This is a genomic window from Rossellomorea sp. SC111, from assembly GCF_024733565.1.
Classification (GTDB): domain Bacteria; phylum Bacillota; class Bacilli; order Bacillales; family Bacillaceae_B; genus Rossellomorea.
This window is the reverse complement of the sequence record NZ_JANIOC010000023.1, coordinates 1-56,897: the sequence shown is the minus strand read 5'-3', so window position 1 is coordinate 56,897 and position 56,897 is coordinate 1. Positions and strand designations below refer to the sequence as shown.

Here is a 56,897-nt window from a genome sequence, read left to right as displayed (position 1 = left end):
GATGGGGAGGGGAACGGCGTAGACTCCTGCGGAAAAACGGACGAGACAAGACCCCGCAGCGAATGCGAGGAGGCTTGTTCGTTCGTCCGCCGGAAAGCGAAGCCGTTCCCCTCACCATCTATCCCATACTCACATAGACAGAGCCTCGGCATTTCCTATGTTAGAAAACAACAACCTTTGAGAAAGTGCTTTATATAAACCGTATAAACGGCTTGATGTCGGGCATCTGTTTGCTGAGGGACGGTAAAAAAGATAGGTTGATAGAAAGTTATGATCATATACAGGAATATAAATGGACTCTTTAGGGTAAAAGATAATGTTTCTATGATTTTTTAGAATGCTCTGAAAAAAAAGTGTTCGAGAAAGGTAGTCCTAATCCTTCACTTGAAACGAACAAAGCCTAAAAGGGGTGAAAGCAGGATGAGTGACAGATATTCCCGTCAAGTATTGTTTAAACCTATTGGAGAAACCGGGCAGGGAAAAATAGCTGAGAAGCATGTCGTGGTGATCGGGGCGGGGGCGTTGGGATCTGCCAATGCGGAATCTCTTGTCAGAGCGGGGATAGGTAGATTGACGATCATTGACCGAGATTATGTGGAGATGAGCAATCTTCATCGTCAGCAGTTATATACAGAGAGTGATGCCATGGAGGGGTTACCTAAAGCCGTCGCCGCCAAAAACCGATTGGAAAAGATTCACTCAGGAGTACATATCACTGCCTCGGTGGCAGAAGCTGACGCAGAGTGGCTGTCGGAGTCCGCTAAGGATGCGGATCTGTTGTTGGATTGTACGGATAACTTTGATATTCGTTTTATCATAAATGACATCTCCCTTAAATATCACGTTCCGTGGATATATGGATCTTGTGTCGGGAGCACAGGGATGAGCTATACGATTCTTCCAGGAAAGACGCCTTGCCTGAATTGTCTCACGGGATCCGTTCCGATGTCAGGTGGGACGTGTGATTCTTCCGGTATCATCGCTCCTGTTGTCCAAATGGTAGCAGCCTATCAAGCAACGGAAGCTCTGAAGCTTTTAGTGGAAGATCACGACTCATTGAGAAGCGGGCTGATCACCTTCGATCTGTGGGGCAATCAATCCTGTACGATGAATGTATCAAAAGCCAGAAGGGATGGATGCCCTTCCTGTGGTATAAATCCGGTGTATCCATATTTACAGTTTGAAAACCGTACCAAGACAGCGGTCCTTTGTGGAAGGGATACAGTGCAGATCAGGTCGCCGCATCATCCACACTCATTAAATGAACTGGAACGAAACTTGGAAGGTTTAGGAGAAATGAAGCGGAATCCCTATTTGCTTTCATTTGATTATGCGCCTTATAGGATCGTGTTCTTTCATGATGGCCGGACATTTATCCATGGTACCAATGATATGAACGAAGCTAAGAAGATTTATCATCGCTTAATCGGATAGGAGGGGGCAGATGTTGGAACGTCGAACGCCCATTAAGGTAGAAGAAGCCATAGAATGTCTTCTGAAGTATAAACAGAAAGGCACAGTCGAAAACGTGGAAATCGAAAAGGCATCCGGCAGATTCCTTGGGGAAAATCTATTTGCCGATCATGATGTCCCGCTATTTGACCGCTCCCCGTACGATGGGTTTGCCATAAGAGCCGAAGATTCTACATATGCGTCGAAGGATAACCCTGCTTCTATGGAAGTGGTTTCTGAAATAGGAGCAGGAAGTGTATACAGTCAACCACTAAAAGAGAACCAGGCCGTCAGGATCATGACAGGCGCACCGATTCCAGAGGGAGCGAGCGCAGTGGTCATGCTTGAATTGGTGAAGAACTATGAAGAAAACGGAAGAGCGTACATTACCATAAACCGGCCATATAAGGAGGGGGACAATATTTCCTTCCGCGGGGAGGATACGAAAAAGGGGACGATCCTTGCTGAGAAAGGAACGTACATCAATCCAGGGATCGTGGCGCTCCTGGCCACATTCGGCTATAAGGAAGTACCCGTCAGCAGGAAACCGAAAGTAGGGGTCCTCGCGACTGGAAGTGAATTGCTTGAAATAGATGAACCACTCGTACCCGGCAAGATCCGGAATAGTAATTCCTATATGGTCCTCTCCCAGATTGAACGGGCAGGCGGCGAAGGGATCTTCCTGGGACAATTGAGCGATGACCTTGACCTGTGCTTCGGGCATGTGGAAAAAGCCCTTCAACAGGTGGATTTCCTGATCACGACAGGTGGTGTATCCGTAGGTGATTATGATTACCTTCCGGATATTTATAGTAAGCTTGGAGCAAATGTCCTGTTCAATAAAGTGGGCATGCGGCCTGGAAGTGTCACAACGGTTGCCGAGAAGGATGGAAAGCTCCTATTCGGATTATCCGGCAATCCTTCTGCTTGTTATGTAGGCTTTGAATTATTCGTCAGACCCGTCATTCGATTTTATTTACAGTGCTCCCATCTCTTTGTCAGAAGGGAAGAAGCCGTTCTCGGTAAAGATTTCCCTAAACCGAATCCCTTTACCCGGTTTGTCAGGGGGGAAATGACGTATTCAGGAGGAAGCGTGTTTGCCGCACCTACAGGTCTGGATAAATCAGGTGTCGTTTCCTCATTGGCTTCTGCCAATGTCCTGATTGTCCTTCCGAGTGGAACAAGGGGATATAAGGAGGGACTGAGGGTGCACGTATTACTGTTGGAAGACCAGCAGGGAAGCGACCTGACCGGTGATTATTTTCAGAAGAATGAATCTAGTGAAGAAAGGATGCAGCTCCGTGAATGATGATTTATTTGTGATAACAGATGCCCCTATTCATCCAGAGGAAGTTTCTGCGAAAGTGGAAAGCAGTGACGCCGGAGCCATAACCATTTTTTGCGGCACCGTCAGAGAATGGACGAAAGGAAGAAGAACCCTCTATTTAGAGTATCAGGCCTATGAATCAATGGCTGTGAAGAAACTTGCAGAAATCGGGGGGCAGGTCCAAGATAAATGGCCGGCTGCCAAGGTAGCAATCACACACCGGGTGGGAAGGCTCGACATATCCGACCTGGCAGTGGTCATTGCCGTATCATCCCCCCACCGTAAAGCGGCCTATGAGGCTAATGAATATGTGATCGAACAGATTAAGAAAATTGTCCCGATCTGGAAGAAAGAGCATTGGGAAGATGGGGAACAGTGGATAGGAGATCAACTCCAGCATGTGGAATATCCGGACGGGAAACCAATGAAAGGAAGTGGAGCGGATGATTAAGGTATTCCTTTTTGCCCATCTGCAGGAAAGGGCAGGGCGACAAGAGGTGACGATAGACCAGGGGGAACTTACTGTGAAAGAGTTAAAGGAAAGGTTGATGGATGACTATCACCTTCCTTCTTTAGATGGCGTCATGGTTGCAGTCAATGAACAATACTCCGTGGAAGATGAAGTGATTTCCTCAGGAGACGTTGTGGCGCTCATTCCTCCAGTCAGCGGGGGATGATAGAGGTACCCGACAGACGATGAAGATATGAAAGGAGATGATCCATTTGCTGGAGGAGCATAGGAAGGCATCGGCTAAAGTAGTCTCATGTAAAGTGGTGACAGTAAGCGATACAAGAACAAAAGAAACAGATAATAGTGGAAAGCTTCTAATGGAATTTCTCCAACATTCAGGACATGCAGTCGCTGAATACGAGATCGTAAAAGACGATATCAGCACCATTACGGCTTCACTGGAAAAAGCGATACATAATCAAGAGATACAGGCAGTATTATTGAATGGTGGAACAGGCATAAGCAAAAGGGATGTAACGATAGAAGCAGTGAAATCTTTATTGGATAAGGAACTGGTGGGCTTTGGTGAACTGTTCCGTTTCCTAAGCTACAGGGATGATATTGGCTCCGCTGCGATTTTATCTAGGGCGATTGCAGGGGTATCGGGTGACACGATCATCTTTTCCATGCCGGGATCATCGGGAGCCGTAAAACTTGCCATGGAACAATTGATCATCCCCGAAATAGGTCATATTGCAAATGAAATGACAAAGGATTTCAGGTAGAAGGAAAAATGATGACTAAAAGGATATGGATCCTTATCACCATCATATTCCTCGTAACCGGCTGTTCCCCTAAAGACCAGGACAAGGTCACCCTGACCATATCGGCAGCGGCCAGCCTGAAAGATAGTATGATGGAAGTGAAAAAGGACTTTGAAAAACAGCATCCCGGCATTCAAATTCTCTTTAACTTTGGCGGAACCGGCGCGTTAAGAAAACAGGTGGAACAAGGGGCCCCGAGTGATGTGTTCCTTTCTGCATCCAAAAAGGATTACGAAAGATTGATAGACGGAGGATTGATTGACTCAACCCTGGGAGGGCCGTTCTTAGCAAACCGATTAGTGATCATCGCCCCTGAATCGAGCAGTGACCCAAGTCTTGATGCCCTTTCCCGCTCCAAGGATAAGCTTGCTATAGGAAACCCGGCATTTGTTCCGGCGGGAAACTATGCAAAACAGGCATTGATGGGTATGGATAAGTGGAATGAGGTCAAGGATCAGCTCGTATTGGCCAAAGATGTAAGAGGGGTGCTTACGCTGGTGGAAAATCAGTCTGTTTCATTGGGGATTGTCTATGCCAGTGATTTGACTTCAAGCAAAAAGGTGAAATCCATACAGTCGATCAACCCTTCCCATCATTCAAAAATCGGTTACTATGCAGGAGTACTACAAAACAGCAAGTATCCAAAAGAAGCAGCCGTTTTTTATAAATTTGTCATCAGTAATAAAAGAAAAGATACGTTTGAAAAATTTGGATTTACTAAAGGGTAATTTGTAAAGAAGTAGGTGGACATTCAGATGGAATCATTTTGGTTCCCTATCAAGCTTTCCCTTTTGGTCGCAGCGTCAGCAACCATTTTTACGTTCGTTATTTCTGTAGCACTTTCACATAGGTTCTCCCGGATCAACTTTCGGGGCAAGACTGTTTTGGAGACCCTGTTCATGCTGCCGCTCGTATTACCACCGTCTGTCGTTGGGTTTATCCTTCTCATATTGTTTGGGATCAATAGTCCAATAGGGAGAGGAATAGAAAATGTAATGGGAGAAACGATTTTGTTTACCCCATATGCCGCCATCATTGCCGCTGTCGTGGTGGCGTTCCCGTTGATGTATCAATCTGCGAAAGCAGGATTTCTGAGCATAGATGGAGATATTGAGGATGCCTCAAGGGTGGATGGGGCTTCAGAGTGGAAGACACTCATGTATGTGTCGATCCCGCTTGCAAGCAGATCACTGCTGACAGGGGCGGTACTCAGCTTCACAAGGGCCTTGGGTGAATTCGGGGCCACTTTACTGTTTGCAGGAAACATTCCTGGAAAAACCCAGACCATCTCAACGGCCATTTACGTAGCTATTGAATCCGGGGAAGACGGACTGGCGTGGAAATACGTCGGGATAAGCATTGCGGTTTCCTTCATCTTCCTGCTGTTGGTGAATCGAATCAACGACCGGCCCTGAAGATCGAAGACCGGAAGATTCACAGGGGGAGCGTGTCAGAGATGGTCCCGGTGGAAATCACCATTTTTCCCGCCCGATTTATGCAATAAGTAGGTCTGTCCGATGATCATCCCTTTATCTACAGACTTACACATATCATACACACAAAGGGCTGTTGCCGTAGCGGCAGTCAAGGCTTCCATCTCCACCCCGGTGCTCCCTTTCGTTTTTACTTCTGCCGTTATATGTAACTCATGGGAGGCATCATTCATTTCTTTCCAGTTAAAAGAGATATTGACACTGCTGATGGGAATGGGATGGCACATCGGGATGATGGCAGATGTTTGTTTTGCCGCCATGATACCGGCAACCTGTGCGACTCCAAGGACATCGCCTTTTTTAAAATCATGATGGACTATTTTTTGATGAATTTCCTGATTGACTTGAATGGAAGAGTGAGCAATAGCTGTTCGGACGGTTTCCTCTTTACTGGAGATATCAACCATTTTCGCTCTGCCCTCTTCATTAAAATGAGTAAAGTTAGACATTATGTTCACCTCTGTTTTTAGTGTAATCGTAATGTGGAGGAAAGTAAAACATCCATCATCCACTTTTGTACAGCTGAGTTGCACCAATTAAGGTACATAACACTGAGTGGTTTCTCCCTGTTATGTGTTAGATAGTATAGGTTTTTCAGAGATTATTGCCGTCGACGAAGCGAATGGTGGTTGATTTCCGCTGCAGGTGCTCGCTTTCCGCGGGGCGTGAGTTGAGCCTCCTCGGGCGTTGCCCTGTGGGGTCTCAACTTTCCCGCGTTTCCCGCAGGAGTCGAGCACCTTCCGCTCCAATCAACTGACTAAGGAGTGGTCATTATTAGTGTAAGAATAGTACCTTCTGAAAACATGAATTACTTGATTTGAAGTCTATAAAGGTAAAAAACAGTGGTTCAAGTGTCTATTCATATAGCTCTGTCACTCCAAACATGTTTAGAGGGTGAGGGGAACTGCGTAGACTCCTGCGGAAAACGGGCGTGTCGAGACCCCGGAAACGAAGTGTGCTGAGGAGGCTCGGCCGAACGCCAGCTGCAAGCGAAGCAGTTCCCCTCACCCTGAAGCACACACTGGTTGACAGAGTATGGAGTCACTGTAAAAAACAACAATGTTTATGATAACAGCCTTGCTATGAGAACCTGCATTCAATTGAATTTGAAATACCAGAATCAGTAAGTGGAAGTGAGGTGACGGGGTGTGTTGAAAGATCTTTCGGTGATCCAGGTGGTTGGTTTTAAAAATAGCGGGAAGACTTCCCTGGTTTGCAATATGATCCGATGGGCTGCTGAATCAGGGATTTCCGTCTCTTCATGCAAGCATCATGGTCACGGTGGAAAGCCCGACATGGTTGAAGGCACAGATAGTACTTTGCATAAGAGGGCAGGAGCAACGATAGCAGGTGTAGAAGGAGATGGCATGCTTCAGCTGGCTATTTCAAAACGGGACTGGCAACTTGATGACATTCTCTCAATCTATTCTTATATGAAAACGGATCTGATTATAGTAGAAGGATACAAGAGGGAACGATATCCCAAGATCGTTCTTCTTCGGAATCAGAGTGATCGTAGAATCCTTCAGGAAACCGAGAATGTGATTGCGGTGATAGCCCCTTTTCCGATTGAAGAGCAGAAAGAGACGATCGCTTATTTTTCAAAAGACGGGATGAAGGAATTTGAAAAATGGTATCTTTTATGGGTTCAGGCATCTTTGAAAAAGGAAAGGGGTGCTAGAGGATGAGTGATATCAAAATAGCCGGAGTCATCGTGGCAGGGGGACAATCCAGGCGGTTCGGAAGCGACAAAGCTTTTACTCTCTATAAAGGAAAGCCGTTCTTCCAGCACTCACTTCAGGCCGTTTCTTCTTTTGCCGATGAGGTGATCATTGTAACGAGCGCAAGGTTATTCCCCCGATTCGGTGCTTTGCCAAATATACAGGTAGTAGAGGATGTAGACGAATTCAAAGGCTGTGGACCTCTGGCTGGGATCTACACCGCCATGAGTGAATACCAAGCGGAATGGTACGCCGTACTTCCTGTCGATGTACCGCTGGTGACGAGTAGCTTAATGGATCGGCTGGTAAGTAAAGTGGATGAAAGGTATGATGCCATTGTTCCGGTCATTGGCGGTAAGCTCCAACCTTTATTGGCCCTGTATCGGGAGTCTGTCAAAGAAACGATCCATGACCAGCTTGTTAAAGAAGATTACAAAATGGGTAGTATACTTAAAGGCCTCTCTGTCCTATATCTGACAGAAGAGGAATTAGCAGAAAGGGAAGCCTTTCATAATATCAATACGAAGCAAGATTACGATACTCATATTAAATGAAAGTATGAAATATGTAACTGGAGTGAGCCCTGCATGGACCATATCATAGACAAGAGAACCCGAACCCTTCGTGATTTGAGGATTTCTGTAACGGATCGATGTAATTTCCGGTGCAGGTATTGCATGCCGAAAGAAATTTTTGGTGCAGATTATCCTTTCTTAGAAAGAGAAGAGATTCTTTCATTTGAGGAAATCACTCGTTTAGCCGGCATTTTTTCTGAATTCGGTGTGGAAAAAATCAGGCTCACGGGGGGAGAACCCCTGCTTAGACGAAACCTGCCCGCCTTGATTGAAAGCTTGTATAAAGTGTCAGGTATAAAGGACATCGCCTTAACGACAAATGGTGTATTCCTGCCGAAGTATGCAAAGGCATTGAAACAAGCCGGTCTTACAAGAGTGAACGTAAGTCTGGATTCCTTGAATGATGAGGTATTTATGAAAATCAATGATATGGGCAGGGGAGTGAAGCCCGTATTGGATGGAATTCACGCTGCACAAGGGGAAGGCCTTGAAGTGAAAGTGAATATGGTAGTGAAAAAGGGTCTTAGCGACAATGAAATCATGCCAATGGTTCATTATTTTAAACAAGAAGGGATCACGCTTCGATTCATCGAGTTTATGGATGTCGGAACCACAAATGGCTGGAATTATAAAGATGTGATCAGCAAGAAGGAAATCCATGATCTCATAAACAGTCATTATCCATTGGAACCCGTCGAGCCGGGTTACGATGGAGAGGTGGCCAAAAGGTACCGGTACAGTGGGACAGATACGGAGGTAGGATTCATTTCCTCCGTAACGGAAAGCTTTTGTACGAGCTGTAATCGGGCACGGGTATCCACAGATGGAAAGCTGTTCACCTGTTTATTTGCCGAAAGCGGATTCGACTTGAGGGCCATGATCAGGGGCAATGCCTCTGATGATGAATTGAAGGAAGCGATCAGAAGCGTATGGGAAAAACGGGATGATCGTTATTCTGAAATAAGGACGGAAGAAAGCCAGGCATCCCGGAAAATCGAGATGTCCTATATTGGAGGATAAATGAAAAAGCAAGGGTTTCTCATCTAAGAGAAATCCTTGCTTTTTTGTACGGGTCGACGGGGTCACTGATAATTGACGACTGCCGGACTCGGATCCATCTTTAGCACTTCTTCGGGTGTCAGGACTGGGAAATCCTTCTCATAGAAGACTTTGAAGGCACCATACTGAGTCGGTTCATCCCGAACGTATCTGCCATACAATGCCTGTTTATCCGCGGCTGCACCCCAGCCATCGAAGTTGATGGCGACTTCGACGTTTTCAGTGGGTTTGATCGCATCTTTGTTCGTCAGCACGGGACCGGTAAATTGGTGGATGAGGACCAGTTTATCCGGCAGGTTATTTTTTTCCGCCATCGCTGATATATACTCGATGGCTTCCTGGATTTCGCGGCCATCGACCTCACCGAGATCCTCTCCGGGCTTTTCCCCTTCGGCTACGTGGAATTCCGTATCGATGGCAAGGTGAACATTCGGGCGCTTAAGCCACTTTTCAACCATCTTCACCTGATTCATCACCGTATCCGTTCCGAGTTGAATATCGAGCAATACAAGAGCATCATGCTTCTCGGCAAGCTTCACATACGTTTCGATATTTTCCTCAGACGTCATCTGCACATAATCACCGTCCGGGCCTGGCGCATTCTGGGCCATGGTGGTAATCAATTCAATCGTCGGGACCGCTGGACGATCCGGGTCGAGATCGGAATAGACCTGGGTTTGTTCTTTCAGTTTCTTTATGTATTCTTCTGGTTCGTATTTTCCGAGAATCCCCATATGTTTGGATGCTGGTGTTCCATAGTAGGTCACGAGCCGATGGTTCTTCAATGGTCCGTCTGATGGATCTTCCACACCGTTTGCAAGGGTCTCACCAAAAGGCACTGTCCGCTGAGGTTTATCCTTCTGCCCCTCCTGATCGGTCTCAGCTTCTTCGGACTGTGCTGCTTCAGCCAGACTTTCCTTCAGGGACACTGCATCTTCAGCAGGTTCCAGCGGTTTGAAAGGTGGCTGACTCTCTTCCTTCTTTTCTGCCACCTTGTCTTCTTTCAGTTTCTTTTCTCCCTTGTCTTGTTCCGAAGTGGCTTCTTTCTTTTCCTGTTCTTTAGTTGCAGTGGGGGAGGAACAGGCTCCCAGTGCAAGTGTTACGGTTAACATTAGCGGCAAGTATTTATTCATTGCCTCACACATCCTTTTTCTTAGAAGATTATGGAGGAGTTTAACACATTTTCCTTTATAAGAAAGCTATGTAAACAAATTGATAGAAAGATTTAATCAGAAAAGCGCCAAGCCCAGACACATACTTTGGACTTGGCACTTATTCTATCATTCTATCATCTCTACTGTACACTTGTTAGTCTTAGATCAAATCGATGGCTTGTGTTTCAGTTGCTGCCGGATGGAGTAAAGGGCTCTTTCGACGGTTTGTTTGTTCTTTTCCGTGATTTCCCCTTTTCTCGGTATCGGCTTATAGATATCGGGCGCATCTGTCCATTCTGTCGGTAACGTGACGCCTGCTTTTCCTTTCCAGCGTTCGACCCATTTGGATGGAAAAGAGGAGGCAAGATCCATCTGCCCCGTCATTTCCATCCAGATCATGCTCCAGGCACGGGGGACGACTCTCCAAATATCATAGCCGCCGCCACCGACGGCAATCCATTTCCCATCACAGTACTCGTGGGCAAGCTCATGGGCGATACGAGGGATCTCCCGGTAAATGTTCATGGTTGCCGAAAGATGGGTGAGTGGATCATAGTAATGGGCATCCGCCCCATTTTGGGTCAGGATCACGTCCGGTTTGAAGAATTCAATGACTTCCCGGAAGGACATCTCATAGGCCTCGAGCCACGACTCATCTTCCGTGAAGGCATCAAGGGGGATATTGAATGAATATCCATATCCTTTTCCGTGACCGCGCTCATTGATATTGCCCGTTCCGGGGAAGAGATACCGGCCTGTCTCGTGAATCGACAGGGTGCACACATCGGGATCATCGTAAAATGACCACTGGACCCCATCCCCATGATGGGCATCGGTATCGACATACAATACCCTTGCCCCGTATTTTTCCTGTAAATAGCGGATAGCCACGGAACTGTCGTTATAAATGCAGAACCCGGAAGCCTTACCCTTGAACCCGTGATGCAATCCGCCCCCCAAGTGGAGGGCATGCTTCGCTTTACCCGTCATGACGCAGTCAACGGCCGTCAGAGTGCCTCCCACTAAATACGCGCTTGCTTCATGCATACCTTGAAACATAGGGGTATCTTCTGTACCGATCCCGAACCCTTCTGCCTGATCTTGAGAAAGCTGGCCATTACTCGCTTGTCTGACAGCATTTACATAGTTGGGATCATGATTTAGAAATAACTCTTCGTCTGTAGCCATTCGCGGAGGAACGATATCATCCGGTTGAAGAGCCTTCACTTCCTTTAAGAGGTCCATCGTCAGGGTAATCCGGGTCTGATTGAAGGGATGCTCATCAGAGAACCGGTACCCCAGCAGTTCATCTGAATAAATAAAGACAGCATCCTTTGTCATGATGAAATTCCCGGCATGTTTGGCCATAACACGTCATATCCTTCATTCTTAAGGTCACTGATCACGTTCATCGGGTTCATCGTCCGTACCCGGAATACAAGGATTTTAAAGGCATCGTCTTTCTTATCCGGATAGACAAGGACACTTTGGATATTGGAATTATGCCGTCTGATGATGCCGGCCACTTCATAGAGGATGCCTGCTTTATGAGGGACCTTCACTTCAATCTGAGATCCGGGCTGATGTGCACCGGTCAATTGAATGAGGGTATACAAGAGATCGGTTTCCGTAATGATGCCAACGAGCTTCTCTTCCTTCAGGATTGGAAGACAGCTGATATGATGCTCATAAAAAAGGGCAGCGACTTCCTCCACGAAATCCAGTGGATGCCCCGTGATCACGTCGGTCTTCATAATGAATTTAAGAGGCTTCTGTAACTCGGAAGTAACAGATCCATCATGGAAAATAGAAGGTGTACCATCCTTCACGTCCCGGTCACTTACGATGCCGACGACTTCCATCTCGTCATTCGTGATCGGGATATGTTTGATTTTCTTTTCCCTCATTAAGTTTATAGCCGATTCAATCGTATCATCGGCTTTCAATGTTTCGATTTTCGTTTTCATTATCTCTTCTACAATCACGCTCTCCACCCCTTTTAGAAACAGTCACGTTAATACATAAAACGATTCATGAATCGAAGCTGGTCAAATTGCTGAATGGAATCCGAATCCACTCGTTTCCCGATTCTTGCCATCAAGCAGTTGGCCGGATGGGAACTGATTTCAGGGTCATCCGTTGCGTAATATTCCAATCCGCCGGCGTTCATCATCTTCTCCATCACTTTCCGGTATTCCCATACGTTCAGGCCAGTCCCTTTGAGGTCCCAGTGCCAATAGTATTCTGTCGTAATGACGATGTAATCTTCCATATGATCATCCATCATGGATACTTTTAATAGATTCTTCCCGACGGCCGCCCCGCGGAATTTCGGGATGACTTCGATGGCACCAAGCTCGATCAGATTCTCCATCTTTCCCTGGGACCACCGTTCGAGGGGGTCAGGGTATAAGTATGTAACGTATCCGACAATGGTATGATTGTCTCTTGCAATCAAGATACGCCCTTCAGGTAAACCGGCAATCTCGATAAGGGCTTTGTGCTGCTGGGCAGGAGGTCTGAAAGCAACCAGGTCCTCGTGGAAATCAAGGCGGGACAACTCTTCTGCCGAAATCGGACCTTCAATAATGATATTTCCTTTTGTTGTCTTTAACTCTGTTGCATTATAGGTTTTTTTCAATTTCATCTGGACACCACCTAAAGATATTCCTCCCTTCCATTATACATGAAATTAAAAACGAGAGAGCGCTTTCACAAAAAATTCAGACGTTCAGATTAGGATTGTTATTCTGAAATACCTATTAGTGACAGCGTTTAGAAAGGATTTCACTGAAGAATCCAGTCCGTCTACTCTATGGCAGATTTTTTAAAAAATTGAGAAAATATTCGTTTTATACTATAATAAGATTGTAATTTCTTACATAAGGGGGATACGGTATATGAAAGTGGAAGCGCTACCAGTGACGAAGGGAAACTATAATCTTGAAAGCTATGAAAATACGTATGATTCATTCGATTGGAAAGACGTCGAGAAGGAATTTTCATGGGCGGAAACAGGTCGCGTCAATCTTGCACACGAAGCGATTGACCGGCATGCAGTGTCTTTCAGGAAGAATAAAGTCGCTCTTTATTACCGAGATGCAGAACGTGATGAAAAATATACGTACTCTGATATGAAGAAGATGTCGAACAAAGCAGGAAATGTATTGAAGAGGTTTGGGGATGTTGAGAAAGGTGACCGTGTCTTCATCTTTATGCCAAGATCACCGGAATTGTATTTCTCCGTTCTAGGTGCGATCAAACTCGGAGCCATCGTGGGACCCCTGTTTGAAGCATTCATGGAGGGAGCTGTCCGGGATCGCCTGGAGGATAGCGAAGCAAAGGTTCTCATCACCACTCCCGAGCTACTGAAAAGGGTTCCTGTAAGTGAGCTTCCGAATCTGAAGCACGTCTTCCTTGTAGGAGAAGGTGTGGAGGAAGATGATGTTCACGTAGACTTCATGACGAAGTTTGCTGAAGCAAGCGATAAGCTGCAAGTTGAATGGGTGGACCGGAACGATGGTCTGATCCTTCACTATACGTCCGGTTCCACTGGAAAGCCCAAAGGGGTCCTTCACGTCCATAACGCAATGATCCAGCACTATCAAACGTCTAAATGGGTCCTGGACCTTCAAGAGGAAGATGTGTATTGGTGCACAGCGGATCCTGGCTGGGTCACAGGTACTTCCTATGGAATCTTCGGTCCGTGGCTGACGGGCGCCTCCAATGTCATTGTCGGGGGACGTTTCAAGCCGGAGAACTGGTATAAAACGATTGAAGACTACGGTGTGACGGTCTGGTATAGCGCACCGACTGCCTTCCGGATGCTGATGGGTGCAGGGGATGAAGTCGTGAAGCAATTCGACCTGAGCTCCCTCCGTCATATCCTCAGCGTGGGAGAACCATTGAATCCCGAGGTTGTCCGTTGGGGAATGAAAGTATTCAACCTGCGCATCCATGATACGTGGTGGATGACGGAAACAGGCGGTCAGCTGATCTGTAACTATCCAAGCCTTGAAATCAAACCGGGCTCCATGGGAAAACCATTCCCTGGTATCCAAGCCGCGATCGTTGATGATCAAGGAAATGAAGTAGAACCTTACCGGATGGGGAACCTGGCCATCAAAAAAGGCTGGCCATCGATGATGAATCAGATCTGGAATAACCCAGAGAAGTACGAATCATACTTCATGCCTGGCGATTGGTATGTTTCAGGTGATTCCGCTTACATGGACGAAGACGGATACTTCTGGTTCCAGGGACGGATCGATGATGTCATCATGACTTCAGGGGAAAGGGTAGGTCCTTTCGAGGTGGAAAGCAAGCTTGTCGAACATCCCGCTGTCGCAGAAGCTGGTGTAATCGGGAAGCCGGATCCGGTCCGCGGGGAAGTCATCAAAGCATTCATCGCCCTTCGTGACGGATACGAAGTGACAGACGAGTTGAAGGAAGAGATTCGCCAATTCGTGAAAAAAGGACTCGCTGCCCACGCGGCACCGAGGGAAATCGAATTCCGCGACAAGCTTCCGAAGACGCGTAGCGGAAAAATCATGCGCCGCGTATTGAAGGCATGGGAATTAGATTTGCCGACAGGTGATTTGAGTACAATGGAAGACTGATAGATAAGTGGTGTGGACCCCTGCTCTTTGTGAGTGGGGGTTTACTTGTGGGGTGCAAAACGGTTAATCGTAGACCAATTCAAATAGCAAATCACCTAAACTTCCACAATATAATTCACAGTTTATATCACAGTCAAAAAGGCTTAGAGATGCAGATATCTCTAAGCCTTTTTTTAAATTTATTTTCCATGTTCAATAAAGGAAGGAGGCTAAAGCCAGTTTGGTAAATAAGCGGAAGAATTCCGCTTATTTATCAAATAGCACGGAAAATCACCTTAAATAGACGGAAAGATTCCGACTATTTAATCGGAAAACGTGTAAATGGTAAATTTTCCTTTGCTTAGTCGGAATACCTCCGCTTATATCCAGAAGAAAGCTCTATTCTGCAGTCTTAACCGGAAAATCTCCGCTTATTCTAACTATCAGTGGTTGGTTACTCAATTAAGGATAAGACACCATAAAACAAAAAGAGGGAGACGTCATAACGACGTTTCCCTCTTTGCAATCAAGCATTAGTTCTCTGCTGGTGGTGGATCGGGTTCTGTAGGTGGTTCGGTTCCGCCTCCGTCACCCCCGCCGTCGCCGCCTCCGTCATCTGCAGGAGGTGGTGGCTCCGGCTTGTCCGGTTTATCGGGTTTTGGCGGTGGATCGGCTGGTTTATCACCAGGTGGTTTCGGATCTGTACCCGGTTTTTCAGGCTTGGGATCCGGTTTTGGTGCGGGTTGTCCGATCTGGACCGTGTTGGAACGGGCAGATTCTTTGCCGGCTACATCGACGGCCACCACGTAGAAATCACCGTTTCCGACGGATACTGCTAAACTTGAGCCGGATTTGACGCTTCCGACTTTTCCGCCGGATGTCCGGTATACTCTGTATCCGACGACGTCGCCACTTGCGGATGGCGTCCACGTAATTTTGTTCCCGTTTCCGCTTGCATTGACGGTTCCAGGAGCTGACCCGTCATCGGAAATCTTGTTCTCAGCGATGAGGACATTTTTAAATCGTTCGTCCCCATCCGGAATGAGTTTGTCCGGATTCCCAGGAACGGCACCGAAGATGTTTTTCACAAAGTCAGGGTTCAGGATGACACCCGGCTGTGAAAATTCTGCCGGCGTATTCGGTAATGCCAGGTATTTCTTTCCGTTCACCATTACGTACCGGCTCATAAGTAAGCTGTCATCCGTTTTGGTTGGTACGTATTTTGCATTGAATAAATCACTTTTAACCAGTCCCGCCTGGCTGCATGCTTCGGATGGAAGCAGTCCCGAGATGGAACAGAAGGATCTTCTGACGATTCCTTCCGGCTGTTGGAACGAAGCATCAGGGTCGATTAGGTCGGGTGCAAGATCCCTGACATCATTCAGCAGATACGACCATAATCGGATGTTACGCAAGCCGTAATGTCCATATTGAGCACGGGATGAAGCTGTGTTCAATGAAGAAGGTTTGTCATAACCGAACCAGGTTCCGAAGGTGATGCTGGGATTCGTTGCCACGAACCAGTGATCTTTGTAATCCTGACTCGTTCCGGATTTCCCTGCCCAGTCTGAATTAAAGTTCAGGAAGGTTTTCGCATAACGACCTGTACCAAGATTATGATCCAGGGTATCTCTCATCATATCGATCGCTAAATAAGCGGTTTGCGGACTGAAGACATCCACCGGCTCTGTCTTATGTTCAAAGACGACCTTGCCATCCTTGTCGACGATCTTGTCAATCATGAAGGCATCGATGAATTTTCCTCCATTGGCAAAGGTGGTGTATGCATTCACATTTTCTTCGACCGTGACACCTGTCGTCGTTGCCCCTAGAGTAAGGGACAGGTTATTGTCATATCTGCTTGAAAGGGAATCGAAGCCCATTTTCAATAGAAACTCTTTAAAAGGATTACGGTTGTAAATATTCGCATACGTTCTGACCGCTGGAAGATTCAATGATTCTGCCAGGGCGAACCTAGCAGGGAAAAGCCCGCGCTCCCTGAACGAATAGTTTTCCGGTTTCCAGCCATTAATGTTGACACCAACATCAGGAATCGGTGATCCCGGTGAGATGTACCCGTATTCGAGTGCTGGACCGTAAGCGAGTAAAGGCTTCATGGTAGATCCGTTTGATCTGTGTGACTGAGTGGCATGGTTGATTTGTTCCAATTTAAAATCACGGCCGCCGATGAAGCTGATGATGCGGCCCGTTTTGTTCTCGATCATAACGGCGCCGACCTGAACCGGCTCTTCGATTTCTACTTCTTTCCCTGTGTCAGGGTCTTTTACCGTTCTGGTTTTGGTAGGACCGTACATATCATACGCATCCTTTGTTTTTTGCATTTGGTCATAGATCTTTTTGTTGATGGTCGAATGAATTTCATACCCGCTTTGACGGACATTGCGGTCAGCAAGCGTCTGGTATTTATCTTCAAGTTCATCATTATTTTCGAGATCCTGTTCAGAATATCCATCTTCCTTGGCAAGCACATTTTTCATGATTTCCACTGCTCTGCTTTCAAGTTCGGCAGTGAGCCATGGGTATTGCTCCCGAGGTGATGACTTAGGCTTTACAAAGTCCTTTGAGATGTCATAGGCAACGGCATCGTCATATTGCTTTTTCGTGATGTAACCTTCCCGGTGCATCCGGTAGAGGACCGTGTTTTTACGGCTCATCCCGGCTTCGAGATTCTCTTTTACCTCTCCATTATTTTTAAATGGCGTGTAAGAGAAGGGTGCCTGTGGAAGTCCGGCGATGAAAGCTGACTGAGGCAGGGACAAATCCTTTGCATCCACTCCGAAGATCCCTTTGGCAGCAGATTGGACGCCGGCGATGTTTTGACCGGAAGAGTTACGCCCAAGAGTCGCTACATTCAGATATGCTTCCAATATTTCATCTTTTTCAAAAAATCTTTCCAGGCGAAGAGCGAGAAGGATTTCTTTCGCTTTTCTTTCAAATGACACTTCATTCGTGAGGATCTGATTTTTGATCAGCTGTTGGGTGAGTGTACTCCCGCCCGATTGGGTAGATGAATTCGTGAATTCCTGTAGGACGGCGCGCATGATTGCTTTCGGCACGACACCGTTATGTTCGTTGAAGTACTCATCTTCCGTGGCGATGACGGCATGCTGCAGATCTTCTGAAATATCTTCAAGCTTCACTTCTTCCCGTTCCAGGTCGGTCCGGAGTTTCCCGAGATATACATCATCCGAGAAGTAAAGTCGAGAGGTTTCTTCGTAGTTGTAGATGTCCTTTTTCATTTGGTCATAAGGACGGATCGGTTCTTCCTTGACGAGTGAAGCGAAATAACCCGCTCCGACTCCTCCTGCAAATGCGAATCCCAGTACAAAGATGACGGCCAGGATTAAAGAGAGGTTCCAGAATACACCGTATGTAATTCTTGCTCGTTTTTGAAGTCTAGTATTTGAAAAGAACCTGATTGCAGGGTCTAATTTTTCACGTAATATGTTCCATTTTTCCTTCATATATCATTCCCCCCAGAACATTCCCATTATAGCATAATTCCAGGAAGGCTGTCGTAAAAAGTCAAATAAAATGGTCTTTTATCATGCATTTAGTTGACTATTATTTTAGAATATGGTAAAAACCTAATATAGTGATAGTAATGATAATCCGTCATCTATCGGATTTTTGTACAAATAATACATGCAATGAGAGGAATAAGTAGTCTGCCTTCCCTGTTACGAAGAGAGTCAGTGGGTGCTGTGAACTGACACAAATGGCCGATGAATTACATCCTGGAGCTTTTGCTGTGAACACTGGTAGCAGCAAACGGTACAAGCCGTTATCTTGAATGAGTGAAGGATGTTATTCCTTAATTTGGGTGGTACCGCGCGACAGCGTCCCTGCATATATGCAGGGACTTTTTTGTTGTCAGCATGTTTATCAAAAGGAGGAAATAAAGATGGATTTACTAAAGGACTTGGAATGGCGTGGGATCACGTATCAGCAAACGGATGCAGAAGGCTTGAAGGACTTATTGAATAAAGAGAGCATTTCGATTTATTGCGGGATCGATCCGACAGCGGACAGCATGCATATCGGGCATCTGCTTCCATTCCTGACGCTTCGCCGTTTCCAGAATCAAGGGCATCGTCCACTTGTACTGGTTGGAGGGGCAACAGGTTTGATCGGTGACCCAAGCGGTAAAAACGAAGAGCGTAAACTGCAGACAATTGAAGCAATTCAGGGAAATGTAGCGAGCATTAAAAAACAACTCCAAAGCATTTTTGATTTCGAAGGGGAAAATGGCGCAGTGATGGTGAATAACTATGACTGGATTGGAGCGATGGATGTTGTCACATTCCTTCGTGATTTCGGTAAGCATGTAGGGGTGAATTACATGCTGGCGAAAGATACTATCTCGTCCCGCCTGGAATCGGGTATTTCGTTCACTGAATTTACGTATACGATTCTGCAGGCGATGGACTTTAATCATTTATACGACAACTACAATTGTAAGCTGCAGATCGGAGGCAGCGATCAGTGGGGGAATATCACGACCGGCCTTGAATTGATCAGACGTACACATGAAGAAGAAACGAAGGCATTTGGTTTCACGATTCCACTTGTCACGAAAGCGGATGGAACGAAATTCGGGAAAACGGAAAGCGGCGCGGTATGGCTCGATCCGAAGAAGACGTCTCCATATGAGTTCTACCAGTTCTGGATCAATGCAGCCGATGCGGATGTCGTGAAATACTTGAAGTACTTCACATTCCTTTCTCATGAAGAAATCGAGGAACTAACTGCTTCCGTTGAAACAGAACCTCATCTTCGCAAGGCACAAAAGACGCTTGCGGAAGAAATGACGAAGCTGATCCACGGAGAAGAAGCCCTTGATCAGGCGATCCGTATCACTCAAGCGTTATTCAGCGGCGACATCAAGTCATTGTCTGCATCGGAAATACTGGAAGGATTCAAAGATGTACCATCCTTTGAACAATCCAAAGGGGAAGAAATCGGATTGATCGATCTCCTCGTCAATGCGAAAATCTCGCCTTCCAAACGTCAGGCACGTGAGGATGTTGGCAATGGAGCAATCTACATCAATGGAGAACGCGTAACGGACCTTCAACATGTGATGGGTGAAGATGACAAGATTGAAGGACAATTTACGATCATCCGCCGAGGAAAGAAGAAATATTTCAGAATTCAGTACGTATAATAGAATATAGAATCTATCAGCGCGGTATCCGTTTCTCTTATTTTGGAGCGGGTGCCGTGCTTTTTTGTTGTTTTCTAACATAGGAACTGCCGAGGCTCTGTCTATTTGTGTATGGGTAGATGGTGAGGGAAAGCGAGCACCTGCAGCGGAAATCAACCACTCCTCACTACCATCCATGATATCAAAGTTTACGAAAAGAGCCTATTTAGAATACAAAAAAAACACTGCCCACATAGTGGACAGTGTTTTTGTACAAAGATTAACGAGAGTAGAACTCAACGATAAGAGCTTCATTGATTTCAGCTGGTAATTCAGAACGTTCAGGAACGCGTGTGAATGTACCTTCTAATTTGTCAGCATCGAAAGTTAGGAATTCAGGAACAAAGCTGTTCACTTCCATCGCTTCTTTGATGATGTCAAGGTTGCGTGATTTTTCACGAACTGAGATTGTTTGACCAGGAAGAACGCGGAATGAAGGGATGTCTACGCGAGATCCGTTCACTGTAACGTGACCGTGGTTAACAAGTTGACGTGCTTGACGACGAGTACGAGCAAGGCCTAAACGATAAACAACGTTATCCAGGCGGCACTCAAGTAGCGCCATGAAGTTTTCACCGTGTTTACCTTGTAATTTGCCAGCTTGGTCAAATAGGTTACGGAATTGACGCTCAGTTACTCCGTACATATGACGAAGTTTTTGCTTCTCTTGAAGTTGTAAACCGTATTCAGAGATTTTTTTACGTTGGTTAGGACCATGTTGTCCAGGAGCGTAAGGACGCTTTTCTAATTCTTTACCCGTACCGCTTAGAGAGATTCCAAGACGACGAGATAATTTCCAGCTTGGGCCAGTATATCGAGCCATGAATGACTCCTCCTTTATTGTTTTTATTTTGTTGTAAAATAAAAACACCTGTGAATAAACAATTATGTGCATTTTGTTTTCATGTACCTTCGCCCTAGCAGCAGAGGGTTACAAGATACACCTCAAAGTGTAGAGGAACAAAATACGAGCATAAAGGACTTCACTGAAGCTGCATTATTTTACACAAAGAATATTATATGATGCGAGAGAATAGAAGTCAAGTAAGTATTTTATAGATTCAATAAAAGAACGATCTAGATTGCACAAACAAAATAGTCCATAAGTCATTTGTTGTGATATAATGAAAGTTGAAAATTATGTTAAATAGGTGAGCAGATTTGCAGGAATTAAATAGAGATAAATTTCTTCGATATCTATTGATCGGTATCTGTCTGCTTGTCGTATTGGGAGGTTTCCTTTATTCCTCCTCATCCGAAAAAGTCGATGAGATGGAACCTACCATTCATGCCGAAGTATTGTCCAGGGGAGACGAACATCATAACCCGGTCATTGCATTGGCAAAGGTGGTAGAAGAGCAGCCGGTCCTTGTCATATATGAAATTGATCAACAAAACCAATATTACTTTAAGGTATTACATAGTGTGTCGTTACATAATACAGTGAAAACGCTCGGCGTTACAAAGGAACAGAATGGGATATGGGTCCAGTTGGAAGAGAAGAAATGGATACTATTTTCCGAATCGTTAGAGGTTCTACAGGAGCGGGATAGTGCTCCTTCTACCGTCATTTCAAGCCGTCAGTCCTTTCACATTCAGGAAGGCACCGGATTCATCAGCATTCCGCGGGGGGCTGATGATGTCCAACTGGATCTTACAGACAAAAGCGGGGAACCTAAAGAAATTCATTCCTTATCTGGAGACGATTCAGTATGGCTGGTTGTCTTTCAAAAGGATATTGTACTGGCCAGGAGCCGGTGATGTAATTTGTTTCACAAACCTTTCAGGTGTGGGTGAGAAAAATGTACGTTATCCAACATGCATTGCATGAATACAAGTCAAAGTTATTCGATTTAATCTATGAAGAAATGTCAGCAGACGCAGATCATTCTGTTCAATTGCAAAAGTGGGTGACGGTTGTAAAGGATTGCCTGGAAATCGATCAGGCATTTTTATATTTTTATACCGATTCTACCTATTTCCTGTACCACCCCCATCATGATGGAGGTGTTCCCCTCACACTTGCTGAAGCGTCAGAGGAGTATATCCTCAGTCCTGTCTTAATAGAAAGGGAAGACCTTTCTTCCATTAAGTTTCACTTTACGAAGAGTGATGGAAGTCCTTTGGCGATCCTCCAGTTGAAGACGGAGGATTCAAAAGGGTGGGCCGATGAAAGCTGGCTACATTCCTTTTGGAAGGCAAGTAATCAGTTTTTACAGCATACAGGCGGCATCCAGACCGTCCTTGAAGACGAGAGAAGATATAGGGAATTATTCAAAGTGACAGAGATTTTCCATTCAACGAGGGATGTTCATACGCTCCTTGTACAGATCTTCGAAACGTTGAAACAGGTATTCCCGATTGATGAATTCCGTTTGTTATTGTCCAATGACCGGTATGAATTCGGAGAACTGCCCATCAAGAATTTCGATTTTGACCGTGCAACTGAATCGGCCATGCAGGCATTTGTGAATGGAAGCATAGAGTCCGGCGAAGAAGATATCCTTTATGCCCCCTTAAAAGGGAAGCAGGGGATCTATGGGGTCCTTGAGGTGAAATCCGTTTCCCATGATACCTTTACAGATCAGAAGATCGAGTTCATCCGCCTCTTAGCCTATACAGCGGGGAGTGCCCTGGAGAACGCCAAGCTTTATGAACAGTCGAAAAGGCTCATCACCGATCTTCAGCTCATCAATGAAACGTCCCATCAATTAAACTTAAATTTACGTTTATCTGAAACGGTCCTGTTTTTAAAGAAACAGATTAAGCGTTCCTTTCAGGCATCCGCCATTGGATTCGTCCTCCTTCAAAAAGGGGAGTATATCATTTTGGACGAAAGCTCTCCTGTCTTTTTTGAAGAGATCGGCAGGAGTTATATTTCGTACGTTAAGAAGCGTATTGAAGAGGAGAAGGACTCCATCTTTCTAGGGGATGTCAGTGATCGAATGGAAGAAGCGACAGCCTTTCCGTCGATCATGGCTGCTCCAATGGTTCAAAATGAAGCTCTGATCGGATTCTGTGTGGTGCTCCATGAAGAGCCGTATATGTTTTCATTTGATATGTACAAGCTGCTACAGTCGTTTATCCATCATTCCACCCTGGCCATCACCAATGCCACCCTTCGTGAAAAACTGGAGCATATGGTCATCACCGATCACATGACCAAACTGTTTGCACGGAATTATTTGGATGATGAAATGGAATCCTCCATGAATAAGGATGAACTGGGTACACTGCTCTTGATCGATATCGATGACTTCAAATCCATCAACGACAACTACGGCCATCAAATCGGGGATGAAGTCATCATAGAAGTCTCGAATCTCATCAAGGGGATCGTCAGCCACCACGGATTCGTCGCAAGATGGGGAGGGGAAGAACTGGCCGTCTACCTGCCGTCCCTCGGTCGCAAAGAAGGAATGGAAATCGCAGAACGCATCATCAAGGACGTCCCATTGAAAACCGACCCTTCCGTCACCCTTTCCTGCGGACTATCCATATGGAGAGCGGACGATGACCACTGTCCCAAATCCGTCAAAGAACTAGTCAAAAAAGCCGACGAAGCGCTTTACCTAGCCAAGAACAATGGGAAGAACCAGGTCGTGAAGGATTGTCAGTGAAAAATACAAAATCAACAGGATGAGCCCACAGTGGTTCTTCCTGTTTTTTTATTTTGAATGAATTTTTCAGAATCTGATATGAAGCGGTAGAACTTGAAGATGTTGATAGGAAAGCTTCATTGTGGGAAAAGTTGGGGATTTAACTTTACTAATTATGCATAACACACGCTTGTAAGTTGATTGGAGCGGAAGGTGCTAAGACTACTGCGGGAAACGCTGGACAGTACGAAAAGCGGAGGCGGCTCGCCCAGCCCCGACAAGCATAAGATGAATGGGCCGAGAAGGCGTTTTTTGCCTTCTTGGACTATTTAGCTTATGACCTCGAGGGGCTTGCCGCCGTAGCTAGACAGGTGAGACCCCGCGGGCGAAGCCGAGGAGGCTCACCGCCAGCCCCGCGAAAGCGAGCACCTGCAGCGGAAATCAACCAACGCGTCACTTTGTATGGAAACAAAGATTAAGAAACAGCTTTTAACATACTCCCTTTACCACTTTAGTGTAAACGCTTTCTTTTTCATCCGGATTATCATATTCTAGAATAGTAGTTACTTAGACTTAAAGGGAATACTGGGAGGAATACTGCATGAAAGAAGAGAAACGTTTTGAAACAAGAGTGATTCACGAGGGATATCAATCGTCTCAGCATTTTGATAGTTTAGCACCTCCATTATACCAAACTTCAACCTATACCTTTGCAAATGCGAAACAAGGGGAAAATCGATTTGCAGGTGAAGAAGAAGGATATATATATTCAAGACTGGGAAATCCGACAGTAGCAATCCTGGAAGAACGAATGGCGTCTTTGGAGGGGGGAGAAGCAGCCCTTGCATTCGGTTCCGGAATGGCGGCAGTAAGTGCGGTGTTATTCTCGTTAACGAAATCAGGAGATCATATCCTGTGCTCCCAAGGGGTGTATGGCTGTACGTTCGGTCTCCTTGAGCTCCTCCAGGAGAAATTTGCGATTGGACATGATTTTTCTTCCATGGATTCTGAAGAGGAGATTCGCGGGAAAATCACGGGAAACACCAGCTGTATCTATGTAGAAACCCCAATCAATCCCACTATGCAGCTCATTGATCTGGAACTTGTCGTGAAGGTGGCCAGTGAAAAAGGGATTCCTGTCGTGGTGGACAATACATTCTGTTCACCGTATTTACAACGTCCATTAGAGCTTGGGTGCGATATTGTCATCCACAGCGCAACGAAATATATTGGCGGACATGGAGATGTCGTTGCCGGCATCGTCGTCGGTACACAGGAAAAGATGGCCGAGATCCGCATGACGACTCAAAAGGATATCGGAGGAATCATTTCCCCATTTGATGCATGGTTATTGCTGAGAGGGTTGAAGACACTGGCTGTACGGATGGACCGTCACTGTGACAGTGCTGAAAAGATTGCCGATCTATTAGCCGGGCATCCCAACGTGGAAACGGTCATCTATCCCGGACATACCACTCACCCTCAGCACGGGGTCATGAAGAAGCAGATGAAAAAACCGGGCGGAATGATTTCCTTCACACTGAAAGGGTCCAAGGAAGAAGCGCAGAAATTCATGGATGATCTCGAAATGATCAAGATCGCTGTCAGTCTTGGCGATGCTGAAACATTGATCCAGCATCCTGCTACCATGACTCACGCCGTCGTACCTGAAGAATCTAGAAAGAGCATGGGGATCAACGATTCACTTCTGAGGCTTTCTGTAGGGCTTGAAGCACCGGAGGATATTTGGAGTGACTTATCACAGGCGCTGGAGAAGGCGAAGTAACCTTCATGCGTGTGTGGAGCATAGTTTCATACAGTAAACAAGCGCGTGCCATACATCATGGCACGCGCTTGTTTGTTAAGAGGGTATTATCAATCATTCATTGCTTGCTCGAGAGTCTTGATGTTTTTCTTCATCAATGAAAGATAGTTTTCATTGTTTTCAATGTCCGATTCTGTCAATACAGAAAGGTTATGAACTTTCAAAGGCTTTGCATTGATTTCTTTCCGGATGATCTCAGCAACCCGTGTAGTGACGTTTTGTTCGAAAATGACATAATGAATAGAATGCTCTTTGGCGGTTTCGATGATTTCCTTCAATTCTTTCTGGGAAGGCTCATCGGTAGGAGAGAGTCCGGCAACAGCTAATTGTTCAATTCCATAGGCGTCCTCCCAATAACCGTAGGCAGCATGGGAAACAAGGATCTCTGGATGGTCACTTTGTTGAGCCAATGATGTAAATTCAGTATCAATACTCTCTAAATCTTTTTTTAGTTCATCGAAGTTCTGGTTGAATGTATCTTTATGTTCAGGTTGAAGATCAATGAGAGCGTTACGGATATTTTCAGCCAACCCAATGGCACGGTTTGGATCTAGCCAAACGTGAGGATCATAATCCCCGTGATGGTGCTCCTCTTCATGACCGGCACCATCCTCTTCCTGTTCTCCTTCTTCAGAGTGACCATGAGAGCTTGCGATGACATCGACTCCCTTCGTTGCTTCTACCATTATGGTATCCTCATTTTTTAGAGAATGAGTGATTTTTTCAGCATAAGACTCCATCCCAAGTCCGTTATAAATAAATAGATCTGATTCTGCGATGCTAATCATATCTTTAGATGTCGGTTCAAAGGTATGGGCGTCAGAACCAGGTGGGAGCAGGGCTTCTACCTTGACCAGAGCTCCTCCGATTCGTTCGGCAAAATACTGAAGAGGATAAAGGGAAGTCATGATGCTTATTGACTCTCCCTCTTCAGATTGACTGCCGTTATTTCCTGTGGTTTTATTAGCCTGATTACAGGCAGAAAGAAACATGGATAAAATAAAAATAATTGAAATGAATAGGTGTTTTTTCATCGTGACCTCCTTTTTAAAAGATTTCAATCAATACTTTATCGTAATCATTACGATTTGTAAATAAGAATAATTTCGATTTGTATTATAATTTTCGTTGCACACCGATCATTTGTGTGGTTAAATACGTTTATAGTTTATAAAACGAAATCGTTACGTTTTGAAGAGGGTAGTGTTATTTTATTTGAATGATCATTGGTAGGGAGGATTCAATTATGTACAGGAGTTACATTTTCCGTACCAAGGAAAGCATTTCTCCACAGTTTAAATCGTAATGATTTTGATTTAAGAGAGAAAGGATTGTGAATCATGAAAGTACCAGTAACAGTATTAAGCGGCTATTTAGGGTCTGGAAAGACGACGTTGTTAAATCATATTTTAAACAATCGGGTGAATAGGAAAATTGCAGTTATTGTGAATGACATGAGTGAAGTGAATATCGATGCTGCCCTCGTCAAGAGTGGTGGTTTTACCAGAACAGAAGAGAAATTGGTGGAACTTCAAAACGGCTGCATTTGCTGCACGTTAAGGGAAGATCTCATGATAGAAGTTCAGCGCCTGGTCGATCAGGGGGATATCGATTATATCGTCATTGAGTCCACCGGGATTTCTGAACCTATTCCGGTCGCCCAAACCTTCACGTATCTGGATGTAGAAATGGATATTGACCTTACGAGTAAAACAAGGCTGGATACGATGGTTACGGTTGTAGATGCCAATCGTTTCTGGCACGACTTCGCCAGTGGAGAAACATTGCTCGACCGGAAGCAGGCAAGTGATGAAGCAGACACAAGGGAAGTGGTGGATTTACTGATCGATCAAATTGAATTTGCCAATGTGATTGTGTTAAATAAAATCGATTTAGTGGAAGACGTGGATGTCATCGAATTAAAAGCTATTCTTCAGAAGTTGAACCCGGGTGCAAAAATCATTGCTGCTACTCACTCCAACATCCCGTTGAATCAAGTACTGGATACGAAACTGTTCGATTTTGAAAAAGCAAGCCAGGCAGCCGGTTGGATAAAAGAATTACAGGAAGAACACACTCCTGAAACCGAGGAGTATGGAATCTCTTCCTTTGTGTACCGTCGAAAGAAACCATTTCACCCTGAACGTTTCATGAAGTGGATGGAGGCATGGCCTGTTGATATTGTGAGGGCAAAAGGCTTTTTCTGGCTGCCGACACGTAATGACATGACAGGACTATTATCCCAGGCTGGCCCATCGATTATCATCCAGGGAGCAGGGGAGTGGGTGGCAGCGTACCCTGAACATGAAAGAAAGGAAATTCTTGCTGAAGAAGTGGAATTGAGGGGAAAATGGGATCCGGTTTATGGAGATCGAATGAACGAGATCGTTTTTATCGGTCTGGAGATGAACAAGGAGGAAATAGAGCAGTCATTAGACCGTTGTTTATTAACAGAGAGGGAAATGTCAGAGGATTGGAATGCATTCAAAGACCCGATTCCTGGATTTATAGTAGAAGATAAAAAGATATTCACGTAACCGGTTATCGCTTATTCATTCTATTTGAGATAAAGAAAATTAAAAAGGTCTGAGGAATGATTCCTTCTTCAGCTACATAAAAATGTATGGACTTTAGGACAATACATTAATTGTTGTGTCATAAAGTAGATCTAGAAAGAATAGCTGTAGTATATGATATAAAACGTAATAATTACGGTTTGTTGAGAGAGGAGTTCTATGGTCTTTGAAAGAATTAAAAAAGGTAGGACAGGACCTGACCGGTTTTTTCCTTTTTGTTTTGATCATTGGTTTATTTTTAACCGGTGAATTTATAAAAGGGTTTGAACCGGATGAATTTTTCAGCGGTTCTCTGGTCAATGTCATCACGATATTCTTAAGCATCCTATTAGAGGCCATTCCGTTTATCTTAATTGGTGTGTTTGCTTCTGCACTCATTCAGGTATTTGTTTCTGAGAGATTATTGCAAAGGCTGGTTCCAAAGCGGTACCCCTATCTTGCCCTTTTACCTGCCGTATTTGTAGGTGCCCTGCTTCCGGTTTGTGAGTGTGCGATTGTTCCGGTTGCCAGAAGATTAATCAAGAAAGGGATGCCGACACATCTCGCTATCGTCATAATGGTGACAGCTCCGATTTTGAATCCAATCGTCCTAATTTCAACCTACTATGCGTTCCAAAATAATCTTACCGTTGTCATAGGGAGAATGGGGCTAGCGTTCATCGCAGCACTGATCATTGGTGCATTATTGTACAAGCTGTTCGGAAAGCAGAATCCTCTAAAACAAAAAAGTCATGATCACGAGCACCATCATGACCATGAACACGACCATTCAAGCAATAAATTGATGCAAACACTTGTCCATGCCAGTGATGAATTTTTTGATATGGGGAAATTCTTAATCATCGGTGCCTTATTGGCAGCCGTGTTTCAAACGTATATTGATCGTGAAGCCATTGTGGCATTAGGCTCGAACGATTGGGCCGGACCTGGAGTCATGATGGGGTTTGCTTACATCATGTCCCTGTGTTCCGAAGCAGACGCCTTCGTTGCTTCTTCATTCGGTAATCTGTTTTCAACGACGTCCCTGCTCGCATTTCTTGTGTACGGTCCGATGATCGACTTCAAAAATACTTTATTGATGCTTGCCTATTTTAAAAAACGGTTTGTTCTATTATTTATAGGGGTTGTGACTGTGACCGTTTACGCTTGCGTAGTGATTTCTCAATTTGGGTGATAGGGAGGGAACATTAAGTGAATTCATCTGTTCGATTTCATACCTATATAAGGGGAATTATCTTACTAGGTTATGCATTACTCTTGCTTAAACTGTTTTTAACCTTCAATCTTCAATACTTAATTGCCCCGAAAATGAATGGGTATTTGTATTTTGCATTAGGAGTGTTTCTTTTACTGGGGGCCATTCAGGTCATTCGTGGAACATCCTCTAATACAAGAAGTCATTCTTGTGATTGTGAAGGTCATGAGCTGCCGAGGGGGGCAATGAAATCCTTCATGATATACACACTGTTTGTCTTCCCCGTCGTTCTTGGTTTCCTCCTGCCCGATAATGTGCTGGACAGTGCCGCCGCGGCAAAAAGAGGCGTAAAAATCGGGAATACGATGTTTTCCACTCCACCGGCGATTGGCGACCAATCGGAAAATACCGGAGAGCCAAAGCAAGATTCCAAGCAAGGTTTGCAGCCGACGCTGGATTCATTTAAAGACTTTCCGGTTGAGAAAGACTTCGACAAGCTCAAAGACATCGTCAATAGTAAAGAGAAAATCATCGTACGGGATGAACAGTATGTTCAAACGCTCAGTATAGTAGATGAGAAGCTCGATCAATATGTAGGAAAAGAAGTTCAACTGACAGGATTCATTTATAAAGATGAAGGATTCGAAGCAAATCAGGCCGTCATATCAAGGTATGCTGTTTCTTGTTGTGTGGCAGATGCGTCCGTTTACGGTTTATTGGTTCAGGATAAGGATATGTCAAATTTGGAACCTGATACGTGGGTGAATGTAAGTGGGATTATTGATGCCGTGGAGTTTAATGGTAGAACCATGCCGGTCATTATGAATCCCGTATTTGAAAAGGTCGATCAGCCAGAGAATCCGTATGTGGAAGAATTTTATATCAAGGTCGAATAGGCTTTGCTACTTTACAAAGGAAGAAAAACAGGATGGAACCCGGTTAGCGGTTCCTTCCTGTTTTTGTCTACTATTCTTCCAGATAGGTTTGCTTTGATTTCTTTGTACTGACTCCATAAAGCTCGAACATAATGCCATAAAGGAATACCGATAAAAAAATCGAGCTGGTCACATCGAGGACATAATGCTGTTTCACAAAAAGGGTTGAAAGGATGATCAGTGATCCCATCACCGGTACAAAAATAATGTGGAATAAATGCTTATCCTTAATATTGAAAATTCCGAGGATTACGGCAAAAGTCGTTAAAACATGGATGCTCGGAAACGCATTATAAGGCTGATCATGATTGTAGATCATCCGGACAAGGTCGGCAAACAATCCGTCACCCGCCACATCCGGGCGTGGTACCGTGGTCTGGAAATAAAAGTAGATAACGAAACAAATCAGCTCACCAATCACAATGATACCGAGAGTTTTCAGAAATGTCTGGACATCCTTATACCAAAAGTAAAAAAGGTATCCTAAAATAAAGGCGTACCATAATATATACGGCACAATGAAAACCGGCACGAATGGGATCCATTCATCAATGGTCGTTGATAGGACGACCGCTTCCCGGGCATCCGTATTCAATAGTGTATATAAATAACCTAATGCCGGCATCACCAGCAAACATAATAAATAGGGTAAGTCTTTTTTCTTAGCGCTCATATTACACCTCTTTTTACCTATACTCCATTCTGGATATTGTATGGGATATCTCTGTGTAAAGTTCTCAAGTATGTTACTCTTTTCCCTATAATAAGGGCGGGGAAACGTGAACTTTTTAACAAGTAACCGAATTTATTCCAATACAAAAAAACACCCTGTCGGAAATGTCGTATTCCCGGCAGGGCTTTATCCCCATTATACAGTATTATAGATGTCTTAAAAGCTCATCTGTAAAGATTTCCAAATACTTCTGGTCTTCTTCATCAAATCTTCCTTTTTCAGGGCTGTCGATGTCGAGAACTCCGATCAGTTTACCGTCTTTGACAAGAGGGATGACGATTTCGGATTGGGAGGCAGCGTCACAAGCGATGTGGCCAGGGAATTGATGGACATCTTCGATCCGCAGCGTCTTCTGATCACTTGCAGCCGTACCGCAAACACCTCTTCCTATAGGAATCCTTACACATGCAGGCAGTCCCTGAAAAGGTCCGAGTACCAATTGATTGCTTTCTTCTTCAACTAAATAAAAGCCAACCCAGTTGATGCGGTCCAGGAATTGGTTCAGTAAGGCGGAAGCATTGCTTAAATTCGCAATCTGATTCTGTTCACCTTCCAATAAAGCCTTCAATTGTTTCGTGACAAGACCAAAGCCCTGTTCCTTTGTACCTTGATATTTTTCTACTTGAAACATCAACAACTCCCCCAATTCTACATAATATGCGTTATTTCATGTTTGGATGATCCCATAAGGCTTCCTTGCAACAAATACTGTCGAGAAATACTTAAAGGAAATCCATCGTAAAACACGAATTCTTTGAGTAAACAAACTATAATAGAAACATCTATTGAACCATTTTTAGCATATTTCTTTATAACCTTCAATGATTTCGTTTTTTTCTGAGAAGTTTTTATAAATTGATCCTCGCCACTGTTTTTTTCATTCGCCTAATATACAGGAAAGAAGGGGAAATATGAAAAAACTTGATACTTCCAAGTCGACGAAAGAGTGCATTTTCAAAGCGGCTGTCTACCTGTTTTATGATCATGGGTTCGATGGGACGTCCGTCAGGGATATTGCAAAGCGGGCGGGTGTGAATCCAGCAACGATCTCCTATTACTTCAAAGGCAAGCAGGGAGTATTGGAAGCGTGCTTCACCCATTTCTTTGAACCGTACCTGCGTTTTCTTCAGGAAGAGGTGGAGGCGTTGAATTATGTCAGTGCCGACCTATGCTTGAAGCGGGCAGTCTATAAAATATTGAAATTCCAGAGCGATAATCATCAATTATCCCGATTCATCTGGAGGGAAGTATCCATCGATTCCCAGGTGGTCCGGGAAATCATTTCCTCTTATTTAATGAAAGAAAGGCATTATATGAAACGGTTATTCGAACAGGGGATGAGGGACCACGCCTTGAAAAAACAGCCCGTCAGCTTCCTCGTCATCCAGCTCAAGTCCATGCTGACGATGCCGTTCCTTCACAGTCAGCAATTAAGGGAAGTGTGGCAGATGTTCCCTCAAGAATACTACTTCATTGATCAATATTATAAAAACATTGATCAGTGGATCGATCTCTTACTCGTTTCAGAAGCGAAAGAGGTCCTGAAAAAAGAGCTGATCATCTGAAAGAAAGACCTCTTCTCCGATTGAAGAAGAGGTCTTTCCTTTTATTTCATCAAGGCTCTTCCCTGATCCAGTCCGTCAGCCGTATGGGCATCAGATCCATAGACGATTTTGATTCCCAACGCGCGCGCCTGTTTGATGATATACGGCGGTGGATAGGATTCCCCGCAATACGGTTTCACGAATCCGGCCCCGTTATAGTCAAGCTCCAAATCCCTTGCGGCCATTTCCTGAAGGATGAGGGAAAGATCATCCGAAAACGACTGGGAAGCAGGAAACAGCTGCTGAAATTTCTTTACAAGAGTGATGTGACCGATACGTTTCGGCTTATGGGAGCCCAGGTCTGCCCGGATCGATTGAAGTACCGTCTTATAATACCACTTATAGATCTCATCAACCGACCCATAATAACTCATCATGGATTCGAACACATCGGGGCTGAAATCAAGACAATCCCACTTGCCACGGTGCTGTAAAAAATGAACAGAAAGAATGCTGTCATCCATCCGCGGCCCGTAGGTCGAAAGGAAGTCTTCCGTCTCTTTCTCAAACCCTTCAATATAATCAACCTCAAGTCCGGATCGGATCGTGATCTTGTCCTTATATTTCTCCTTCAAGCTGTCAAGTGTATCAAAATAGTCTTTAATCCGAGAAGGATCCATTCCACTGTCCTGATCAGGCGTCGTATCCCTGAACCCGACCGGCAGCGGAGCATGCTCCGTAAACGTTATCGCACTATAATTTAAAGAAATCGCCCTCTCCACATACATCTCAAAAGAATCCCCACTGCCATGCGGACAAAAAGGCGTATGCACATGCCCATCGACCTTAATCATCAGACTTCACACCCTTGTTAAAATAATCATTTGTGCTGTTTGATTGAATATGATAGAGATCTTGCAAATTTGATAGGGAAATAAGCGCTATGGGAATAGATTACCCCCGATTAGAAAAATGAATTGAAACTAAATAAGTTGATTGAAGCGGAAGGTGCTCGACTCCTGCGGGAAACAACGAAAAGCGGAGGCGGCTTGATCAGCCCCGACAAGCATAAGATGAATGGGCCTAAGAAGGCGCTTTTTGCCTTCTTGGACCATTTAGCTTATGACCTCGAGGGGCTAGCCGCCGGAGCTGGACAAGGGTAGGACACCGCTTGCCGCCGAGGAGGCTCACCGCCAGCCCCGCGGAAAGCGAGCACCTGCAGCGGAAATCAACCAGCAGTCACTCATCCAAACGGTTCAAAACAACTAGCCAAATCAGCACCAAACCCAATAATCATACCCATTTCCCCTCAAATTTGCTAAAATTGACTTTTATCACTAAAAAATCAGAAATTAATAGTCAAAAAATGTCGTTAACATGGTATCATTATAGCAATGACAAATTATTAATGAAACATTCACATTCATATAGATGTCTACTGAATAGTTGAACAGGGGGCTTAAGATGCAATACGTCATCGCTGGAATAATACTTATCTTAATCGTATTCCTAATCGGATTTATCTCTAGAAAGAAATATTACGCCGAAATCGATCGGTATGAAGCCTGGAAAATCGATATCATGAACAAACCGGTTTCAGACGAACTTTCCAGGGTGAAGCAACTGAATATGACAGGTCAGACGGAAGAATTGTTTGACGGCTGGAGACAGGGATGGGATGAGATTGTTGCGGTGCAGCTTCCTGATGTTGAAGAACTACTATTCGATGCAGAAGAGTACACCGATAAATTTCGCTTTAATAAAACGAAAGCTGTCCTATCCAGAATCGATCAGGTTCTCACCGAAACTGAAAAGAAGATCGAACAGATTCTGAGCGAATTAAATGAACTGGTCGGCAGTGAAGAGAAGAACCGCGAAGAAATCCTGGCTCTTCAAGAAGAATTCCGAAACAGTAAGAAACAATTGCTCGCCTATCGCCATACATACGGTCAAACGGCAAAGCACATAGAAGCGGTCCTTGATAAGCTTTCTGAACAAATCAAACAGTTCAATGAGCTCACGGAGCAGGGGAATTATCTGGATGCAAGGGAGATCGTGCTTAGTCTTGCAGAGGAAATGAAAGATATTGCCTATAAGATGGAAACGGTGCCGAAACTGATCGCCGATTTTGAAAACGTATTGCCCTCCCAATTGTCCGAGCTTGAGGCAGGATATGTCGAGATGAAGGGGCAGGGATACACCCTTGATCATATTGAAGTGGACAAAGAAGTGGCCTCATTGAAGGAAACCCTGCAACACTTTAATAAAAATCTTGAGGAGCTAAAGGTCGAGGAAGTGGAAGAAGGCATACAGGAAATAAAAGTGAAGGTCGAGAACCTTTACGATTTATTGGAAAAAGAAGTTCATGCCAAACATTTTGTAGAGCAGTATAGAGATCAAACGACGGAAGGGCTCATCAAAGCAAAGGAAGATAATGATGACATTCAGTCGGAAGTAAGTATCGTGAAACAAGGCTACCATCTTCATGATGCGGATCTTAGTACTCCGAGCGAGATTGATAAGAAGATCATCCAGCTTTCAAAACGACATGAAATGCTGATGCACAAGGAAGAAACCAGTGCGACGGCTTTCTCGAATTTAAGTGATGAGTTGAAAGAAATCAGAAGTGGACTGGAAGAACTGAATCACCAGCAAAGTGAGTTCTCCGTCTATCTGCAGAACCTTCGTAAAGATGAATTGGCTACAAGGGAAAAAATCCAGGAGCTTAAGAAAAAGGTGGCTGAAGCAAGCCGGATGATTTCAAAAAGCAATGTACCGGGATTACCCCCTGGTTACAAGGATCTTCTTGATGAAGTCCACCGAAAGATTGAACAAGTGAATGCGAGCTTAACGGAAAAGCCTTTAAACATGAAGTTCATCCAGGAAACATTATTGGATGCTGAGGATACGGTCGACCATTTCTATACGAAAACGGGAGACCTGATCGAGAATGTTCTCTTATCCGAGAAGATCATTCAATATGGAAATCGCTACCGCAGCAAATACAGCACGGTACGGGAAGGTCTTCAGACGGCTGAAGAAGCCTTCCGTCAATATGATTACCGCAGAGCGTTGGAAGAAGCGGCCACAACCATCGAGAAGGTGGAGCCGGGCGCACTGAAGAAAATCGAAAAAATGATGGATCTTGAAGAAAGATCATAATAAAAAGGACTGATGTAGAGGTTTTAATCTGCATCAGTCCTTTTTTCATGGGATGGCTTCAATTCGCTTCGATCGTCCGTTTGGTTTGTCCTGCGAATAAGGCAATGACGAACCCGATGATGGCACCGATCATAGCCGGGAGGAGCCAGCCGATTCCTTGAGTATAAAATGGAAGGAATTCAAGTGATTGGCTGACGGCCGTCACGTCAACGCCGGCTGTCTTGATACCATCGATCAAACTGATGAGACCCGTTGGAATCAATGCCCCTACATAGACAAGGGAGTAACCGTTAAATCCATTATGCATGAATGATAGAAGAATCAGTACAATCGCCAATGGATAAATGAATATTAGAACAGGTAAAGATACTGCGATCAACTGGGTCAATCCGATATTGGCGATGATCATGCTGAATAGAGAAATGATGATCACCAATTTAGGATAGGATACCGGCAGAATCTTTGCGAAAAATTGTGAGCATGCCGACACAAGTCCGACTGATGTCGTAATGCACGCAAACGTAATCGCAAGTCCGAGGATGATTGTCCCCATTGAACCGAATAAATGGCTCGCAGCGGCTGAAAGGATCGCTCCACCATTTGCCTGCACGCCGATGGAATCCGTGCTGCTTGCACCGATATAGCTTAAAGATAAGTACACAAGTGCAAGTCCTGCTGCCGCAATGAATCCGGCAATGATCGTAATGCGGGTCAGGCTGGCCTTACTGGTGATACCGCGGTCTTTAATGGAATTGATGACGACAATCCCGAACACTAAAGCAGCGATCGTATCCATTGTCAGGTATCCTTCAATGAATCCCTTGAATAATGGCCCATCCTGATAGGCTTCATGCGGAGAACCGAATTCTCCCATTGGACTGATGATACTTTTGACCACTAAGATCGTAAGGATTACGATAAGGGAAGGTGTCAATATCTTCCCGATCCGGTCCACAAGCTTTGACGGATTCATCGCAAGCCACGCCGTCAACCCAAAGAAGATAATCGTATAAATCAGTAGAGGAACTCCATATTTCGCTGTTTCTTCAGGTAAAAATGGGATGACCCCGATTTCATAGGCGACGGTTCCGGTCCGTGGTATTCCGAAGAAGGGCCCGATAGCCAGATACATCACAATCGTAAAGATTAGTCCGAATAATGGATGTACCCGGTTTGCAAGTGTCTGAAGATCCCCTCCGGATTTCGCAATGGCGATGACACCCAGTAAAGGAAGTCCCACTCCTGTAATAAGAAAGCCGACGATACCGGTCCAGACATGTTCTCCGGCCTGCTGCCCCAGGAATGGCGGGAAAATCATATTTCCTGCTCCAAGAAAAAGAGCGAAGAGCATTAATCCAATCGTCAAGATTTGACTGAATGATAGCGCTTTCTCGTTCATATATATCCCTCCGTTTGTAATCGTTATCATAAGCAGAAAATATCTTATCATAAGTTTGTAGAAAAATGTCGAAAAACTAAATAGTCTTACAATTTAGTATATTTAAATAACTTTGGTTTCTGTTACCTTTTAGATTCTCGCAAAAATTCTGTCAGTTTTCAATAATAATTTTTGGAAAATGAAAAAATATTTGTGAATGATTTTCTAAATCGCTTTTTTACTATAATTTATTCTCACACCAAAATGAATTTCATTTGGGATGGGCAGGATTTATGGTAAGATTAATGATTGAGTATAAAAGCGTCATGTAAAAGAAGGTGTAAACTTTGATCTATTTTGATAATAGTGCAACAACCAAGCCATATAAGGAAGTGCTGGACACATTCCTGAAAGTAAATGAAAGCTATTATGCCAATCCATCGTCCATCCATTCGTTCGGTGGCCAGGTGGAGAAATTAGTTCAACAATCCAGGGAGCAGATCGCTTCTCTATTAAGGATAAAGACAAAAGAGGTATTCTTTACCTCTGGCGGGACTGAATCAAATAATCTGGCGATAAAAGGAACCGCTCTGCAATACGGTAACAGAGGGAAGCACATCATTACGACTAAAGTTGAGCATCCTTCCGTCATCAATGCCTTTAAGCAGTTAGAATCGTTTGGTTACACAGCTACGTACCTCGACGTGGATGCAGAAGGCAAGGTCCGTCCCTCAGAATTGAAAGAGGCGATTCAGGATGACACAATCCTTGTTTCGGTGATGCAGGTGAATAATGAGATCGGGAGCATCCAGCCCATCAGGGAAATCGCTGAGATCCTGAAAGATTATCCAAGAATCATCTTTCATGTCGATGCTGTACAGGCCTGCGGGAAGGTCCCCCTTATTCTCGACGAAAAGCTCATCGATTTATGCAGCCTGTCCGCCCATAAAATTCATGGAATCAAAGGAACCGGCATGCTATATGTGAGGGACGGACTTGAGATTTCGCCTATCCTGTCAGGTGGCGAGCAGGAGGGGAACCTGCGAAGCGGCACGGAAAACACCGGCGGAATCGTATCCTTCGCGAAGGCACTCCGAATGCATATGGAAGAAAGCGAACAGAAGTTGGTTATAATGGAAGAAAACCAACAATTCCTGAGGGGAGAGTTGGAGAAAATCCAAGGTGTGACGGTTCACACACCGGTACGGAATCATGCCCCGCATATCCTGAATTTTTCAGTGGCGGATTTTAGAGGGGAAGTACTCATACACGCCCTCGATCGGCATGAAGTGTACGTATCGACGACAAGCGCTTGTTCATCCAAGCAAAGCAAGCCCAGTCAGACCCTCTTATCCATGGGTGTAGCGGACAACCTTGCTGGCAATTCGATCCGGATCAGCCTATCATTCCATAACACGATGAAAGAATGCAAAGAATTCATTGAACTACTAAAAAAAGAAATCGAAATCTTACAACATACAATGAGGAGATCAAGATGAAATATAATCGCATACTCGTACGATACGGTGAAATTTCTACCAAAGGAAGAAACCGAAAGATGTTCACAGCCAAGCTCCGTGAAAATATCCTGCACACGCTGAAGGATTTCACGACGATTTCCGTTGCGGCGAGCCGGGATCGCCTCCACATCCAATTGGGAGACGAAAACGCAGAGGAAATCATCCCGAGACTTGAAAAAATCTTCGGGATCCAATCATTCAGTCCTGTCGTCAAAGTCCCTCAAAATATGGAGGACATCATGAAAGCCGGACTTGCTCTCGTCGAAAAGAGCTTTTCCCCTGGCAAAACCTTTAAAGTGGCTGCCAGAAGAGCGGATAAAAAGTTTGAACTCGACACGAATGAATTAAATTATGAAGTAGGGTCCTATATCCTCCGTAATTTGGACGGATTAAAGGTCGATGTAAAGAATCCCGATATTCAACTGAATGTGGAAGTAAGAAAAGAAGGCGTATATCTTTCTTCTGAAATTTATCAAGGGTCCACCGGGATGCCGGTCGGGGCGAGCGGGAAGGCGATGCTCATGCTTTCAGGCGGAATCGACAGTCCCGTCGCCGGATATCTGACGATGAAAAGAGGGGTGGAGATCGAAGCCGTCCACTTTCACAGCCCTCCGTTTACAAGTGAACGGGCGAAGCAAAAGGTAATCGACCTTTCAAAAAAGCTCTCTGCCTTCAGCGGAAAAGTGAAGCTTCACATTGTCCCATTTACGAAAGTGCAGCAAACGATCCATGATCAGGTTCCTGAAAATTATACGATGACGTCAACACGACGGATGATGCTCAGGATCGCGGATCAAATCCGTGAGAAGAACGAAGGACTGGCACTCATAACCGGGGAAAGCCTCGGCCAGGTGGCGAGTCAGACGTTAGAAAGCATGCAGGCGATAAACGACGTGACGAACACACCGGTGTTAAGACCTCTCATCGCCATGGACAAGCTTGAAATCATCGACATCGCCCAGAAGATCGATACCCATGACATTTCGATTCTACCTTACGAAGATTGCTGTACGATATTCACACCGCCTGCACCGAAAACAAGACCTAAAAAAGAAAAAGTGGAGTACTATGAAAGCTTCGTTGATTTCGAAATCCTCCTTAAAGAAGCGGTGGATGGTACAGAAACGATGACAATTGACGGTTCTACAGGATCAAATGTAGAAAAAACATTTGACGAATTACTTTAAAAATTTAGGATAATTTACCAAATAAAATAACTGTATGAAGCCATGTGTTTTGACACAATCTATATTCAACAAGGAGGTGAAAACACATGGCAAACAACAGTTCAAATCAATTAGTAGCTCCAGGAGCTCAACAAGCAATCGACCAAATGAAATACGAAATCGCTTCTGAATTCGGAGTTCAACTTGGTCCAGATGCAACAGCACGCGCTAACGGTTCTGTAGGTGGTGAAATCACTAAACGTTTAGTTCAAATGGCTGAACAACAAATCGGTGGCGGATACTCAAAATAATTAAATACAATGGCTACAAGGAGCGGGATTCCCCGCTCCTTTTCTATTTGTATAAAAAAGTAGGCTGTTTTTCGAAATTCAAGAAGCGAGTGCTGGTTGATTTCCGCTGCAGGTGCTCGCTTTCCGCGGTGCTGGCGGTGAGCCTCCTCGGGCTAAAGCCCTGCGGGGGCTCACCTGTCTAGCTACGGCGGCAAGCCCCTCGAGGTCATAAGCTAAATGGTCCAAGAAGGCAAAATAAACGCCTTCTCGGCCCATTCATCTTATGCTTGTCGGGTCTGGGCGAGCCGCCTCCGCTTTTCGTACTGTCCAGCATTTTCCGCAGGAGTTGAGCACCTTCCGCTTCAATCAACTTTCAAAGCTTATTCTTAAATTCATTCGCAATCAGGTTCTAGTGGATAAGAGTGATTATATATTGCAACTAGCACTTCTTTTTTTATTTTTATTCCATTTAAGTCTGGCTGTCCCCCTATAGTAATGGCTCCAGTAACAGAGCATTTGAAAATGATACTCTGTGTAAATTAACTAAAAATTTTGTAATCTTCTTTTCAGGTGTAGGCGGATTATAAATCAATAAACCTTATCCAGGTAATATCTATATTTGAATTATGTTCTAAAATCCGGATAAACACGTTCTTTTTAAAAACAAAAATAAAGTATTTTTTGCAGTTTCTAGCTATTGATTGGAGTGCAAGACGAAGACTCCTGCGGGAAAAGCGGAATAGGTAAGACCCCGCAGGAGCGTAAGCGACGAGGAGGCTTGCCTTCCGCCCCGAGGAAAGCGAAGTCTTGCACGGAAATCAATAGCGGTGTAACAAGTGATCCTAAAAATTATTTTATAGGATTGATCGTATTTAGTAGTGTTTGTCGAATAACCTCACATATTGACGTTGATAGGATATAACCAAATAATTTAAAAAATTTAAATTATTTTGTATAATAGAGAAGAATCGACAAACAAGGGGGAGTCATAAGTGAAGAGGGAAGAATTGATCGCACCGGAAAAGTACAATTTGGTGGAAGAAGTAGAGAAGTTTGCAAGTGATGGAGAGAAGCTTGCCATCAAGTGGGAAAATGAAGAAGGTAAAAAAGAAGACATTACATACAAACAATTATTGAAAAATGTAAATAAAATTGGAAACGTTTTCTCTGGGAAGGGACTTGAAAAGGGTGACGTCATCCTTGTCATGGTTCCCCGCTTAATTGAGGCATATGCTGTTTATCTTGCAGCACTGAAATCCGGGCTTGTCGTGATTCCAAGCTCTGAGATGCTGCGCACGAAGGATCTCGAGTACCGGATCGATCATGGGGATGTAAAAGGGATTGTAGCGTATTCTCCATTCGTCGAGCAGTTTGAAAACGTAAGGGGCATGGAGAATCTCAAGAAGTTCGTCGTAGGTGACAAGCAGGACGGCTGGATTGCCATTGAAGAAGAGATGAAATCCGTTCCAGAACTCCTGGCATTCGCTGATACGAAACGGGACGATATGGCCTTCCTCTCCTACACGTCTGGAACGACGGGAAATCCAAAGGGGGTTGTCCATACCCACGGCTGGGCATATGCTCACCTGAAAACGGCGGCACGTGAATGGTTATGCATCGAAGAAGGAGATACGGTGTGGGCAACGGCAGGCCCGGGCTGGCAAAAGTGGATCTGGAGTCCGTTCCTTTCTGTCCTCGGTTCCGGTGCCACTGGTCTAGTGTATCAAGGGAAATTCGAACCGAACAAATATCTTCAGATGCTTGAGGACAACCATGTCAACGTCCTGTGCTGTACGCCTACAGAGTATCGCCTGATGGCCAAAGTGGATAACCTGGGAACATATAAGCTCGATCACCTGCACAGCGCCGTGTCGGCTGGAGAGCCGCTTAACAGGGAAGTCATCGATGCCTTCAAGAGGCACTTCGAGATCGAAGTCCGTGACGGCTATGGTCAAACGGAGAATACCCTCCTTGTCGGAATCATGAAAGGGATGGAACTGAAACCGGGATCCATGGGGAAACCGACCCCTGGAAACAGGGTGGAAATCATCAATGATGAAGGCTACCCTTGTGAAGTTGGCGAAGTTGGAGACATCGCGGTTCACGTAGAAACGCCTGCCCTGTTCAAAAATTATTATAAAGATCCCGAACGGACGGCCATGCAGTTCAGGGGAGATTACTATATTACCGGAGACAAAGCGAAGAAGGATGAAGACGGATACTTCTGGTTTGAAGGCCGCGGGGACGATATCATCATCAGCTCAGGTTATACGATAGGACCTTTCGAAGTGGAAGATGCCCTCGTGAAGCATCCATCGGTTCAGGAATGTGCCGTCGTAGGAAGCCCCGATGAAGTAAGGGGACTGATCGTAAAGGCATTTGTCGTCTTACGTGAAGATGTGGATCAGGGTGATCCCGAGCTGATTCCTTCCCTTCAACAGCATGTGAAAGACTTAACGGCCCCTTACAAATATCCGCGTAAGATTGAATTTGTGAAGGAACTGCCGAAAACAACGTCAGGAAAAATCAGAAGAATCGAATTGAGACAAAAAGAATTGAGTTCAGTGAAAAATGGATAGTGAATGGGGGGCCATCAAGGCTCTCTATTTTTTATGGTTTTTATCATTTCAGAATCTTCCTATAATATGATACATTTGAGAAATAGACTTTTAGGAAAGAAGGCAATGCATCATGGGAACTTTATGGAGAAACGGCACCATCTATACAATGCAACAAGAAGGACATCATGTTGAGGCGGTTTTTACAGAGAATGGCCTGATCAAAGGATTGGGCACAACGGATGAATTAGAGCAGAAGTTCACGATTGATTCAGTAGTGGATCTAGAGCAGAAGGTAATGTTCCCGGGGTTTGTCGACAGTCACATGCATCTCATAGGTCACGGCGAGACGCTGATGAGACTCGATCTTTCCAGTATGAACAGCAAGCGTGAAGTGCTGGATGCCATCAAGGAAAAAGCCAAAGGCGTCGAAGAAGGAAAATGGATCATCGGGGAAGGCTGGAATGAGAATCTATGGAGTGATGCGGCGGTTTTGACCAAACAGGAAATCGATGCAGTCGTTCCGAACCATCCTGTGCTTCTAAAACGGATCTGCCGACATGCCATGGTGGTGAATTCACTTGCCTTCAAACATGCAGGCATCGACGAGAACTCCCCGAATCCTGCAGGCGGCTTGATTGAACGTGACGATAATGGCGAATTGAATGGTTTATTAAAGGATAAGGCACAGGATCTCATGGTCGATGCCCTGCCTGCCATTTCCTCGGAGTATCTCGTCGAAGCCCTGACCAAAGGGATCGAAAGCTGCTGGGAGCACGGGTTGGTTGGCGGTCATACAGAAGACCTGAGCTATTACGGAAACTTCAAGAAAACATACAATGCATTCCTTAAGGCCATCAACGAAGGCAAAAGAAAATTCAGGGCACATCTTCTCGTCCATCATGAAGTGATTGAAGATTGGAAGGAAGATGGCAATCAGTTCCTGAGCGGAAATGACTTCATTGAGTTCGGCGCCATGAAAATTTTCGCGGATGGTGCATTGGGCGGGAGGACGGCACTCTTAAGCTATCCGTATGCCGATGATCCAAGCACGACGGGAGTCAGCATCCATACGAACGAACGGCTTCTGGAACTTGTGAAGAAGGCAAGAAAATATGAACTGCCGATCGCCGTCCATACGATCGGGGATCAGGCATTTGAAAATGTCGTCGACAGCATTTTGGAGGCACCAACCCTTCATGGGAGACGGGACCGGCTCATCCATGCCCAGATCCTCCGTAAAGAACTGATCGAGAAGATCAAAGGACTGCCCCTCATCCTGGATATTCAACCAAGATTCGTGGCATCGGATTTCCCATGGGTCGTTGAACGGCTCGGAAAAGAAAACATGAAGTACAACTATGCGTGGAAAACTCTTCTTGACGAAGGCATCCCGTGTGCAGGCGGCTCGGATGCCCCGATCGAACCGATCAATCCACTTTGGGGGATCCATGCGGCCGTAACCCGGACCAACCCGATGGATCCCGACAAGACCGTGTATCGTCCGGAAGAAAAACTGACGATGTATGAAGCCGTATCCCTCTTCACAAAGGGGAGCGCGTATGCCTGTCACCATGAAGAGGATCGAGGAGAGATCCGTGAAGGGTACACAGCAGACTTCACCGTCTTGGATATCGATCCATTCAACGTCGAAACGGACCAAATACTTGGCAAAGTCGTCGATATGACCATCGTTGACGAGACCATCGTCTATAAAAAAAATAAATAATCATTGCCCCCAAAACTGTTCACCGATATAATGGAGATATTTCGGAAATAGAAATAGTTTTGGGGGTGTTTTTTATGAAGCAAGATCAAGCCGGGATCCTGTATACGGCGTTTTCATACTTATTATGGGGGATTCTGCCGATCTATTGGAAATGGGTCAATCATGTGTCGGCGGATGAAATCCTCGCAAACCGCATATTTTGGTCGTTCTGGTTCATGCTTCTATTTTTGTTCGTCAGCAAGCGTTGGAAGGAATTCACCAACTATCTGAAAACATCTCTCACTAAAAAGAAGCAGTTATTCGCTTTGCTGCTTGCTTCACTGCTGATCAGTACGAACTGGTTTATTTACATATGGGCCGTGAATACGAATCAAATGGTGGAAGCAAGTCTTGGTTACTATATCAATCCACTCGTCAGCGTACTTCTGGGCGTATTCATCCTGAAGGAAAGCCTGTCGAAAGCACAGATCATTTCCTTTGGATTAGCCGCCATCGGGGTACTGATCCTGACTCTTTCATACGGGGAATTCCCCTGGATCGCCATCGGTCTCGCGTTCTCATTCGGCCTATACGGATTAGCCAAAAAGCTCATCCAGGTCGAATCATCCATCGGCCTCACACTCGAAACGATGACCATCGCACCATTATCCCTGATCTACCTTGGCTACATGTACCAAGAAGGAACCCTTTCCCTCTTCCACGTTTCAGCAGGGACGGACCTCTTACTGATGGGAGCCGGGGCAGCGACAGCGATTCCATTATTGTTTTTCTCCAAGGGTGCCCAGCAGATCCCCTTGTACATGGTCGGGTTTCTGCAATATATCGCCCCGACGATCACGTTGATACTTGGTATTTTTATGTATCATGAAGAGTTTTCTGTTACCCATCTCGTATCGTTTATGTTCATTTGGCTCGCATTGACGGTCTTCACCGCGTCGCGTGTGCAGTATGCCAGGAAGCGCAGACGGGATGCCCGATTGTCGGCATGATGAAAAACGCTCCAGTCTTTTTTGACTGGAGCGTTTTTGTTTTATTTAGGAAGAACAGTGCCCGCAAATTCTTTCAACTTCAGTACCAACTAATCCATCTTCCCTACAAAAACGATCTTTTCACTTTTTCCCAGAAAGAGTTATCCTTCAATTTCACCGTTTTGATGATTTTATCACTCAGTTTCGCTTCGACTGTTTCCACGTGTTGAATGCTTAACGCTTCGTTGTCCATGCCCATCGCCGGATAATCGTTTCCGTCTTGGATGATCTTCAGAACCAAGCGGCGCTGTCCGCTCACGATAAAGGAGGATCCGAGTGTACGGTAGCGGTTGTTATTGAGGGTAGCCATTTCGCTCACCTGGATGCAGGGGAGCATCGGATCGACAATGGCCCCGTTGACGGATTTGTTATAGGCAGTACTTCCCGTCGGGGTGGCGAAGATCATGCCGTCTCCCCGGAATGTCTCGAAATGTTTGTCGTCGATGAAGACGTCCATGACGAATGTCTTGATGATGCCCGAGCGGATGCTGAATTCATTCAGGCAGTGAAAGGATGTCTGATTGTCAACGGTCACTTCGATGGTCGGATATTTACGTACTTCGATCTGCTCGGTTGTCATGGCTTCGATCATCTTGGACGTGTCATCGATATGGAAGTCGCAGTACATACTCAACGTGCCCCCAGTCGAAATTCCTGCGTACAGGCAGTCCTGTCTGAAACCGGTTTGACGCACGGCCTGAAGGAATGTTCCGTCGCCGCCGATACTGACGATGATATTGGCTGTTTTAGGAGATTCGACAATATTGAAATGATAGCGGGTTGCAAGTTCATATAAATGATCGAGCTTCGCCTGCATGCCTTCTTCGTGTAAAGCATAGAAATAGATATTTCGTCGATTATTCATCGTATGTACCTCCCGGAAAGATAATTTTTCCCATTTCCATGAAATTTTGCTAGAATCTAACTTAGTGAATATTCTATCATGTTTCCACATGAGAATGATATTCATATCCTTACATAAGATAGGGTAAACGAGGGAGGAATATACAGATGAATGCAAAAAGATGGACAGCATTAGGGATCGCTGGCGCACTATTCTTTGTTTCGGTAGTCGTCAACTTTGCGACCTCTGCTGTGACAGGTGATGTGAATCAGGCATTTGAAGACATGTTCGGAGGGACGGACACCCCATTCTCCGAAGAAATCATTGATGAAGGGAACGCAAACAAACGGATCGCGGTCCTAGAAGTGGAAGGTGTCATCCAGGATACGGGTGGTGCAAGTTCCTTTTTTGAAAGCCCGGGCTATAACCACGAGCTCTTTATGGATAAGCTTGATGCCGTTGAAAAAGACAAATCTGTCAAAGGGATCATCTTGAAAGTGAACTCACCAGGCGGCGGCGTTGTGGAAAGTGCACAGATCCATTCGAAGCTTGTAGAGATTATGGAAAAAACGAAGAAACCGATTTATGTATCGATGGGCGGTACGGCGGCATCCGGCGGCTATTACATATCGGCTCCTGCCACGAAGATTTTTGCCAGCAAAGAAACGCTGACAGGTTCTCTGGGAGTCATCATGCATAGCATCAACTACTCGGAACTTGCTGAGAAATACGGCGTCGATTTCGTCACGATCAAAAGTGGACCGTACAAAGACATTATGAGTCCAACCCGTAAAATGACCGATGAAGAACGGAAGATCATTCAATCGATGATCGATAATTCGTATGAAGGTTTCGTGGATGTCATCGCCAAAGGGCGTGATATGTCTGAAGCGGAAGTGAAGAAGATTGCCGACGGACGTGTGTACGATGGAATCCAGGCGAAGGAAGTCAATCTGATTGATGAATTCGGCTATGTGGAAGATACGATTGCAGCGATGAAGAAGGATTATAAATTGAAAGATGCACAAGTATTTGAATATACGGCGGGTGATCCTTTCTCCGAATTCTTCAGTATGGGTGCAAAGAAAATGATGGGTCAGGATATGGAAGCGGCGGCACTGATGAAGCTTTTATCAAACCCAAGTTCTCCACGATTGATGTATCTCTATTCTGAATAAGGAAGGTGAATGAAGTGAGTGATCGCTATGAACATAATGAAACACGGGAGCATATCGAAGTCCAATCTTCTTCTCCTGACTTTTCAAGGACCATCCCGCATGACGGCTTTTACCTGGCGGGATTCTGGATACGCTTCTGGGCTTATCTTGTCGACTTGATCGTCATCGGAAGCATCACGAGACTGATCGTGAACCCGATTTTTAAACTATTGGACATTTCTTTATCCGACGGTTCGATGTTTGCCCCGATCTCGATTCTGACGAGCATCGTCTTCTACGGGTATTTCATCTTAATGACGAAATACTTCAGTCAGACCATCGGCAAAATGGTATTCGGCATCCGGGTCATCGAGCTGAAAGGCACGAAACCATCATGGGGAACCATCCTATTCAGGGAGCTGATCGGCCGCTTCATCTCCACGACAGTCTTTATTTTATACGTGATTGTGGCCTTTACCCATAAGAAGCAGGGTATCCATGATCTGTTTGCGGATACGACTGTGGTACAGGAAAAGAAGAAGCTGGAATTTACTCCGGCTGTGTAGAATAGAAAAGCAAACCTGCTGATTGGGCGGGTTTGTTTTTTTGTTTTGTGCATAATTACCATTTTGTGGTAAAATACGCAATTACTCTGTGAAATGATGCAATTAATGAAATTATGACGCAATCCCCCTGGAAATGACGCAATTAATCAAAAAAAGACGCAATCACCATCAGGCACACTCCCCAAGAGCCTCTTTTCACCGCAATTTCCACCTCCTCAAGTTTATTTTCCTCAGCAAAGGCCATAATAAGAGGTTGAAGGGTGTGAATTTATGAGCTGGTGGATCTGGATGTTAATCATTATCGCGGCACTTATTATTTTTCTATTATTCATTGTTATTATTACGAAGCTTACGATCACGATTTCTTTGTACCATGGAAATGACAATGATCATTTCAAGGTGAAGCTGAGGGCGTGGTTCGGTTTGATCAAATATACGATCGACATTCCCCTGGTGCAGCTTGATGACGAAGGTCCGAATGTCGTCGTCGAACAGGAAACGAAGAAAGGGAGCGAAAGCAACCCTTCTGACAAGAAGGCCTCTAAAAAGAAAATCACGCCTCACGATTTCATTGCCAGTTTAAATGATACGAAGGAAATCGTCCTTCATGTTCAGTCCATGCACAGGATCATCCGGGGGTTTCTTAACAAAGTCAAATTGGATCAAGTCCATTGGAAGACACTATTTGGCAGCGGGGATGCGGCATCGACAGGAACCTTAACCGGGGCCATATGGGGATTAAAAGGGAGCATCATTGGCATCTTGAGCGGGTATATGCGGCTTCAATCCATGCCTGTCATCGAGGTGACCCCGACATTTCAGCATGCTGTGATTCAAACGCAATTTTCATGTATTATCCAGTTTCGCATAGGGAATGCTATCCTAGTAGGTTTCAAGATACTTCGGTACTGGAGAGGCGGTATGGCTAAGTTTAAGACAAAGCCCCTTTCCACCATTTCTGAAGAAAAACATTCAGTCTAATTAGGAGGTCTTCACATGTCAGAACATCCGATTGAAGGTCTGATGACCACGGCAATGGAAAATTTAAAAGAAATGATCGATGTGAATACGATTATCGGTGATCCCGTTGAAACACCCGATGGAAGTGTCATCCTCACCGTTTCAAAGGTGGGTTTTGGGTTTGCTGCAGGTGGCAGTGAGTTCATCATCGACAGTAAGGGTAAAGGCGACAGCGGTAAAGGCGGAGAAGGCGGTGGTGACAAGTCATCCCCTAAGCAGCAGCCGTTTGGCGGAGGTAGCGGGGGCGGTGTCTCCATTACGCCGATCGCGTTCCTGATCGTAAGCTCGAAAGGAATCAAGATGCTTCATTTAGATGAAAGCACTCACCTGATCGATCGTTTGCTGGACCTTGCTCCTGGTGCCATCGAGAAGATTCAGGGCATGATGAAAAAGGACGGCAATAAAGAGGATCACAACGGGCAGCACAATCAAAATCATAAGATGGAACTGTAAATGATTGAGAGCTTACTCGAATGAGTGAGCTCATCTTTTTTTTGAAAAGGATCCCTATGATTTGCTTTCCCCCTTCCTTTTTCTGTACTATGAAAGGGTACATACTATTTATAGAGGAGGAACAAATAATGGCAAATATCACGTTTAAGAATAACCCTGTCACTCTATTAGGTAATGAGGTTAAAGTAGGCGACAAAGCTCCCAACTTCACAGTATTAGCTAATGATCTATCGGAAGTCACACTGAATGATTCCAAGGGCAAGGTACGTTTAATCAGTGTCGTTCCTTCCATCGATACCGGTGTTTGTGATGCGCAGACACGCAAATTCAATGAAGAAGCAACGAAATTTGATAATGTAGAAGTATTGACGGTTTCAGTGGATCTTCCATTCGCACAAAAACGCTGGTGCGGAGCGAACGGAATCGAAAATGTCCAAACCCTTTCCGATCACCGTGACCTTTCTTTCGGAGAAGCATTCGGCGTACACATCCAGGAACTTCGTCTTCTGGCACGTGCTGTATTCGTTGTAAACAGCAATGATGAAGTAACGTATGTGGAATATGTGAGCGAAGCGACTGATCACCCGGATTATGATGCTGCCGTTGAAGCAGTGAAAAACGCGAAATAATCCTGTCCCAATCAAATAGTTCTAAAAAGCATGCTGACCTGACTTTTTTATGGTCAGCATTGTTTTTTTTACAAACGTCTAGGACAAAGGTACAATAGATGAATGAAATTGAGATAAAGGAATGAATGCCGATGATTAATTCGCCAGTCGAATCATTATTTGGAATAATCGATGAAACGGCCACCCTGCTGAAGGATGAACTTGCCTGCAGTTATTTAGAAGCCGTTGCCGAAACAGGGGAGAACCTTTTTCAAGGGAATGTCCTTCAGGAAGAAGTCAGCGAACTCACGAAGAAACGCCTGAATAAAAAGTACGATGAAGTGAACATTTCTCAATTAGAGAATGAAAATATCCGTAAAGCCTTTCAATTCGCGATACTAAAAGGAATGAAAGAAAACGTCCAGCCGAATCACCAAATGACGCCGGACTCACTCGGGTTATTCATCAGTTATCTGGTCAATAAATTCACAGCAGACATGAATAAGCTGACGGTTCTGGACCCTGCGATCGGAACAGGGAATCTCTTGACGACGGTATTGAACCAGATGCCGGGTAAAGAAACCGAGTCCATCGGGGTGGAAATCGATGAAGTACTCATCAAGCTTGCCTATGTGGGAGCGGATCTCCAGAAGCATCCACTTCAGCTCTTTAACCAGGACTCACTCGAGCCGTTGTTCATCGATCCCGTCGATCTTGTCCTTTGCGACCTGCCGATCGGGTATTATCCTAACGACCTGCGCGCCCAGGATTATGAGCTGAAAGCAGAAGAGGGCCACTCTTATGCCCACCATCTATTCATCGAACAAAGCCTGAAGCATACGAAAGACGGAGGATACCTCTTCTTCATCGTGCCGAACGGACTTTTCGAATCGCCGCACAGCGCACAGCTTCAAGGCTATTTGAAGGAGAAAGCAGACATCCAGGGCTTCCTGCAGCTGCCGCTTTCCCTGTTTAAAAATAAAAACTCGGCGAAAAGCATCCTGATCCTTCAGAAGAAAAAGACAGGAGCCAAGCCTCCTAAAGAGGTCCTGCTTGCGCAACTGCCAAGCCTATCAAACCAGAGAGCCCTTCAGGATATCCTGTCGAAGATCGATCAGTGGCTTGTACAGAATAAGTAAAGACTGCCTTTGGGCGGTCTTTTTTTTATGTGTTTTATTGGACGGGTGTTGGGGGTATGCAGAGAATGAGGAGTTTATCGACCTTTTCAAAAGATATCGACCGTTCAGCATGAATCGACAAGTTTCATAAAAATTGCGAAAACATTTAATTTAACATGAAAACGATATCATTTCAAGCTTTTTCTTGAAATAGGTTGGAGTCAGTGATTTAATGGGGAATTGAGAGATAAAAAACGATTCAATGAACAGAATAAATAAGAGTCGATAGATCGAAATTAAAAGGAGCGATACAACGTGGCAAAAAAAGTGATTGCAATTAATGCTGGAAGCTCTTCGTTAAAGTTTCAGCTTTTTGATATGCCTGAAGAAACGGTTATTACAAAAGGTCTAATTGAACGTATCGGACTGAACGATGCGGTTTTCAATATAACAGTAAATGATGAGAAACGTGAAGAAGTGACGGACATCCCGAACCATGAAGTAGCGGTTAAAATGCTGCTTGAAAAGCTGACAGGCTATGGTATCATCAACTCTCTTGATGAGATCGATGGAATCGGTCACCGTGTCGTACATGGTGGAGAGGTCTTCAATGATTCCGTTCTGATTACAGAGGAAGTTGTGACGAAAATCGAGGAACTGTCTGACCTGGCCCCACTTCATAACCCGGCAAACTTAACAGGTATCAAAGCATTCCAAAACGTGTTGCCGAATGTTCCTGCGGTTGCTGTTTTTGATACAGCGTTCCACCAAACGATGCCTGAAAGCTCATTCTTGTACAGCCTTCCATATGAGTATTATGAAGATTTCGGAATCCGTAAATATGGTTTCCACGGAACTTCCCACAAGTATGTATCTCAGCGCGCAGCTGAAATGCTTGGCCGCCCGGAAGAGCAAGTGCGCCTGATTTCTTGTCACCTAGGGAACGGTGCAAGTATCGCAGCCATCGAAGGCGGTAAATCCATCGATACGTCCATGGGCTTCACACCACTTGCAGGTGTTGCCATGGGAACTCGTTCAGGTAATATCGACCCGGCCCTTATCCCGTTCATCATGGAGAAAACAGGATCAACGGCTGATGAGGTATTGAACATCCTGAACAAGAAATCCGGTATGCTTGGTGTATCTGGATTCTCAAGTGACCTTCGTGATATCGAGCTGCAGGCTTCAGAAGGTAACGAGCGTGCGGAACTTGCTCTTGAAGTGTTCGCTAACCGTATCCATAAATACATCGGTTCATATGCATCACGCATGTACGGTGTAGACGCGATCGTCTTCACGGCAGGTATCGGTGAAAACAGTACACTGATCCGTGAAAAAGTCCTTCAAGGCTTGGAATTCATGGGCGTATACTGGGATCCGGCACGCAATCAGGTCCGCGGAAAAGAAGCATTCGTCAACTACCCGCATTCACCTGTCAAAGTCATGATCATTCCAACGAATGAAGAAGTCATGATCGCTCGTGATGTTGTGGAAAAAGGAAATATCTAATAGATGAAACGGGATCGCTTGCTATGGCGGTCCTGTTTTTTGTTCGAAAAAAGAGGGACGGACCTGAAAACTTTAGCTGGGATCCCCTTCGCTGAGGAATCATGCGGAAAATGACCTGTATCATGCCGGATTTACGATATTCATGCGGTTATTAAAACTTTCATGCGAGATCCACATTTATCATGCGACACTCCAACTAATCATGCCGGGGTGTCGAATTTTCTTTACAAGTTGAATTTACTGACTATTCCCACCACTCTCCCTGTCACAAAGGAATTGTCCCTTCCATATATGATATACTATACGTAATTTAAGGAATGTAAGGAGTGGGGAGAAGTGAACTGGTCAGAACGTGATAATCAGGTATGGCAGGCGATCAAGACTTGGAGAGAAGAGTTGTATGAATATGAAGCGAATGATTTGGAGCATACATATGTGAAGTGGCTGGACTACGCCTTTGAATCGATTCCTGAAGATGTTCAGGATCAATTTTTTCAGCGGCTGGATGGCTGGTTGTTTCATATGCATTCCCTGATTCAAGGTTCACAGATGCAGAATGACGCTCGGGAGCGGATCCTTGTGACGGCGCGGGCATTCAATCAGGATATTCAGACGGTCGAGGATCTTCACTATTTAACGATTGACCAGCTTCATTACATAGCGGAACAGCATGCGGGACGCCATCGCATCTACTCCCTGTTACAAGGTGGGGTGACGGGTACCGGTGGGCTTGTGGCTCTTGGGTCGGATCTGCCTGCGATGCTCGTCATCAATCTGCGTTCCGTGCAGCTCATCGCCATCACGTATGGATTCGATGTTCAGACGCCGTTTGAAATGATGACGTCATTGAAGGTGTTCCATGCAGCGACTCTGCCGGCAAGGCTACGGGCCCTCGCTTGGGAAGATCTGAAGGAGGATCTGAACAAGAAGGATTCCAATTACTTCTATGACGGCTCAGAGCAGCTGACGGATTATACGTGGCTGGAAGGCTCAATGAAGCAGGCACTGAAAGCGATGGCCATCACCATGTTCAAAGGGAAAAAGTGGTCGGGTCTGCCTCTTGTCAGCATTGCCATCGGTGCGGGATCCAATTATCAGCTTTCCAGGAAGATCACTGATTTTGCAGAGAAATATTATCAATACCGCTATTTACGCGATAAGAAAAATGAACAATAAAAGAAAGGGAATGATGTGCTCATCGCATCATTCCCTTTCTGTTTTTTCCGGATTGGTCCGGTACCAGAGCCATAAATCATTGATCTCTGAAGCCCTTTCGGAGATTTCATGATTGATCTTGCAGGATCGGTCAAAGTTATCTTCCCCAGCCAGTTCATCCTGAAGGCGCTCGATCTCCACATCAAGTTCTCCGATCCGGTCCGGAATCGTTCCCCGAATACGCTCCCACTCTAGGAGGATCACTTCCTGTTCCTCTGACGAATACATCGGCCATTCCTCCAACTGCAATGGAAGATGGATGCCGAGTCTTGAATCATATGAAAAAAATTCGTTCCTCATCTTTCTGGATGCTCCTCACTTTCATTCTTCTTTCATCCTACAATAAATTCTGCACGAAGCCCAGTGCGAAGGCGATGTCATCAATTGTCCATAAAATAATTATACAAATTGATGAATAAGTATTGATGTACTCCTTATAAACTGCTAATATAAATTCATCTTAAAGAATAAATATTCATTTTATATAAAATCAACAGGAGGAGATACGGATGAATAAAAAAGTGGTATTAGCCTACTCAGGTGGTTTGGATACGTCGGTTGCGGTTCAATGGTTAAAGGAGAAAGGATACGAAGTCATAGCATGCTGCCTGGATGTCGGGGAAGGGAAGGATCTTGATTTTGTACAAGAAAAAGCGCTGACGGTTGGAGCGTCGAAAAGCTATGTCATCGATGCAAAAGAAGAGTTCGCGAACGAATACGCGCTTCTTGCCCTGCAAAGCCATGCCCTATATGAAGGGAAATACCCGCTGGTGTCCGCTCTCTCAAGACCATTGATTGCCAAAAAGCTTGTTGAGGTCGCTGAACAGGAAGATGCAACGGCTGTTGCACATGGCTGCACGGGGAAAGGAAATGACCAGGTGAGATTCGAAGTGTCCATCGCGGCATTGAACCCGTCACTGGAAGTAATCGCGCCGGTTCGTGAATGGAAGTGGTCACGTGAAGAAGAAATTGAATATGCGAAGGATAAGGGGATTCCGATTCCCATCAATCTTGATTCACCATATAGCATCGATCAGAATCTTTGGGGAAGAAGCAATGAGTGCGGGGTGCTGGAAAATCCTTGGACGGCACCACCTGAAGATGCATACGATCTAACATCAAGCATCGAAGAATCACCAAATGAAGCGGATGTGGTTGAAATCACGTTCTCCAAAGGGGTGCCTGTGGAGTTGAATCACGTGGCATATCCTCTTGATGAAATCATTGCGAAACTGAATGTGCTGGCCGGTAAGCACGGAGTCGGCCGTATCGATCATGTGGAAAACCGCCTTGTCGGGATCAAGTCACGTGAAGTATACGAATGTCCGGCCGCCATGACCCTTTTAAAAGCACATAAAGAACTGGAAGACCTCACATTGGTGAAAGAACTTGCCCATTTCAAACCGGTGATCGAGAAAAAAATGACGGAATTAATTTATGAGGGATTATGGTTCTCTCCATTAAATAAAGCGTTAAAGGCTTTCCTTGATCAAACACAGGTGTATGTGAACGGTGTCGTACGTGTGAAATTATTTAAAGGTCATGCCATCGTCGAAGGAAGAAAATCACCGAATTCATTGTATGATGAAAACCTTGCAACGTATACAAAAGCGGATGAATTCGATCATGATGCTGCCATTGGATTCATTCAACTATGGGGTCTGCCGACGAAGGTGTCTTCCATGGTCAACGCTGAGAAGAAAGAGAAAGTCACTCTATGAGTAAGCTGTGGGGAGGACGTTTCACCAAGAAGCCGGAAGAATGGGTGGATGAATTCAATGCCTCCATCTCATTCGACCAGGAGCTTGTACTGGAAGACATTGAAGGCAGCATCGCCCATGTGAAAATGTTGAAAAAATGCGGAATCCTGACAGACAGTGAAGCCGATCAGATTCTCGGTGGTCTTCACGTCCTATATGGCAAGGCAGAAAAAAATGAACTGGAGTTTTCCGTTGAGTATGAAGATATTCATCTGAATCTGGAGAAGCATCTGATCGATTTAATCGGTGAGGTCGGCGGCAAGCTCCACACGGGCAGAAGCCGTAACGACCAGGTCGCGACGGATATGCATCTCTTTTTAAAAAGACGGGTGGAGGAAATCGTCAAGCTCGTTGAGGACCTGCAGGAAGCGATCATCGTCCAGGCGGAAGCGAACATAGAAACGATCATTCCTGGATACACTCATCTGCAGCGGGCCCAGCCGATCTCGTTCGCTCATCATCTGATGTGTTATTTCTGGATGCTTAACCGTGATAAGGAGCGACTCGCTGATTCCCTGAAAAGAATCGACATTTCCCCATTAGGTGCGGGGGCACTCGCTGGGACGACATTCCCCATCGACAGGGAATATTCAGCCGAGCTCCTTGGCTTCGGTGCGTGCTATGAGAATAGTCTCGATGCCGTGAGTGACCGTGATTTCATCTTGGAATTCCTGAGCAACAGCTCGATCATGATGACCCATCTTTCCCGCCTGGCGGAAGAGATGATCCTGTGGTCCACGGAAGAGTTCCGATTCATCGAACTTGATGACAGCTTCACGACAGGAAGCAGTATCATGCCACAGAAGAAGAACCCGGATATGGCGGAGCTTGTCAGAGGGAAGACGGGCAGGGTGAATGGGAATCTCATCTCACTCCTTACCGTTTTAAAAGGTCTGCCGCTTGCCTACAACAAGGATATGCAGGAAGACAAGGAAGGCATGTTCGATACGGTGAAAACCGTGGTGGGATCGCTTAAGATCTTTACGGGCATGATTTCAACGATGAAAGTGAATGCGGCAGTAATGAAGGAAGCGGTCGGGAATGATTTTTCCAATGCGACAGAGCTTGCGGATTACTTGGCGACAAAGGGGATTCCCTTCAGACAGGCCCATGAAATCGTCGGGAAGCTTGTGCTGTATTGCATTGAAAAGGGCTGCTATCTGAAGGATGTATCGCTTGAGGAGTATGGTGAGTTTTCTTCGATGATCGAGGAGGATATTTATTCTATTCTGACTCCGTATTCGGCGGTGGAGAGAAGGAATTCGTATGGTGGTACGGGGTTTGAGCAGGTGAAGGTGCAGATTGGAAAGGGGAAGGCGCAGTTGGGAGCTTTTGTTGAACAATCTGTGTAGAGGAAAGAGTACTAAATCCTTTGCCCGTAGCTACGTGCTGGTTGATTTCCGCTGCAGGTGCTCGCTTTCCGCGGGGCTGGCGGTGAGCCTCCTCGGGCTTTTGCACTGGTCCCATAACGTTGGACACTTAAATTTCTAAGCAGCTAATTCAGTACTTACTCGATAAGCTACCGGAC

51 protein-coding genes and 1 other annotated feature are annotated in these 56,897 nt (G+C 45.1%); of the genes, 37 read left to right on the top strand and 14 right to left on the bottom strand.

Features of this window, described 5'->3' with window-relative positions; genetic code table 11:
* Nucleotides 1–420: 420 nt before the first annotated feature.
* The 7 genes from NQ095_RS21285 to modB are packed head-to-tail and all read left to right on the top strand — an operon-like array spanning nucleotide 421 to nucleotide 5,469.
* Nucleotides 421–1,434 carry a MoeB/ThiF family adenylyltransferase gene (locus NQ095_RS21285; RefSeq protein ID WP_258265371.1) on the top strand — a complete coding sequence of 338 codons (1,014 nt, stop codon included), beginning with the start codon at nucleotides 421–423 and terminating at the stop codon, nucleotides 1,432–1,434.
* A 13-nt stretch (nucleotides 1,435–1,447) separates the two neighbouring features.
* The gene (locus NQ095_RS21280) at nucleotides 1,448–2,761 is read left to right on the top strand and encodes a molybdopterin molybdotransferase MoeA (protein ID WP_309137678.1); all 1,314 of its coding nucleotides are present in this window, start codon (nucleotides 1,448–1,450) and stop codon (nucleotides 2,759–2,761) included.
* Entirely contained in the window at nucleotides 2,754–3,230 is a 477-nt protein-coding gene (locus NQ095_RS21275) for a molybdenum cofactor biosynthesis protein MoaE (RefSeq protein WP_258265369.1), read from the top strand. The genes NQ095_RS21280 and NQ095_RS21275 overlap by 8 nt, the downstream gene beginning before the upstream one ends.
* Nucleotides 3,223–3,456: a molybdopterin converting factor subunit 1 gene (gene moaD, locus NQ095_RS21270; protein ID WP_258265368.1), complete on the top strand. Its 234-nt coding sequence runs from the start codon at nucleotides 3,223–3,225 to the stop codon at nucleotides 3,454–3,456. The genes NQ095_RS21275 and moaD overlap by 8 nt, the downstream gene beginning before the upstream one ends.
* A gap of 46 nt (nucleotides 3,457–3,502) precedes the next feature.
* The gene (locus tag NQ095_RS21265) at nucleotides 3,503–4,015 is read left to right on the top strand and encodes a MogA/MoaB family molybdenum cofactor biosynthesis protein (protein ID WP_258265367.1); all 513 of its coding nucleotides are present in this window, start codon (nucleotides 3,503–3,505) and stop codon (nucleotides 4,013–4,015) included.
* 8 nt (nucleotides 4,016–4,023) lie between these two features.
* Nucleotides 4,024–4,782 carry a molybdate ABC transporter substrate-binding protein gene (modA, locus tag NQ095_RS21260; RefSeq protein WP_258265366.1) on the top strand — a complete coding sequence of 253 codons (759 nt, stop codon included), beginning with the start codon at nucleotides 4,024–4,026 and terminating at the stop codon, nucleotides 4,780–4,782.
* A 27-nt stretch (nucleotides 4,783–4,809) separates the two neighbouring features.
* Nucleotides 4,810–5,469, top strand: a complete 660-nt coding sequence (modB, locus tag NQ095_RS21255; RefSeq protein WP_258265365.1) for a molybdate ABC transporter permease subunit — start codon at nucleotides 4,810–4,812, stop codon at nucleotides 5,467–5,469.
* A gap of 35 nt (nucleotides 5,470–5,504) precedes the next feature.
* Here the strand turns inward: modB and moaC are convergent, their stop codons facing one another.
* Nucleotides 5,505–5,996, bottom strand: coding sequence for a cyclic pyranopterin monophosphate synthase MoaC (gene moaC / locus NQ095_RS21250; protein ID WP_258265364.1), 492 nt, complete (start codon nucleotides 5,994–5,996; stop codon nucleotides 5,505–5,507).
* A 699-nt stretch (nucleotides 5,997–6,695) separates the two neighbouring features.
* Between moaC and mobB the strand changes: the two genes are divergently transcribed.
* Genes mobB through moaA form a run of 3 tightly spaced genes read left to right on the top strand, consistent with a single transcriptional unit; the run spans nucleotide 6,696 to nucleotide 8,863 of the window.
* Nucleotides 6,696–7,235, top strand: a complete 540-nt coding sequence (mobB, locus tag NQ095_RS21245; protein ID WP_258265363.1) for a molybdopterin-guanine dinucleotide biosynthesis protein B — start codon at nucleotides 6,696–6,698, stop codon at nucleotides 7,233–7,235.
* On the top strand, nucleotides 7,232–7,822 hold the full coding sequence (locus NQ095_RS21240) for a molybdenum cofactor guanylyltransferase (RefSeq protein WP_258265362.1): 591 nt from the start codon (nucleotides 7,232–7,234) through the stop codon (nucleotides 7,820–7,822). Before mobB ends, NQ095_RS21240 begins: the two co-directional genes overlap by 4 nt.
* A 33-nt stretch (nucleotides 7,823–7,855) precedes the next feature.
* Nucleotides 7,856–8,863, top strand: coding sequence for a GTP 3',8-cyclase MoaA (gene moaA / locus NQ095_RS21235; RefSeq protein WP_258265361.1), 1,008 nt, complete (start codon nucleotides 7,856–7,858; stop codon nucleotides 8,861–8,863).
* Nucleotides 8,864–8,925: 62 nt separating this feature from the next.
* Here moaA and NQ095_RS21230 read toward each other — a convergent pair whose 3' ends face one another.
* The 4 genes from NQ095_RS21230 to NQ095_RS21215 all read right to left on the bottom strand — a co-directional run bounded on the left by NQ095_RS21230 (nucleotide 8,926) and on the right by NQ095_RS21215 (nucleotide 12,703).
* The gene (locus NQ095_RS21230) at nucleotides 8,926–10,035 is read right to left on the bottom strand and encodes a hypothetical protein (protein ID WP_258265360.1); all 1,110 of its coding nucleotides are present in this window, start codon (nucleotides 10,033–10,035) and stop codon (nucleotides 8,926–8,928) included.
* A gap of 186 nt (nucleotides 10,036–10,221) precedes the next feature.
* A complete protein-coding gene (locus tag NQ095_RS21225; RefSeq protein ID WP_258265376.1) occupies nucleotides 10,222–11,397 on the bottom strand; it encodes an acetoin utilization protein AcuC in 1,176 nt (391 codons plus the stop codon).
* Nucleotides 11,394–12,041 (bottom strand): acetoin utilization AcuB family protein, encoded by a 648-nt coding sequence (locus NQ095_RS21220; protein ID WP_258265359.1) that lies wholly within the window; start codon nucleotides 12,039–12,041, stop codon nucleotides 11,394–11,396. The genes NQ095_RS21225 and NQ095_RS21220 overlap by 4 nt, the downstream gene beginning before the upstream one ends.
* A gap of 29 nt (nucleotides 12,042–12,070) precedes the next feature.
* Nucleotides 12,071–12,703 (bottom strand): GNAT family N-acetyltransferase, encoded by a 633-nt coding sequence (locus NQ095_RS21215; protein ID WP_258265358.1) that lies wholly within the window; start codon nucleotides 12,701–12,703, stop codon nucleotides 12,071–12,073.
* Nucleotides 12,704–12,956: 253 nt separating this feature from the next.
* Here NQ095_RS21215 and acsA point away from each other — a divergent pair, with 253 nt between their 5' ends.
* Nucleotides 12,957–14,675 carry an acetate--CoA ligase gene (gene acsA / locus NQ095_RS21210; protein WP_258265357.1) on the top strand — a complete coding sequence of 573 codons (1,719 nt, stop codon included), beginning with the start codon at nucleotides 12,957–12,959 and terminating at the stop codon, nucleotides 14,673–14,675.
* 512 nt (nucleotides 14,676–15,187) lie between these two features.
* Here the strand turns inward: acsA and NQ095_RS21205 are convergent.
* On the bottom strand, nucleotides 15,188–18,139 hold the full coding sequence (locus tag NQ095_RS21205; protein WP_258265356.1) for a transglycosylase domain-containing protein: 2,952 nt from the start codon (nucleotides 18,137–18,139) through the stop codon (nucleotides 15,188–15,190).
* A gap of 177 nt (nucleotides 18,140–18,316) precedes the next feature.
* Nucleotides 18,317–18,525: a binding site (T-box leader), on the top strand.
* Nucleotides 18,526–18,579: 54 nt separating this feature from the next.
* Between NQ095_RS21205 and tyrS the strand changes: the two genes are divergently transcribed.
* Nucleotides 18,580–19,842 (top strand): tyrosine--tRNA ligase, encoded by a 1,263-nt coding sequence (tyrS, locus tag NQ095_RS21200; protein WP_258265355.1) that lies wholly within the window; start codon nucleotides 18,580–18,582, stop codon nucleotides 19,840–19,842.
* Between the two features lie 259 nt (nucleotides 19,843–20,101).
* Here tyrS and rpsD read toward each other — a convergent pair whose 3' ends face one another.
* Nucleotides 20,102–20,704, bottom strand: a complete 603-nt coding sequence (gene rpsD, locus NQ095_RS21195; RefSeq protein WP_034765742.1) for a 30S ribosomal protein S4 — start codon at nucleotides 20,702–20,704, stop codon at nucleotides 20,102–20,104.
* A 338-nt stretch (nucleotides 20,705–21,042) separates the two neighbouring features.
* Between rpsD and NQ095_RS21190 the strand changes: the two genes are divergently transcribed.
* From NQ095_RS21190 to megL, 3 genes are all read left to right on the top strand, one after another.
* The gene (locus NQ095_RS21190) at nucleotides 21,043–21,642 is read left to right on the top strand and encodes a hypothetical protein (protein WP_258265354.1); all 600 of its coding nucleotides are present in this window, start codon (nucleotides 21,043–21,045) and stop codon (nucleotides 21,640–21,642) included.
* A gap of 41 nt (nucleotides 21,643–21,683) precedes the next feature.
* Nucleotides 21,684–23,501, top strand: a complete 1,818-nt coding sequence (locus tag NQ095_RS21185) for a sensor domain-containing diguanylate cyclase (protein WP_258265353.1) — start codon at nucleotides 21,684–21,686, stop codon at nucleotides 23,499–23,501.
* A gap of 580 nt (nucleotides 23,502–24,081) precedes the next feature.
* A complete protein-coding gene (gene megL / locus NQ095_RS21180) occupies nucleotides 24,082–25,266 on the top strand; it encodes a methionine gamma-lyase (RefSeq protein ID WP_258265352.1) in 1,185 nt (394 codons plus the stop codon).
* Between the two features lie 89 nt (nucleotides 25,267–25,355).
* Here the strand turns inward: megL and NQ095_RS21175 are convergent, their stop codons facing one another.
* Complete coding sequence (locus NQ095_RS21175; RefSeq protein ID WP_258265351.1) at nucleotides 25,356–26,339, bottom strand: metal ABC transporter substrate-binding protein; 984 nt, start codon at nucleotides 26,337–26,339, stop codon at nucleotides 25,356–25,358.
* Nucleotides 26,340–26,645: 306 nt separating this feature from the next.
* Here NQ095_RS21175 and NQ095_RS21170 point away from each other — a divergent pair, with 306 nt between their 5' ends.
* The 3 genes from NQ095_RS21170 to NQ095_RS21160 all read left to right on the top strand — a co-directional run bounded on the left by NQ095_RS21170 (nucleotide 26,646) and on the right by NQ095_RS21160 (nucleotide 29,972).
* Nucleotides 26,646–27,842: a GTP-binding protein gene (locus NQ095_RS21170; protein WP_309137677.1), complete on the top strand. Its 1,197-nt coding sequence runs from the start codon at nucleotides 26,646–26,648 to the stop codon at nucleotides 27,840–27,842.
* 205 nt (nucleotides 27,843–28,047) lie between these two features.
* The gene (locus NQ095_RS21165) at nucleotides 28,048–29,055 is read left to right on the top strand and encodes a permease (RefSeq protein ID WP_258265350.1); all 1,008 of its coding nucleotides are present in this window, start codon (nucleotides 28,048–28,050) and stop codon (nucleotides 29,053–29,055) included.
* 17 nt (nucleotides 29,056–29,072) lie between these two features.
* On the top strand, nucleotides 29,073–29,972 hold the full coding sequence (locus tag NQ095_RS21160; RefSeq protein WP_258265349.1) for a TIGR03943 family putative permease subunit: 900 nt from the start codon (nucleotides 29,073–29,075) through the stop codon (nucleotides 29,970–29,972).
* Nucleotides 29,973–30,042: 70 nt separating this feature from the next.
* Here the strand turns inward: NQ095_RS21160 and NQ095_RS21155 are convergent, their stop codons facing one another.
* Nucleotides 30,043–30,684, bottom strand: a complete 642-nt coding sequence (locus NQ095_RS21155; protein WP_258265348.1) for a phosphatase PAP2 family protein — start codon at nucleotides 30,682–30,684, stop codon at nucleotides 30,043–30,045.
* Between the two features lie 205 nt (nucleotides 30,685–30,889).
* Nucleotides 30,890–31,375 carry a GAF domain-containing protein gene (locus tag NQ095_RS21150; RefSeq protein ID WP_258265347.1) on the bottom strand — a complete coding sequence of 162 codons (486 nt, stop codon included), beginning with the start codon at nucleotides 31,373–31,375 and terminating at the stop codon, nucleotides 30,890–30,892.
* A 280-nt stretch (nucleotides 31,376–31,655) separates the two neighbouring features.
* On the opposite strand from NQ095_RS21150, the gene refZ reads away from it, so the two are divergent.
* The gene (refZ, locus tag NQ095_RS21145) at nucleotides 31,656–32,309 is read left to right on the top strand and encodes a forespore capture DNA-binding protein RefZ (RefSeq protein WP_258265346.1); all 654 of its coding nucleotides are present in this window, start codon (nucleotides 31,656–31,658) and stop codon (nucleotides 32,307–32,309) included.
* 41 nt (nucleotides 32,310–32,350) lie between these two features.
* On the opposite strand, the gene hisJ is transcribed toward refZ, so the two are convergent.
* The gene (hisJ, locus tag NQ095_RS21140) at nucleotides 32,351–33,139 is read right to left on the bottom strand and encodes a histidinol-phosphatase HisJ (RefSeq protein WP_258265374.1); all 789 of its coding nucleotides are present in this window, start codon (nucleotides 33,137–33,139) and stop codon (nucleotides 32,351–32,353) included.
* 126 nt (nucleotides 33,140–33,265) lie between these two features.
* Here hisJ and NQ095_RS21135 point away from each other — a divergent pair, with 126 nt between their 5' ends.
* Together NQ095_RS21135 and ezrA are read left to right on the top strand one after the other, a co-directional pair.
* On the top strand, nucleotides 33,266–33,451 hold the full coding sequence (locus NQ095_RS21135; protein WP_258265345.1) for a hypothetical protein: 186 nt from the start codon (nucleotides 33,266–33,268) through the stop codon (nucleotides 33,449–33,451).
* Nucleotides 33,452–33,752: 301 nt separating this feature from the next.
* Complete coding sequence (gene ezrA / locus NQ095_RS21130; protein ID WP_258265344.1) at nucleotides 33,753–35,450, top strand: septation ring formation regulator EzrA; 1,698 nt, start codon at nucleotides 33,753–33,755, stop codon at nucleotides 35,448–35,450.
* 58 nt (nucleotides 35,451–35,508) lie between these two features.
* On the opposite strand, the gene brnQ is transcribed toward ezrA, so the two are convergent.
* The gene (brnQ, locus tag NQ095_RS21125) at nucleotides 35,509–36,849 is read right to left on the bottom strand and encodes a branched-chain amino acid transport system II carrier protein (protein ID WP_258265343.1); all 1,341 of its coding nucleotides are present in this window, start codon (nucleotides 36,847–36,849) and stop codon (nucleotides 35,509–35,511) included.
* 326 nt (nucleotides 36,850–37,175) lie between these two features.
* Here brnQ and NQ095_RS21120 point away from each other — a divergent pair, with 326 nt between their 5' ends.
* The 6 genes from NQ095_RS21120 (at nucleotide 37,176) to rarD (ending at nucleotide 45,080) form a co-directional block, all read left to right on the top strand.
* The gene (locus NQ095_RS21120) at nucleotides 37,176–38,327 is read left to right on the top strand and encodes a cysteine desulfurase family protein (protein ID WP_258265342.1); all 1,152 of its coding nucleotides are present in this window, start codon (nucleotides 37,176–37,178) and stop codon (nucleotides 38,325–38,327) included.
* Nucleotides 38,324–39,535, top strand: coding sequence for a tRNA uracil 4-sulfurtransferase ThiI (gene thiI, locus NQ095_RS21115; protein ID WP_258265341.1), 1,212 nt, complete (start codon nucleotides 38,324–38,326; stop codon nucleotides 39,533–39,535). The genes NQ095_RS21120 and thiI overlap by 4 nt, the downstream gene beginning before the upstream one ends.
* Nucleotides 39,536–39,621: 86 nt before the next feature.
* Nucleotides 39,622–39,825 carry an alpha/beta-type small acid-soluble spore protein gene (locus tag NQ095_RS21110; RefSeq protein WP_034765764.1) on the top strand — a complete coding sequence of 68 codons (204 nt, stop codon included), beginning with the start codon at nucleotides 39,622–39,624 and terminating at the stop codon, nucleotides 39,823–39,825.
* 971 nt (nucleotides 39,826–40,796) lie between these two features.
* Nucleotides 40,797–42,383: an acyl-CoA synthetase MbcS gene (gene mbcS / locus NQ095_RS21105; RefSeq protein ID WP_258265340.1), complete on the top strand. Its 1,587-nt coding sequence runs from the start codon at nucleotides 40,797–40,799 to the stop codon at nucleotides 42,381–42,383.
* A 112-nt stretch (nucleotides 42,384–42,495) separates the two neighbouring features.
* Nucleotides 42,496–44,091: an amidohydrolase gene (locus tag NQ095_RS21100; protein WP_258265339.1), complete on the top strand. Its 1,596-nt coding sequence runs from the start codon at nucleotides 42,496–42,498 to the stop codon at nucleotides 44,089–44,091.
* A gap of 74 nt (nucleotides 44,092–44,165) precedes the next feature.
* Nucleotides 44,166–45,080 carry an EamA family transporter RarD gene (rarD, locus tag NQ095_RS21095; RefSeq protein ID WP_258265338.1) on the top strand — a complete coding sequence of 305 codons (915 nt, stop codon included), beginning with the start codon at nucleotides 44,166–44,168 and terminating at the stop codon, nucleotides 45,078–45,080.
* A 103-nt stretch (nucleotides 45,081–45,183) separates the two neighbouring features.
* On the opposite strand, the gene NQ095_RS21090 is transcribed toward rarD, so the two are convergent.
* Entirely contained in the window at nucleotides 45,184–45,984 is an 801-nt protein-coding gene (locus NQ095_RS21090) for an NAD kinase (protein WP_258265337.1), read from the bottom strand.
* 146 nt (nucleotides 45,985–46,130) lie between these two features.
* Here NQ095_RS21090 and sppA point away from each other — a divergent pair, with 146 nt between their 5' ends.
* From sppA to NQ095_RS21050, 8 genes are all read left to right on the top strand, one after another.
* Nucleotides 46,131–47,141, top strand: coding sequence for a signal peptide peptidase SppA (gene sppA, locus NQ095_RS21085; RefSeq protein WP_258265336.1), 1,011 nt, complete (start codon nucleotides 46,131–46,133; stop codon nucleotides 47,139–47,141).
* Between the two features lie 92 nt (nucleotides 47,142–47,233).
* Nucleotides 47,234–47,686 carry an RDD family protein gene (locus NQ095_RS21080; protein ID WP_258265373.1) on the top strand — a complete coding sequence of 151 codons (453 nt, stop codon included), beginning with the start codon at nucleotides 47,234–47,236 and terminating at the stop codon, nucleotides 47,684–47,686.
* A gap of 270 nt (nucleotides 47,687–47,956) precedes the next feature.
* Nucleotides 47,957–48,667, top strand: coding sequence for a DUF2953 domain-containing protein (locus NQ095_RS21075; RefSeq protein WP_258265335.1), 711 nt, complete (start codon nucleotides 47,957–47,959; stop codon nucleotides 48,665–48,667).
* Nucleotides 48,668–48,682: 15 nt separating this feature from the next.
* Nucleotides 48,683–49,159 carry a GerW family sporulation protein gene (gene ytfJ, locus NQ095_RS21070; protein ID WP_258265334.1) on the top strand — a complete coding sequence of 159 codons (477 nt, stop codon included), beginning with the start codon at nucleotides 48,683–48,685 and terminating at the stop codon, nucleotides 49,157–49,159.
* 128 nt (nucleotides 49,160–49,287) lie between these two features.
* Entirely contained in the window at nucleotides 49,288–49,788 is a 501-nt protein-coding gene (gene tpx, locus NQ095_RS21065; protein WP_258265333.1) for a thiol peroxidase, read from the top strand.
* 134 nt (nucleotides 49,789–49,922) lie between these two features.
* Entirely contained in the window at nucleotides 49,923–50,906 is a 984-nt protein-coding gene (locus NQ095_RS21060) for a class I SAM-dependent methyltransferase (protein WP_258265372.1), read from the top strand.
* A 294-nt stretch (nucleotides 50,907–51,200) separates the two neighbouring features.
* Nucleotides 51,201–52,394, top strand: coding sequence for an acetate kinase (locus NQ095_RS21055; RefSeq protein WP_258265332.1), 1,194 nt, complete (start codon nucleotides 51,201–51,203; stop codon nucleotides 52,392–52,394).
* 336 nt (nucleotides 52,395–52,730) lie between these two features.
* Nucleotides 52,731–53,570, top strand: coding sequence for an EcsC family protein (locus tag NQ095_RS21050; protein WP_258265331.1), 840 nt, complete (start codon nucleotides 52,731–52,733; stop codon nucleotides 53,568–53,570).
* 27 nt (nucleotides 53,571–53,597) lie between these two features.
* On the opposite strand, the gene NQ095_RS21045 is transcribed toward NQ095_RS21050, so the two are convergent.
* Nucleotides 53,598–53,909 (bottom strand): hypothetical protein, encoded by a 312-nt coding sequence (locus NQ095_RS21045; RefSeq protein WP_258265330.1) that lies wholly within the window; start codon nucleotides 53,907–53,909, stop codon nucleotides 53,598–53,600.
* A 209-nt stretch (nucleotides 53,910–54,118) separates the two neighbouring features.
* Between NQ095_RS21045 and NQ095_RS21040 the strand changes: the two genes are divergently transcribed.
* Complete coding sequence (locus NQ095_RS21040; protein ID WP_258265329.1) at nucleotides 54,119–55,330, top strand: argininosuccinate synthase; 1,212 nt, start codon at nucleotides 54,119–54,121, stop codon at nucleotides 55,328–55,330.
* The gene (gene argH / locus NQ095_RS21035; RefSeq protein WP_258265328.1) at nucleotides 55,327–56,721 is read left to right on the top strand and encodes an argininosuccinate lyase; all 1,395 of its coding nucleotides are present in this window, start codon (nucleotides 55,327–55,329) and stop codon (nucleotides 56,719–56,721) included. Before NQ095_RS21040 ends, argH begins: the two co-directional genes overlap by 4 nt.
* The last annotated feature ends 176 nt before the right edge of the window (nucleotides 56,722–56,897 follow it).

Bases quoted from the DNA above. Each gene is read 5' to 3' on its own strand.
- NQ095_RS21225 (WP_258265376.1), bottom strand. From the start codon at position 11,397: ATGACAAAGGATGCTGTCTTTATTTATTCAGATGAACTGCTGGGGTAC.
- brnQ (WP_258265343.1), bottom strand. From the start codon at position 36,849: ATGAACGAGAAAGCGCTATCATTCAGTCAAATCTTGACGATTGGATTA.
- NQ095_RS21185 (WP_258265353.1), top strand. From the start codon at position 21,684: ATGTACGTTATCCAACATGCATTGCATGAATACAAGTCAAAGTTATTC.
- NQ095_RS21090 (WP_258265337.1), bottom strand. From the start codon at position 45,984: ATGAATAATCGACGAAATATCTATTTCTATGCTTTACACGAAGAAGGC.
- NQ095_RS21175 (WP_258265351.1), bottom strand. From the start codon at position 26,339: ATGAAAAAACACCTATTCATTTCAATTATTTTTATTTTATCCATGTTT.
- ytfJ (WP_258265334.1), top strand. From the start codon at position 48,683: ATGTCAGAACATCCGATTGAAGGTCTGATGACCACGGCAATGGAAAAT.
- moaD (WP_258265368.1), top strand. From the start codon at position 3,223: ATGATTAAGGTATTCCTTTTTGCCCATCTGCAGGAAAGGGCAGGGCGA.
- argH (WP_258265328.1), top strand. From the start codon at position 55,327: ATGAGTAAGCTGTGGGGAGGACGTTTCACCAAGAAGCCGGAAGAATGG.
- NQ095_RS21155 (WP_258265348.1), bottom strand. From the start codon at position 30,684: ATGAGCGCTAAGAAAAAAGACTTACCCTATTTATTATGTTTGCTGGTG.
- tpx (WP_258265333.1), top strand. From the start codon at position 49,288: ATGGCAAATATCACGTTTAAGAATAACCCTGTCACTCTATTAGGTAAT.
- megL (WP_258265352.1), top strand. From the start codon at position 24,082: ATGAAAGAAGAGAAACGTTTTGAAACAAGAGTGATTCACGAGGGATAT.
- NQ095_RS21150 (WP_258265347.1), bottom strand. From the start codon at position 31,375: ATGTTTCAAGTAGAAAAATATCAAGGTACAAAGGAACAGGGCTTTGGT.
- ezrA (WP_258265344.1), top strand. From the start codon at position 33,753: ATGCAATACGTCATCGCTGGAATAATACTTATCTTAATCGTATTCCTA.
- NQ095_RS21215 (WP_258265358.1), bottom strand. From the start codon at position 12,703: ATGAAATTGAAAAAAACCTATAATGCAACAGAGTTAAAGACAACAAAA.
- sppA (WP_258265336.1), top strand. From the start codon at position 46,131: ATGAATGCAAAAAGATGGACAGCATTAGGGATCGCTGGCGCACTATTC.
- NQ095_RS21100 (WP_258265339.1), top strand. From the start codon at position 42,496: ATGGGAACTTTATGGAGAAACGGCACCATCTATACAATGCAACAAGAA.
- acsA (WP_258265357.1), top strand. From the start codon at position 12,957: ATGAAAGTGGAAGCGCTACCAGTGACGAAGGGAAACTATAATCTTGAA.
- refZ (WP_258265346.1), top strand. From the start codon at position 31,656: ATGAAAAAACTTGATACTTCCAAGTCGACGAAAGAGTGCATTTTCAAA.
- NQ095_RS21285 (WP_258265371.1), top strand. From the start codon at position 421: ATGAGTGACAGATATTCCCGTCAAGTATTGTTTAAACCTATTGGAGAA.
- NQ095_RS21045 (WP_258265330.1), bottom strand. From the start codon at position 53,909: ATGAGGAACGAATTTTTTTCATATGATTCAAGACTCGGCATCCATCTT.
- thiI (WP_258265341.1), top strand. From the start codon at position 38,324: ATGAAATATAATCGCATACTCGTACGATACGGTGAAATTTCTACCAAA.
- rpsD (WP_034765742.1), bottom strand. From the start codon at position 20,704: ATGGCTCGATATACTGGCCCAAGCTGGAAATTATCTCGTCGTCTTGGA.
- NQ095_RS21205 (WP_258265356.1), bottom strand. From the start codon at position 18,139: ATGAAGGAAAAATGGAACATATTACGTGAAAAATTAGACCCTGCAATC.
- NQ095_RS21075 (WP_258265335.1), top strand. From the start codon at position 47,957: ATGAGCTGGTGGATCTGGATGTTAATCATTATCGCGGCACTTATTATT.
- NQ095_RS21110 (WP_034765764.1), top strand. From the start codon at position 39,622: ATGGCAAACAACAGTTCAAATCAATTAGTAGCTCCAGGAGCTCAACAA.
- modA (WP_258265366.1), top strand. From the start codon at position 4,024: ATGATGACTAAAAGGATATGGATCCTTATCACCATCATATTCCTCGTA.
- rarD (WP_258265338.1), top strand. From the start codon at position 44,166: ATGAAGCAAGATCAAGCCGGGATCCTGTATACGGCGTTTTCATACTTA.
- NQ095_RS21240 (WP_258265362.1), top strand. From the start codon at position 7,232: ATGAGTGATATCAAAATAGCCGGAGTCATCGTGGCAGGGGGACAATCC.
- NQ095_RS21170 (WP_309137677.1), top strand. From the start codon at position 26,646: ATGAAAGTACCAGTAACAGTATTAAGCGGCTATTTAGGGTCTGGAAAG.
- moaA (WP_258265361.1), top strand. From the start codon at position 7,856: ATGGACCATATCATAGACAAGAGAACCCGAACCCTTCGTGATTTGAGG.
- NQ095_RS21230 (WP_258265360.1), bottom strand. From the start codon at position 10,035: ATGAATAAATACTTGCCGCTAATGTTAACCGTAACACTTGCACTGGGA.
- NQ095_RS21040 (WP_258265329.1), top strand. From the start codon at position 54,119: ATGAATAAAAAAGTGGTATTAGCCTACTCAGGTGGTTTGGATACGTCG.
- moaC (WP_258265364.1), bottom strand. From the start codon at position 5,996: ATGTCTAACTTTACTCATTTTAATGAAGAGGGCAGAGCGAAAATGGTT.
- modB (WP_258265365.1), top strand. From the start codon at position 4,810: ATGGAATCATTTTGGTTCCCTATCAAGCTTTCCCTTTTGGTCGCAGCG.
- tyrS (WP_258265355.1), top strand. From the start codon at position 18,580: ATGGATTTACTAAAGGACTTGGAATGGCGTGGGATCACGTATCAGCAA.